This window comes from Ahrensia kielensis DSM 5890, assembly GCF_000374465.1.
GTDB classification, from domain to species: domain Bacteria; phylum Pseudomonadota; class Alphaproteobacteria; order Rhizobiales; family Rhizobiaceae; genus Ahrensia; species Ahrensia kielensis.
Genome location: NZ_KB894530.1, coordinates 175,267 through 232,937 on the forward strand (window position 1 = coordinate 175,267; position 57,671 = coordinate 232,937).

At 48.8% G+C, this 57,671-nt stretch carries 54 protein-coding genes (2 of these 54 only partly in view); 36 read left to right on the top strand and 18 right to left on the bottom strand.

All coding sequences use genetic code 11. From position 1 onward, the window contains the following. Positions 1–188, top strand: partial view of an ABC transporter permease gene (locus tag C504_RS0110215; protein WP_018689240.1) — the 3' portion only. It extends 1,096 nt beyond the left edge of the window; 188 of the gene's 1,284 nt are visible here — the last part of the coding sequence; its start codon lies beyond the left edge, outside the window; it ends in the stop codon at positions 186–188. A gap of 5 nt (positions 189–193) precedes the next feature. Continuing rightward, positions 194–1,081: an ABC transporter permease gene (locus C504_RS0110220; protein WP_026317389.1), complete on the top strand. Its 888-nt coding sequence runs from the start codon at positions 194–196 to the stop codon at positions 1,079–1,081. Between the two features lie 71 nt (positions 1,082–1,152). On the opposite strand, the gene C504_RS0110225 is transcribed toward C504_RS0110220, so the two are convergent. From C504_RS0110225 to C504_RS0110250, 6 genes are all read right to left on the bottom strand, one after another. Beyond that, positions 1,153–2,271, bottom strand: a complete 1,119-nt coding sequence (locus C504_RS0110225; protein ID WP_018689242.1) for a Gfo/Idh/MocA family protein — start codon at positions 2,269–2,271, stop codon at positions 1,153–1,155. A 3-nt stretch (positions 2,272–2,274) separates the two neighbouring features. After that, on the bottom strand, positions 2,275–3,039 hold the full coding sequence (locus C504_RS0110230; protein ID WP_018689243.1) for a sugar phosphate isomerase/epimerase family protein: 765 nt from the start codon (positions 3,037–3,039) through the stop codon (positions 2,275–2,277). 18 nt (positions 3,040–3,057) lie between these two features. Next, a complete protein-coding gene (locus tag C504_RS0110235; RefSeq protein WP_018689244.1) occupies positions 3,058–4,146 on the bottom strand; it encodes an ABC transporter ATP-binding protein in 1,089 nt (362 codons plus the stop codon). Positions 4,147–4,149: 3 nt separating this feature from the next. Continuing rightward, on the bottom strand, positions 4,150–5,055 hold the full coding sequence (locus C504_RS0110240) for a carbohydrate ABC transporter permease (protein WP_018689245.1): 906 nt from the start codon (positions 5,053–5,055) through the stop codon (positions 4,150–4,152). Next, on the bottom strand, positions 5,048–5,977 hold the full coding sequence (locus C504_RS0110245; protein WP_018689246.1) for a carbohydrate ABC transporter permease: 930 nt from the start codon (positions 5,975–5,977) through the stop codon (positions 5,048–5,050). Before C504_RS0110245 ends, C504_RS0110240 begins: the two co-directional genes overlap by 8 nt. 70 nt (positions 5,978–6,047) lie before the next feature. After that, entirely contained in the window at positions 6,048–7,280 is a 1,233-nt protein-coding gene (locus tag C504_RS0110250) for an ABC transporter substrate-binding protein (protein ID WP_018689247.1), read from the bottom strand. A gap of 260 nt (positions 7,281–7,540) precedes the next feature. On the opposite strand from C504_RS0110250, the gene C504_RS0110255 reads away from it, so the two are divergent. The 3 genes from C504_RS0110255 to C504_RS0110265 all read left to right on the top strand — a co-directional run bounded on the left by C504_RS0110255 (position 7,541) and on the right by C504_RS0110265 (position 10,188). Beyond that, positions 7,541–8,572 carry a LacI family transcriptional regulator gene (locus C504_RS0110255; RefSeq protein WP_018689248.1) on the top strand — a complete coding sequence of 344 codons (1,032 nt, stop codon included), beginning with the start codon at positions 7,541–7,543 and terminating at the stop codon, positions 8,570–8,572. Between the two features lie 180 nt (positions 8,573–8,752). Then, the gene (locus C504_RS19020; protein WP_018689249.1) at positions 8,753–9,466 is read left to right on the top strand and encodes a response regulator transcription factor; all 714 of its coding nucleotides are present in this window, start codon (positions 8,753–8,755) and stop codon (positions 9,464–9,466) included. Positions 9,467–9,498: 32 nt separating this feature from the next. Then, entirely contained in the window at positions 9,499–10,188 is a 690-nt protein-coding gene (locus C504_RS0110265) for an HAD-IA family hydrolase (protein WP_018689250.1), read from the top strand. A 1-nt stretch (position 10,189) separates the two neighbouring features. Here C504_RS0110265 and C504_RS0110270 read toward each other — a convergent pair whose 3' ends face one another. Further along, complete coding sequence (locus tag C504_RS0110270) at positions 10,190–10,648, bottom strand: Lrp/AsnC family transcriptional regulator (protein ID WP_018689251.1); 459 nt, start codon at positions 10,646–10,648, stop codon at positions 10,190–10,192. Positions 10,649–10,774: 126 nt separating this feature from the next. On the opposite strand from C504_RS0110270, the gene hppD reads away from it, so the two are divergent. Next, positions 10,775–11,899 carry a 4-hydroxyphenylpyruvate dioxygenase gene (gene hppD / locus C504_RS0110275; RefSeq protein WP_018689252.1) on the top strand — a complete coding sequence of 375 codons (1,125 nt, stop codon included), beginning with the start codon at positions 10,775–10,777 and terminating at the stop codon, positions 11,897–11,899. A gap of 17 nt (positions 11,900–11,916) precedes the next feature. Here hppD and C504_RS0110280 read toward each other — a convergent pair whose 3' ends face one another. Further along, complete coding sequence (locus C504_RS0110280) at positions 11,917–12,357, bottom strand: MarR family winged helix-turn-helix transcriptional regulator (protein WP_018689253.1); 441 nt, start codon at positions 12,355–12,357, stop codon at positions 11,917–11,919. A 67-nt stretch (positions 12,358–12,424) separates the two neighbouring features. Between C504_RS0110280 and hmgA the strand changes: the two genes are divergently transcribed. The 6 genes from hmgA to maiA are packed head-to-tail and all read left to right on the top strand — an operon-like array spanning position 12,425 to position 18,190. Next, positions 12,425–13,786, top strand: a complete 1,362-nt coding sequence (gene hmgA, locus C504_RS0110285; RefSeq protein WP_018689254.1) for a homogentisate 1,2-dioxygenase — start codon at positions 12,425–12,427, stop codon at positions 13,784–13,786. 22 nt (positions 13,787–13,808) lie between these two features. Continuing rightward, entirely contained in the window at positions 13,809–14,822 is a 1,014-nt protein-coding gene (locus C504_RS0110290) for a fumarylacetoacetate hydrolase family protein (RefSeq protein WP_018689255.1), read from the top strand. Beyond that, positions 14,815–15,765 (top strand): MBL fold metallo-hydrolase, encoded by a 951-nt coding sequence (locus tag C504_RS0110295; RefSeq protein ID WP_018689256.1) that lies wholly within the window; start codon positions 14,815–14,817, stop codon positions 15,763–15,765. Before C504_RS0110290 ends, C504_RS0110295 begins: the two co-directional genes overlap by 8 nt. A gap of 5 nt (positions 15,766–15,770) precedes the next feature. Beyond that, on the top strand, positions 15,771–17,381 hold the full coding sequence (locus C504_RS0110300; RefSeq protein WP_018689257.1) for an FAD-dependent oxidoreductase: 1,611 nt from the start codon (positions 15,771–15,773) through the stop codon (positions 17,379–17,381). Continuing rightward, positions 17,382–17,567 carry a DUF2783 domain-containing protein gene (locus tag C504_RS0110305; RefSeq protein ID WP_018689258.1) on the top strand — a complete coding sequence of 62 codons (186 nt, stop codon included), beginning with the start codon at positions 17,382–17,384 and terminating at the stop codon, positions 17,565–17,567. It abuts the gene before it with no gap. Beyond that, positions 17,564–18,190 (top strand): maleylacetoacetate isomerase, encoded by a 627-nt coding sequence (maiA, locus tag C504_RS0110310; RefSeq protein ID WP_018689259.1) that lies wholly within the window; start codon positions 17,564–17,566, stop codon positions 18,188–18,190. Before C504_RS0110305 ends, maiA begins: the two co-directional genes overlap by 4 nt. On the opposite strand, the gene C504_RS0110315 is transcribed toward maiA, so the two are convergent. Then, complete coding sequence (locus tag C504_RS0110315; RefSeq protein WP_018689260.1) at positions 18,187–19,575, bottom strand: aminotransferase-like domain-containing protein; 1,389 nt, start codon at positions 19,573–19,575, stop codon at positions 18,187–18,189. The two genes, maiA and C504_RS0110315, sit on opposite strands and share 4 nt — an antisense overlap. 135 nt (positions 19,576–19,710) lie before the next feature. On the opposite strand from C504_RS0110315, the gene C504_RS0110320 reads away from it, so the two are divergent. Continuing rightward, positions 19,711–20,571: a DMT family transporter gene (locus C504_RS0110320; protein WP_018689261.1), complete on the top strand. Its 861-nt coding sequence runs from the start codon at positions 19,711–19,713 to the stop codon at positions 20,569–20,571. Between the two features lie 51 nt (positions 20,572–20,622). Here the strand turns inward: C504_RS0110320 and C504_RS0110325 are convergent, their stop codons facing one another. The 4 genes from C504_RS0110325 to mtnK all read right to left on the bottom strand — a co-directional run bounded on the left by C504_RS0110325 (position 20,623) and on the right by mtnK (position 26,125). Beyond that, positions 20,623–22,680, bottom strand: a complete 2,058-nt coding sequence (locus tag C504_RS0110325; RefSeq protein WP_018689262.1) for a bifunctional aldolase/short-chain dehydrogenase — start codon at positions 22,678–22,680, stop codon at positions 20,623–20,625. A gap of 72 nt (positions 22,681–22,752) precedes the next feature. Beyond that, positions 22,753–23,733, bottom strand: a complete 981-nt coding sequence (locus tag C504_RS0110330; RefSeq protein ID WP_018689263.1) for a sugar-binding transcriptional regulator — start codon at positions 23,731–23,733, stop codon at positions 22,753–22,755. A 2-nt stretch (positions 23,734–23,735) separates the two neighbouring features. After that, complete coding sequence (mtnA, locus tag C504_RS0110335) at positions 23,736–24,866, bottom strand: S-methyl-5-thioribose-1-phosphate isomerase (protein WP_018689264.1); 1,131 nt, start codon at positions 24,864–24,866, stop codon at positions 23,736–23,738. Continuing rightward, positions 24,863–26,125, bottom strand: coding sequence for an S-methyl-5-thioribose kinase (mtnK, locus tag C504_RS0110340; RefSeq protein WP_018689265.1), 1,263 nt, complete (start codon positions 26,123–26,125; stop codon positions 24,863–24,865). Before mtnK ends, mtnA begins: the two co-directional genes overlap by 4 nt. 120 nt (positions 26,126–26,245) lie before the next feature. On the opposite strand from mtnK, the gene C504_RS0110345 reads away from it, so the two are divergent. From C504_RS0110345 to C504_RS0110375, 7 genes are all read left to right on the top strand, one after another. Further along, positions 26,246–27,745, top strand: coding sequence for a sugar ABC transporter ATP-binding protein (locus C504_RS0110345; RefSeq protein WP_018689266.1), 1,500 nt, complete (start codon positions 26,246–26,248; stop codon positions 27,743–27,745). Between the two features lie 12 nt (positions 27,746–27,757). Then, a complete protein-coding gene (locus C504_RS0110350; protein WP_018689267.1) occupies positions 27,758–28,774 on the top strand; it encodes an ABC transporter permease in 1,017 nt (338 codons plus the stop codon). Between the two features lie 48 nt (positions 28,775–28,822). Next, positions 28,823–29,851: a substrate-binding domain-containing protein gene (locus C504_RS0110355; RefSeq protein ID WP_018689268.1), complete on the top strand. Its 1,029-nt coding sequence runs from the start codon at positions 28,823–28,825 to the stop codon at positions 29,849–29,851. Positions 29,852–29,925: 74 nt separating this feature from the next. After that, positions 29,926–30,369 (top strand): RbsD/FucU family protein, encoded by a 444-nt coding sequence (locus C504_RS0110360; protein ID WP_018689269.1) that lies wholly within the window; start codon positions 29,926–29,928, stop codon positions 30,367–30,369. A 74-nt stretch (positions 30,370–30,443) separates the two neighbouring features. Continuing rightward, a complete protein-coding gene (locus tag C504_RS0110365) occupies positions 30,444–31,370 on the top strand; it encodes a transketolase (RefSeq protein WP_018689270.1) in 927 nt (308 codons plus the stop codon). 54 nt (positions 31,371–31,424) lie between these two features. Continuing rightward, a complete protein-coding gene (locus C504_RS0110370) occupies positions 31,425–32,429 on the top strand; it encodes a transketolase family protein (RefSeq protein ID WP_018689271.1) in 1,005 nt (334 codons plus the stop codon). Continuing rightward, positions 32,429–33,562, top strand: a complete 1,134-nt coding sequence (locus C504_RS0110375; protein ID WP_018689272.1) for a RuBisCO large subunit C-terminal-like domain-containing protein — start codon at positions 32,429–32,431, stop codon at positions 33,560–33,562. The genes C504_RS0110370 and C504_RS0110375 overlap by 1 nt, the downstream gene beginning before the upstream one ends. Positions 33,563–33,573: 11 nt before the next feature. Here C504_RS0110375 and C504_RS0110380 read toward each other — a convergent pair whose 3' ends face one another. From C504_RS0110380 to C504_RS0110395, 4 genes are all read right to left on the bottom strand, one after another. Further along, on the bottom strand, positions 33,574–33,861 hold the full coding sequence (locus C504_RS0110380; RefSeq protein ID WP_018689273.1) for a hypothetical protein: 288 nt from the start codon (positions 33,859–33,861) through the stop codon (positions 33,574–33,576). Between the two features lie 169 nt (positions 33,862–34,030). Next, positions 34,031–35,125: a GGDEF domain-containing protein gene (locus tag C504_RS0110385; RefSeq protein ID WP_018689274.1), complete on the bottom strand. Its 1,095-nt coding sequence runs from the start codon at positions 35,123–35,125 to the stop codon at positions 34,031–34,033. 247 nt (positions 35,126–35,372) lie between these two features. Further along, a complete protein-coding gene (locus C504_RS0110390) occupies positions 35,373–35,747 on the bottom strand; it encodes an L-rhamnose mutarotase (RefSeq protein ID WP_018689275.1) in 375 nt (124 codons plus the stop codon). Continuing rightward, positions 35,744–36,598, bottom strand: coding sequence for an amidohydrolase family protein (locus C504_RS0110395; RefSeq protein ID WP_018689276.1), 855 nt, complete (start codon positions 36,596–36,598; stop codon positions 35,744–35,746). Before C504_RS0110395 ends, C504_RS0110390 begins: the two co-directional genes overlap by 4 nt. A gap of 107 nt (positions 36,599–36,705) precedes the next feature. Here C504_RS0110395 and C504_RS0110400 point away from each other — a divergent pair, with 107 nt between their 5' ends. Both C504_RS0110400 and C504_RS0110405 read left to right on the top strand, forming a co-directional pair. Further along, complete coding sequence (locus tag C504_RS0110400) at positions 36,706–37,818, top strand: mannitol dehydrogenase family protein (RefSeq protein WP_018689277.1); 1,113 nt, start codon at positions 36,706–36,708, stop codon at positions 37,816–37,818. After that, a complete protein-coding gene (locus C504_RS0110405; RefSeq protein WP_018689278.1) occupies positions 37,815–38,795 on the top strand; it encodes an aldo/keto reductase in 981 nt (326 codons plus the stop codon). The genes C504_RS0110400 and C504_RS0110405 overlap by 4 nt, the downstream gene beginning before the upstream one ends. Here the strand turns inward: C504_RS0110405 and C504_RS0110410 are convergent. After that, entirely contained in the window at positions 38,792–39,697 is a 906-nt protein-coding gene (locus C504_RS0110410; RefSeq protein ID WP_018689279.1) for a GntR family transcriptional regulator, read from the bottom strand. The two genes, C504_RS0110405 and C504_RS0110410, sit on opposite strands and share 4 nt — an antisense overlap. A 173-nt stretch (positions 39,698–39,870) precedes the next feature. Here C504_RS0110410 and C504_RS0110415 point away from each other — a divergent pair, with 173 nt between their 5' ends. The 14 genes from C504_RS0110415 to C504_RS0110480 form a co-directional block, all read left to right on the top strand. Further along, positions 39,871–40,857 (top strand): ABC transporter permease, encoded by a 987-nt coding sequence (locus C504_RS0110415; protein WP_041951696.1) that lies wholly within the window; start codon positions 39,871–39,873, stop codon positions 40,855–40,857. A gap of 41 nt (positions 40,858–40,898) precedes the next feature. Next, positions 40,899–41,840 carry an ABC transporter substrate-binding protein gene (locus tag C504_RS0110420; protein WP_018689281.1) on the top strand — a complete coding sequence of 314 codons (942 nt, stop codon included), beginning with the start codon at positions 40,899–40,901 and terminating at the stop codon, positions 41,838–41,840. A 60-nt stretch (positions 41,841–41,900) separates the two neighbouring features. Further along, complete coding sequence (locus tag C504_RS0110425; RefSeq protein ID WP_018689282.1) at positions 41,901–42,686, top strand: ATP-binding cassette domain-containing protein; 786 nt, start codon at positions 41,901–41,903, stop codon at positions 42,684–42,686. Between the two features lie 11 nt (positions 42,687–42,697). Continuing rightward, complete coding sequence (locus C504_RS0110430; RefSeq protein ID WP_026317395.1) at positions 42,698–43,699, top strand: zinc-binding alcohol dehydrogenase family protein; 1,002 nt, start codon at positions 42,698–42,700, stop codon at positions 43,697–43,699. 1 nt (position 43,700) lies between these two features. Beyond that, positions 43,701–45,200, top strand: a complete 1,500-nt coding sequence (locus tag C504_RS0110435; RefSeq protein WP_018689284.1) for a UxaA family hydrolase — start codon at positions 43,701–43,703, stop codon at positions 45,198–45,200. A 339-nt stretch (positions 45,201–45,539) separates the two neighbouring features. Then, a complete protein-coding gene (locus C504_RS0110440) occupies positions 45,540–46,568 on the top strand; it encodes a polysaccharide deacetylase family protein (protein ID WP_018689285.1) in 1,029 nt (342 codons plus the stop codon). 86 nt (positions 46,569–46,654) lie between these two features. Beyond that, entirely contained in the window at positions 46,655–47,263 is a 609-nt protein-coding gene (locus tag C504_RS0110445) for an ANTAR domain-containing response regulator (protein WP_018689286.1), read from the top strand. Then, the gene (locus C504_RS0110450; RefSeq protein ID WP_018689287.1) at positions 47,256–48,464 is read left to right on the top strand and encodes a CmpA/NrtA family ABC transporter substrate-binding protein; all 1,209 of its coding nucleotides are present in this window, start codon (positions 47,256–47,258) and stop codon (positions 48,462–48,464) included. The genes C504_RS0110445 and C504_RS0110450 overlap by 8 nt, the downstream gene beginning before the upstream one ends. Positions 48,465–48,770: 306 nt before the next feature. Continuing rightward, positions 48,771–50,144, top strand: a complete 1,374-nt coding sequence (locus C504_RS0110455) for a CmpA/NrtA family ABC transporter substrate-binding protein (RefSeq protein ID WP_018689288.1) — start codon at positions 48,771–48,773, stop codon at positions 50,142–50,144. A gap of 74 nt (positions 50,145–50,218) precedes the next feature. Next, a complete protein-coding gene (locus C504_RS0110460; RefSeq protein WP_018689289.1) occupies positions 50,219–51,286 on the top strand; it encodes an ABC transporter permease in 1,068 nt (355 codons plus the stop codon). 9 nt (positions 51,287–51,295) lie between these two features. Next, the gene (locus C504_RS17630) at positions 51,296–53,056 is read left to right on the top strand and encodes an ABC transporter ATP-binding protein (protein ID WP_018689290.1); all 1,761 of its coding nucleotides are present in this window, start codon (positions 51,296–51,298) and stop codon (positions 53,054–53,056) included. Between the two features lie 4 nt (positions 53,057–53,060). Beyond that, positions 53,061–55,514 carry a nitrite reductase large subunit NirB gene (gene nirB, locus C504_RS0110470; protein WP_018689291.1) on the top strand — a complete coding sequence of 818 codons (2,454 nt, stop codon included), beginning with the start codon at positions 53,061–53,063 and terminating at the stop codon, positions 55,512–55,514. Continuing rightward, entirely contained in the window at positions 55,511–55,831 is a 321-nt protein-coding gene (gene nirD, locus C504_RS0110475; RefSeq protein WP_018689292.1) for a nitrite reductase small subunit NirD, read from the top strand. The genes nirB and nirD overlap by 4 nt, the downstream gene beginning before the upstream one ends. Further along, on the top strand, positions 55,831–57,671 hold the 5' portion of the coding sequence (locus C504_RS0110480) for a nitrate reductase (protein WP_018689293.1). It continues 823 nt past the right edge of the window; 1,841 of the gene's 2,664 nt are visible here — the first part of the coding sequence; its start codon is at positions 55,831–55,833; its stop codon lies off the right edge, out of view. The genes nirD and C504_RS0110480 overlap by 1 nt, the downstream gene beginning before the upstream one ends.

Sequence of the window (57,671 nt, forward strand, 5' to 3'; positions counted from 1 at the left end):
ATATCACGCCAGCATTGGTGGGTGGAACGAGCGGTATCTTCATCTCGAACCGTATCGCGTTCCATATTTCGACGAGCTTAAACTGGGGCTTAGCCGCCGCATTGGGAGCCATACTCTTGGTTCTCGTTCTATTGCTCTTTTATGTTTATGATAAAATTGTCGGTATCGACAATGTGAAACTAGGGTGATCAACATGGCAGCTCTTCCTCCATATTCATCCAACGCACAGATCGCATGGTATTACGGTTTTCGCACGATTTGCGCTTTGATCTTCTTCTTTTTGGTCTTTCCGATCATGGTGATTATTCCGCTTTCTTTTAATGCGGAAAACTTTTTCACCTTCACACCAGAAATGCTGCGCTTGTCGCCGGATGGTTATTCGCTCAAGCATTACCAAGATTTCTTCACGAGCGAAGCATGGCAAAACGCTATGTGGAATTCGCTGACGATTGCACCATTGGCGACGATTTTAGCTACGGTATTGGGCACGCTGGCGGCGATTGGTTTAAGCCAAAGCCATGTGCCGTTTAAATCAGTGATTATGGCGATACTAATTTCGCCGATGATTGTGCCGCTGATCATTTCGGCAACGGGCATGTATTTCTTCTATTCACGGGTTGGCAATTTTCTCGTCAATGATGTTGGCTTGCCGCTTGATGCGGTGAACTTTGCCAAGATCGTTCTGGCCCATGCGGCCCTTGGCACGCCTTTTGTGATCATCACCGTAACAGCGACGATGGTGGGCTTTGATCGGTCATTAACACGGGCTGCTGCATCTATGGGTGCGAACCCTGTTACCACTTTCTTCAAAGTGCAGATGCCGCTTATTTTGCCCGGTGTGATTTCAGGTGCATTGTTTGCTTTCATCACATCGTTTGATGAAGTGGTTGTTGTGCTGTTTCTTGGTACTGCGTCACAAAAAACACTGCCATGGCAGATGTTTATCGGATTGCGCGAGCAGATTTCACCGACAATTCTCGCGGTGGCGACCATCATGGTGGCACTGTCTATCTTGCTGCTCACGACGCTTGAACTTTTACGCAGACGCTCTGAGCGCTTACGCGGTCTTACACCAAGCTAATTGCACACACATAATACTCATAAAAAACGCCGCTTTTGAGCGGCGTTTTTCGTTTTAGTATGGGGCTTTTTCTAAGCCATAAGTGCTTTGGCAGCTTGGCTGTCTAAAGCCTCTGGACGGTCGCAACGTGTCGTCATGTCAACGAAGCCGCCCGTCTCACCGGATTTCAAAATACCTGTCATGACATCGACCGCGTGGAGCGCTAATTCCATTGAACAGCGATGCGGACGGTTTTCGACAATGGCAGACGCCATATCGGCAAGACCCGCGCCGCGGTAATTTGCATTATCACCTTCATTGGCGATGCCGAATGGATGGTCGCTAGGCGTAACGGTTTTGATCTCTTGATCTGTGCCAGCCATTTCGATTTTGCCGCCAAAGAAATTAGGGTCAGGGATGAAAAGAGAGCCATCCGTACCGTAGAGTTCCATGTTGGCATGGCGATGTGCCCAGATGTCCCAGCTGGTGGACAAGGTAATGGTTGCGCCGTTTTCAAACTCTAGCAAAGCATGAATATTGGTCGGCGTATCTACGGGCACCTTTTCGCCATTACGTGCACCATTGGTAATTGTACGCTCGTTGAAAGTTGTGGTGGTAAGGGCCACAACGCGCTTTACCGAACCAATCAACTGAATGAGGTTGGTGATGTAATAAGGTCCAATATCAAGAACCGGACCAGCACCTGGCTGGAAAAAGAAGTCCGGATTTGGGTGCCAATGTTCCATGCCGTGGCTCATAACGTGGCATGTGCCTGCAATAATTCTTCCAACTGCACCGTCATCAATTAGCGCGCGAACCTGTTGGTGTGCACCGCCTAGAAATGTATCGGGAGCAGAGCCAATGCGTAGACCTTTTTGCTTGGCAAGTTCAGATAGTTCTTTGCCCTGTTCAAAGGTCAGTACGACTGGTTTTTCCGAATAAGCGTGTTTGCCTGCCTCAAGAATAGACTTGGTGACAGCATAGTGCGCGTCAGGAATTGTAAGGTTCACAACAATGTCTATGTCTTCTGCAGCAAGCAGATCTTCGATTGATGAACTGCCAACGTCAAACTCTTCAGCGCGCGCTAAAGCTGCCGCATGATCAATGTCTGCAATGGCACGCATTTCGAGCGACTTGAACAAAGGTGCAAGTCTTAGATAGGCAGCTGAAATATTGCCGCAGCCTATAATGCCGATTCCTATTTTTGTCATAAATTATGCTTTCCAGAGTGTATTGATTGTCGCGATAGAGCGGCTTGCAAACCGCTTGTCATCATTTGGATTGTCGTGCTCGGCGACGACATATTGGTTGGATGTTTTATTGATGGCATCGCGGATGGGAGCCCACTCCACGGTGCCCTGGCCAACATCGGCCCAGCCGTCTTCGTCTGCGCATTCGCCTTGCGGTGCAATGTCTTTGATATGCACAGCTGCGATGCGGCTAGAATATTTTTCTAAGAATGCGATAGGGTCTTTACCGCCTTTGATGACCCACGCTAAATCCAACTCGGCTTGCAAGTCAGGCCCGCCTTCTAAAATTGCGTCGAGCGCTGTTGTGCCGCCGCCAAGATCTTGCATTTCAAAATCATGATTGTGCCAGCCAACTATAAGGCCTGCATCTTTAAGCGGGGCGAGGGCTGCTTGCACACGTTTGCCAAAGGCTTGCCAACCGGCCAGATCAGTGGGGCGTAAATCGGCCTCAATATGCGGTACGAATGCAGCTTTGAGATCGAGCAATTTTGCCATAGCCACACATTCTGATGAACTGTCCTCTAAATTGGCAAGGCCCATATGGGCGGTTGGCATTGTGAGGCCGTTTTTCTCTAAGTCAGCTTTTAGTGCGGCCGCAGCCTGACTATCGGTAAATAATGCGCCATAGCCTTCCACATGTTTGTAACCATTGCTTGCAAGCAACTCTAATGTCTTGCTGATTGGCCCAAAATTGCGGGAAGAATATAATTGATATGAGATGGCAGTCATGGGAATTCCTTTGAAAACTTAAAGTCGTAATTCTGAATTGGTATCAAAAAGGCTCGCTTTTGTAGGGTCGAAGCCGATTTTGACTTTGTCACCAGGGCTAACATTTGCTGTGCCTTCCATACGGAAGCGGAACGGCTGGCCGGCATAAGTGGACCAAACAAGAGTGTCCGCACCCATAGGCTCGACCAGCTCAACTTCGACGGTTTCTGTGACGGGCATGGCGGTAGCTTGATCTGCGACAGCTACTTGCTCGGGGCGAACACCAAGAATTGCTTGTTGCCCGTTGTTGCGTTCTTCATCTGAAAACTCATAGCTAGTGAGTTTTATTTTTTTGTCCGATGTCTCAAAAACATTTGCTTTTGCGCCAGACAATTCGCCATTTAGAAAATTCATTTCAGGCGAGCCGATAAAGCCAGCCACATATTTATTTGCAGGCCGATTATAGATCGTGGTTGGTGTATCAAGCTGCAAAATGATGCCTTGGCTCATTACCGCAATTCGGTCTGCCAGTGTCATTGCTTCCACCTGATCATGGGTCACATAGATCATGGTGTTTTTGAGCTTTTGGTGCAGGCGTTTAATTTCGACACGCAAGTCTGCACGCAATTTCGCATCAAGGTTAGACAATGGCTCGTCAAACAGGAACACATCCACATCGCGCACAAGTGCACGGCCAATCGCAACGCGCTGGCGTTGTCCGCCCGATAATGCAGATGGTTTGCGGTCCAGCAAAGGCTCGATCTGCAAAACGCTGGCAGCACGCTCAATGCGCTTTTCGATTTCTGCTTTGGGCAGGCCTGCATTTTTCAAACCGAAAGAAAGGTTACCTTTCACGGTCATTTGCGGATAGAGCGCATAGGATTGAAACACCATGCCGATGCCTCGGTCTTTGGGTTCTGACCATGTGACGTTTTTATCGTCGATAAAGATCTGTCCGTCGGTAACATCAAGCAGTCCGGCAATGCAGTTTAATAAAGTTGATTTGCCGGAGCCTGATGCACCTAGGAGGACCAGAAACTCTCCTGTTGGGATATTGAGGTTGAGATCGCGCAGTACTTTAACGCTGCCGAAATTTAGAACGAGGTCTTTGACCGAAACGGTGGCCATGATTTACCCTTTCACAGCGCCGGCTGCGATGCCGCGCACGAATAGTTTGCCTGAGATGAAATAGATGACGAGCGGCACAAGTCCGGTCAAAAGCGTTGCCGCCATGTTGACGTTGTACTCTTTGACGCCCTGTACCGAGTTCACAATATTGTTGAGCTGCACAGTCATCGGATAGGTGTCCGGCTTGGTGTAAATCACGCCAAACAGGAAGTCGTTCCAAATGCCGGTTACCTGCAAGATGATTGCAACCACGAAAATTGGCAAAGACATTGGCAGCATGATCTTGAAATAGATGCCCCAAAAACCTGCCCCATCCACACGAGCCGCCTTAAATAATTCTTCCGGTATTGAGGTGAAGTAATTGCGGAAAAGTAGGGTCAAGATCGGCATGCCGAACACTGTGTGTACGAGTACCAAGCCCCATATCGAACCCATGAGTTTGATCTCACGCAGCATGATCACGATTGGATAAAGCATCGTCTGATAGGGAATGAACGCACCGATAATCAAAATGGTGAAAAAGGTTTCTGACCCTTTGAACTTCCAATTGGCAAGTGCGTAGCCGTTTACGCTGGCGATGAGGATCGATAAAACGATCGACGGAATAAGGATTTTTACCGAATTCCAGAAACCGCGCGAAAGACCATCGCAATTAATGCCAGTACATGCCTCTGCCCATGCTTTAATCCACGGCTGGAATGTTGGCTCTAAAGGTGGGCCAAACACATTGCCAAGGCGGATTTCCGGCATGCCTTTTAGCGATGTGACAATCATCACATAGAGCGGCAATAGGTAATAAATTGAAACAAGCAGCAGCGTTCCATAGATGAATATATTGGCACGGCTAAAAGCACGTTTTGGTTTAGGGCCACGCGGTTCTGCGGCGTTATTTAGAGCTGAATCAACCACGTTTGCGCCCTCCAAATTCGAGATAAGCCCACGGGATTAAAATGATAATCACAGACACAAGCATCATCGTAGAGGCTGCAAAGCCTTGACCCAGATTCTGAGCACGGAACATATAATTGATGACGTATTTCGCGGGAACTTCTGAGGCGATGCCCGGACCGCCATTGGTTTGGGCAACGACCAGATCATAAAGTTTGATAATGCCCGATGCGATCAAGACGAGTGATGTTATGATCACTGGACGCATCATGGGCAATATAATGCGCAGGTAAGTTTTTACGGTGCCGATGCCATCAACACGGGCCGCTTTCCAAATGTCTTCGTCTATGCCGCGCAATCCAGCGAGCATGATGCACATAATCAGGCCTGAACCCTGCCATATGCCGGCGATAAGAATGCCGAAAATGACAGTATTTGGATCATTAAGTGGGTTAAACGCAAAGCTCTCCCAGCCCCAGTTCCGTACGACATTTTGAAGGCCGAAATCGGGATTTAGTATCCACTGCCATGTTAAGCCAGTAACGATGAATGAAAGCGCAAAAGGATAGAGGAAAATGGTTCTGAATGTATTTTCAAAACGAATTTTCCGGTCTAGCAATGCAGCTAATGTAAAGCCGATGATCAATGTTAAGATCATTGAACAGATGCCGTAGATCGCCAAATTTTCAATGGACACCATCCAGCGCCGCGTACTCCATAGGCGCTCATATTGGTCAAGGCCGACAAAGTTGGCACGCGGCAAAAGCTTTGAATTCGTAAATGAATAAACCACTGTCCATGTCGTGCCGCCAACGAAGACAACCAGCGCCGTGATAATCATAGGAATAGAAGCTAGCTTGGCGCTAAGATTCTTGAACAGTGGGTTGGGTTTGCCGACAGGCGCATGATCGCGCGCGGCAGAGGGTTCTGTCGTTACAGACATATCCTACTCCATTGGGTGAAGGGGAAGCATCCGGCGCCTCGGGAACGCCGGATGCATATTGAGCTTGCGTTTATTCAGCGCTCTCGATGATTTCTGCATAACGCGATTGTGCGTCTGCAGCACTCATATCCCCAGACCAGAACTCAGCCATGAGATCTTCGATCTGAGTTGTGGTGTCCGGTGTAAGGTTCTGGTCGCCTGATGGCATAATGCCACCGTCCGCCAAAATCTTGAGACCTTTTTGCATACAGTCATTGGCCGCTGAAAGATCAACATCGCCGCGAATAGGAAGCGAGCCTTTTTTCAGGTTAAATGCGACCTGTACTTCTTTGGATATTAGCAGTGATGCCAAGCGCATCTGTGCTTCTGTTGTCTCGGCGTTGTCCACTTTTGGGAAGTAGAATGCGTCACCGGCAGTATCAAGGATTTGATTGTTGCCGAGGCCAGGCAGGCATGTGTAATCCTTGCCAGCTACTTTTCCAGCAACCTGAAACTCGCCCTGTGCCCAGTCACCCATGATCTGGCCACCAGCTTTGCCGGTAATCACCATATTAGTCGCTTGGTTCCAGTCTTGAACATTGGAGTCTGCTGCAAATTCACGTGCTTTAACCGCTGCTTCGAATACTTTTGCATATTCTGGGCCGCGTGCTGTTTCTGCGTCTTTCTCAACGTTCACTTTTTTCCAAGCATCTACGCCTGCAATTGCGACGACCATCACGCCGAAGGCACCATTTTGCTGCCAACCTTGTTTGCCCATAGCGAGTGGAACAATACCAGCTTCTTTAAGATTAGGTGCTGCGGCAACAAACTCTTCCCAATTTGTTGGTACAGGCACGCCTGCTTGTTCATAGGCTGCATTGCTAAGCCAAATCCATTGCCACGAATGAATGTTAATTGGCGCGCAATAGATGCGGCCATCCAATGTGCATGATTCCAAAAGTGATGGCGGATTGACGATGTCTTTCCAACCTTCTTTTTCTGCTATCTCTGTAAGGTCGGTCAACAGACCGGCTTCGATGAGCTCTTCTGCCTGACGGCCATGGTTAAGCTGTGTGGCACCCATCGGGTCGCCGCCCAAAATACGTGAAATAATGACTGGGCGCGCAGTGCCTCCACCGCCTGCAATCGCCCCGTCGACCCATTTGTCACCCGAAGCGTCGAACGCTTTGGCAAGTTCGGACACGGCTGCTGCTTCGCCGCCGGATGTCCACCAGTGTGTGACTTCTAAATCTGTTGCATGAGACGCTGCCATTGGTAGCGCTGCGGAGACCGCTAATGCGGCCATGATCCGTTTGAGATACATAGTTTCCTCCCTACTGTATCGTTACAGTAAATAGATAATCGGATTATGATTGAGAAAGCAAGATGGGCTTTGAAAAATTTATCAAAAGTAAGAAATGAAGCGAATTTTGCAAATTTTATATCGATATCAGTTGTTTAGGGGAGTAATCTGTGTGTGGATAAGTGTTTTTTGTAGAAAAACATTGCTTCGTTTTTACGCAGCATTTAACTTTATCGATAACGGAAAAGAACTTTCGCTGGGTAAGGGGTCTGATAATCGACATGGAAAAGGTAAATCGGCCGCCGACTTTAAAAACGATCGCTTACATGACCGGCTTTAGCGTTACTGCGGTTTCAAGGGCATTGAAGGATGCCCCAGATATTAGCGCGCAAACAAAAGAGCGCGTTCGTTTGGTCGCCAAGCAAATTGGCTACAGGCCGAGCCGTGCTGGGCTAAGATTGCGCACTGGGAAGACGCAGGTGATCTGCCTGATTTTGAACGTTGATGAAAAAATCATGAGCCTGACCTCGCAAATGGTTAGCGGTATTTCTGCGCAATTAAAAGGGAGTAATTATCATCTGGTCGTCACACCTTACTCGGATAGTGATGATCCGCTTGAGCCGGTTAAATATGTCGTGGAAACGGGGTCTGCGGATGTCGTTATCATTTCCAGAATGGAGCCTGACGACATTCGTGTGCGTTATCTGATAGAAAAGAACATGCCGTTCGTTACCCATGGACGAACGCTTTCCAATTTGCCCCATGCGTGGGTTGATTACGACAATGAACGCTTTGCCTACAAAGGAATGGAGCGGCTTAATCTTTTGGGATGCAAAAGTGTTTCTACGGTTTTTCCTGTTCCTCATCTTACCTATTGGCGTGATTTGCAGAGCGGGTTTGAAAAAGGCTTGGCAGAGTTTGATATGACCGAACGGCGATTGCGGGACATAGTTCTTGAAAACACGATGAATGAAATTGAAGAGGGTGTTGCAAAACTGATGCGCTCACCTAATCGCCCAGATGGTATTTTGAGCGCTGCGGGATCTGCTTCGATTGCGATTACCTCAGGCATTGAGCGTGCAGGCTTGGAAGTGGGGCGAGACGTGCAGCTTGTCTCCAAGCAGTCGACACGAATTTTGGAGCGCTTTCGCCCTGCAATTAATGTGTTTTTTGAAGATGTGCCAGAAACGGGGCGTGTGCTTGCTGATTATGCGCTTAAATTGATGCAGGGCCACGATCCAGGTTCTTTGTCCTGCCTTATATATGAGGATTTCGCAGAGCATAATCGGCCGCACAAAAATCACCCTGTCTGATATTGGTGCATCTGTTCAACGCTGAATGCGATTGCTGTTTATAGTTGTTCAAAAGCGATTGAAACGCATGAAGCTGGTTTCTTGTTGTGGCAGGATTTGCTAAAGTTTGAGTGCTGGCGAATATACCATTGGTGAGCATGGTTGTTCCTTCGGCGAGCAATTCTCTGGGCGGGAGATAAAGTGCTAAAGCATGATGCGTTAAGTGATTTTTTTGGTGACAGCTTCGAACTTGAAAAAGCTTCAGCTGCTCTTTCGTCGATCTTTGATACGTTTGGGTTCAACAATGTTGGACTTTTCTTTGCGCCAGTCGATATCCAGTTCATGAGCGCGGAACCTGCCAGTGTTGTTGTGTGTAATGCACGCTCCAATACGCGCCCAATTGATGGTCATGTGCGCAGTTCTCTTAAGGCAATTCTTCAAGCTGTTGCTGAACAGCGGGCTTCTATGTTTCCGCATTATTGGGATGCCAGTCAAAATAAATGGATACGTTTGCGCTCTATCGATGTGCTTAAAAATGATAAGCCGGTGATACTCGGCATTTTCTCATTGGATAGTGTTGGTGAACTGATAGGTTTTGTGGTGGAAACTACAAAGGCGGTTGCTATGTTGCAAATGGCTGCGTTTCACCACCATGCTTTGTTGGTTTTAGATAAGGTTATCGAGCTTCGTAGGGTTGACTTAACGTCAATTTTAACCGAGAGCGAAAGGAACGTTTTGTCCTGGTGTGCGAACGGAAAAACAAGCTATGAAATTTCAAAAATACTTGACCTTTCAGAGCATACCGTAAACCATTACCTCGCTAATGTTTGCCGCAAACTTCATGCTACGAACCGCGCGCAAGCAACAGCAAAAGCAATTAAGCTGGGTATTCTTCCTATCAGCTTTATTCACTAGAGTTTAACCGCTGTTCATTGAAGAGATTGACAATGAAAACTGATGACCTTGTGTGGCCAAAAGCTATTCTGTTCGATCTTGATGGAACACTTGTTGATTCTGTTTATGACCTTGCGGCGGCAATTAATGTTTTGCTGAAAGAATGTGATTTGGAGCCGCTGACGCTGCTTCAGGTACGCTCAATGGTTGGTAATGGCGTCAGGAAATTGGTTGAGCGTGCTTTTGCCGCACGCGATATTCAACTTGATAAAGATGCACTCGATACGCGCGCCGATCAGATGGTCGAAATTTATGGCCGTGATCTAGTAACGCTTACAGTGGCGATGCCGGGCGCTGATGCATTGCTGCGTGCGTGCAAAGATAATGGATGTAGGGTGGCTGTGGTTACCAACAAGCCAGAAGATCCATCTCGCAAAATCGTCGCTCACTTTGGTTGGGCCGATCTGGTTGATGTTGTTGTTGGCGGTGACACATGTGCCGAGCGCAAGCCATCACCCATGATGCTTAAATATGCCTGTGAACAGCTTGGTGTGACGGTCAGTGATACAATCATGGTTGGTGACAGTCCGGCTGATATAGACTCGGCGAATAATGCCTCGATGCGGTCCATTGCGGTGCGCGGTGGCTATACGACTATTGAGCCATGCCGATTGGGCGCTGGTACGGTGATTGATACGCTGGATGATTTTGACACTGGACTTGCGATCATCAATACACGCTAGGCTATTGCCCGATTGGGATGTTTTGTGTGTCTTTCAAAGTCTCTAATGATATCGCTGTTTTAACGTGCTGAACGGCTTCGTGTGCAAGCAATTTGTCATTGATGAATGATGACAAGGATTTCAAATCTTTTGTCGCGATCTTGATATAATAATCCATCTCGCCAGTCATTGCATGCGCTTCGATGACTTCCGGCAGGCTATCGAACAGCTCCCGTATAAGTTTGGAATTTTCCGAATTATGTGTGGCCAAGGTCACAGAGATAATTGTGGTTAGGCCGAAGCCGGTTTTTTCACGGTCCAGCTTTGCATGATAGCCGACAATAATACCGTCTTTTTCAAGTTGCGTGCGCCGGCGTGAGCACTGCGATGCAGACAGGCCAACAATGTCGGCAAGCTCGTTATTGGTGAGTCTTGCGTCATTTTGCAATGCTGCAAGAATAGTCCGGTCTGTTTTGTCCATGTGCTTGTTCCGTGCGGAAAATTATCATTGAGAGCATAATTAATGCGTATTTTCGCAATTTGATGATCACTATGCAAGCACCTTGCATGGGATTTCAGCTATAATTGTGAAAAGAGGAGAAACATTATGGGTCCATTTCCACACGATGCGCCAAAGGCGCAAATTACCGAGAAGAATCCTGCGGGCACTGACGGGTTTGAATTTGTTGAATTTGCCCATGCAGAGCCTGAAAAGCTTGAAGAGCTGTTTCAAATAATGGGCTACACGCCGGTTGCTAAACATAAGACAAAAGCGATTACCGTATGGCGTCAGGGCGATATCAATTACATCGTCAATGCTGAACCAAACAGCCATGCGATGAAATTTGTTGATGAGCACGGCCCTTGTGCGCCGTCTATGGCGTGGCGCGTTGTTGATGCGCAGCATGCATTTGAACACGCTGTTTCTAAAGGGGCGACACCTTATCTTGAAGATGACCGCACATTAGACGTTCCGGCTATCGTGGGCATTGGCGGTTCGATTTTGTATTTCGTTGAGAAATATGGCGAGAAAGGCTCTGCCTATGAGGCTGAGTTTAACTGGATTGGCGAAGCTGATCCAAAGCCAGAAGGTATTGGTTTTTATTACCTCGATCATTTGACGCATAATGTTTATCGCGGCAGCATGGATAAATGGTGGGCGTTTTACCGCGAGCTATTTGGTTTCACGCAGATCCATTTCTTCGACATTGAAGGCAAAATGACAGGCCTTGTTAGCCGTGCAATTACATCGGCATGCGGTAAAATCCGTATTCCGCTGAATGAATCGACTGATGATAAAAGCCAGATCGAAACATATTTGCAAAAATATAAGGGCGAGGGCATTCAGCACATCGCTGTTGGTTCTGACGCGATTTATGATGCGACCGATAAGCTGGCAGATAATGGCCTAAAATTTATGCCGGGCCCGCCTGAAACATATTATGAATTGTCGCAGGAACGTGTGAACGGTCACTCAGAGCCGATCGAGCGCATGAAAAAGCACGGCATTTTGATTGATGGTGAAGGTGTTTTTGATGATGCCAATGGCGACCGCATGACGAAAATTCTTCTTCAGATTTTCTCTAAAACGGTTATCGGCCCGATCTTTTTTGAATTCATTCAGCGCAAAGGCGATGAAGGCTTTGGCGAAGGCAACTTCCGCGCATTGTTTGAAAGCATTGAGATGGAACAGATGCGTAATGGCGAATTGCCATCAGAAGCTGCTGAATAGTTACGCCACTTATTTAATTAGCTTTTAAGACCAGCGAGTATCGCCAGATTGCGTTTTAGTGATCTGGCGTTCTCCTCTCCAAGCCGTTCCATCAATGAACGGTCAAATGCCTTGGCGCGGCGTTGCAAATCTTCCAAAACGTGCTTTCCCGACTTTGTTAAAAACAACTCCTCAAGCCTGCGGTCAGTGTCCATTGTCCGGCGGGCGATAAATCGCTTTTGTTCAAGCGCTGAAACGGCACGGCTGATTTTCGTTTTATGAATATTAGCGCGGGTGCAAATGTCTTTGGCGGTCATGTCCCCGAATTGACCTAAGTGAAAAAGTACGCGCCATTCTGTGCGCAGCATCCCGTAACGCTCTTTATAATATTGCCGAAACCCAAGGCTTGCAGCCTCGGCTGCCTGATTGAGCAGATAGGGCAAAAATTCGGTTGAATAAAACGTGTCATCTTTTGTCATTTTATCTACTGAAACTGTTGTTAGTTACATTTTCAACTAATACGCTCGTTTTCATGGAGAGACAATCATGAACAAGCAAACATCTGCCGATGCGCTCAAAGATAGCGCAGAGCATATTGATCCACATGCCGGTTATATGCCCGGCTTTGGTAATGATTTTGAGACAGAGGCTCTGCCAGGCGCGCTGCCGCAAGGCATGAACAGTCCGCAAAAATGTAATTATGGTCTTTATGGCGAGCAATTGTCCGGCACGGCTTTTACTGCGCCAAGCCATCAGAACGAGCGCACATGGTGTTACCGTATTCGCCCATCGGTCAAGCACACGCACCGATTTGAGAAAATCGATCTACCTTATTGGAAAAGCGCGCCGCATGTTGATCCAGATGTTGTAAGCCTAGGTCAATATCGCTGGGATGCTGTGCCGCATTCATCTGAAAAGCTTGATTGGCTGAGCGGGATGCGTACGATGACAACGGCCGGCGATGTGAACACGCAGGTTGGTATGGCTAGCCATATTTATCTTGTGACTGAGTCCATGCAGGATGCGTATTTTTATTCAGCCGATAGTGAACTGTTGATCGTGCCGCAAGAAGGCAAGTTACGTTTTTGCACCGAGCTTGGTGTGATTGATTTGGAGCCGCAAGAAATTGCGATCATACCGCGTGGTTTGGTTTACCGTGTTGAATTGATCGACGGTCCGGCGCGCGGCTTTGTGTGCGAGAATTATGGCCAGAAATTCGACCTACCAAGCCGTGGCCCAATTGGTGCAAATTGCATGGCGAACCGCCGTGATTTTAAAACACCGATAGCCGCTTATGAAGATAAGGAAGTGCCGAGCACTGTCACTGTAAAATGGTGCGGGCAATTCCATCAGACTAAAATTGGGCATAGCCCGCTTGATGTTGTTGCATGGCATGGCAATTACGCGCCGGTAAAATATGATTTGAAAACCTATTGCCCTGTCGGTGCAATTTTGTTCGATCATCCTGATCCGTCGATTTTTACAGTGCTGACAGCACCAAGCGGTGTTGAGGGAACAGCGAATATTGATTTTGTCTTGTTCCGCGAACGCTGGATGGTGGCGGAAAACACATTCCGCCCGCCGTGGTATCATAAGAACGTCATGTCCGAACTTATGGGCAATATTTACGGCCAATATGATGCCAAACCGCAAGGCTTTGTGCCCGGCGGCATGAGCCTGCATAATATGATGTTGCCCCATGGGCCTGACCGCAACGCCTTTGAAGGCGCATCAAATGCCGACTTAAAAGCAGTTAAACTCGAAAACACTATGTCATTTATGTTCGAAACGCGCTTTCCTCAACATCTGACAAAGTTTGCAGCAAGCGAAGCGCCATTGCAGGATGATTATATCGACTGCTGGGGCGACCTAGAGAAGAAGTTTGACGGCTCACCAGGCGTAAAATAACGCCGCATAAAGGGATAAATACATGAAATTAGCAACGCTCAATAATGGCACACGCGACGGTGTGCTGGTGGTAGTTTCCAATGATCTGACACAATGTACGGCGGTGGGTCATATTGCGCCGACTATGCAGGCAGCGCTCGACAATTGGGCAAGTGTTGCGCCGCGTCTTGAGCGTGTGGCTGAAATGTTGGGCGTTGGCGCAGAGCCGGTTCAGCGTTTTCATGAAAGCGAGGCGTTGTCGCCTTTGCCGCGTGCCTATCAATGGGCCGATGGCTCGGCCTATGTGAACCATGTAGAATTGGTGCGCAAAGCGCGCAATGCGGAAATGCCAGAAAGCTTCTGGACTGATCCGCTTATGTATCAGGGTGGTTCGGATACTTTTCTTTCGCCGCGTGCACCGATTGTCATGGCAGATGAAGCTTACGGCATCGATATGGAAGGCGAAGTTGCCGTTGTTGTTGATGATGTGCCAATGGGCGCAACACGCGAAGAAGCGCTTAGCGCTATTCGCTTGGTCATGCTGGTTAATGATGTGTCGCTGCGCGGCCTTATTCCAGCTGAACTTGGCAAAGGCTTTGGCTTTTTCCATTCAAAACCATCATCGGCATTTTCGCCTGTGGCAGTGACACCAGACACGGTGGGCGATGCTTGGAAAGACGGCAAACTACATTTGCCGCTCTGTGTTGATTATAATGGTAAAGCTTTTGGCCGCGCGAATGCGGGTGTCGATATGACGTTCGATTTTGGCACGCTGGTTGCCCATGCTGCTAAAACACGGGCGCTTGGTGCTGGTGCAATTATCGGCTCTGGCACAGTTTCCAACAAGCTGGACGGAGAGCCGGGCAAAGCGATTTCAGAAGGCGGGGCAGGCTATTCCTGTATCGCAGAAATTCGCATGATCGAAACGATCAATAATGGCAAGCCTTCAACTGAATTCATGAAATTTGGCGACAAGGTGCGCATTGAAATGAAAGACCAAGATGGCAAATCCATCTTTGGTGCAATTGAACAGACAGTGGAAAAATATAATGGCTAAGGCATTCGCCTCTCAAGGCGACATGAGCGAAAAGAAGATCACCTTTGATGAAATCGGCAAAGACCTTTGGGCGTTTACCGCTGAAGGTGATCCGAATTCTGGCGTGATTATTGGCGATGATAGCGTTATGATTATCGAGGCGCAGGCAACCCCGCGCCTTGCTAATAAGGTGATCGAAAAGGTTCGCTCTATCACTGATAAACCGATCAGCCATGTGGTGCTCACGCATTATCATGCGGTGCGTGTTCTGGGTGCTTCTGCTTACGGCGCTGACCAGATTATCATGGGTGAAGCTGCGCGCGGCATGGTTGTTGAGCGTGGTCAGGAAGATTGGGATTCTGAGTTCCAGCGTTTTCCGCGTTTGTTTGAAGGCCATGAAAGCATTCCGGGCCTGACATATCCGACAACGACGTTCAGCGATAATATGACGGTATATCTCGGCAACCGCCGTGTTGATTTGATGCATCTTGGCCGTGCGCATACGGCGGGCGACATTGTTATTCATGTGGCTGATGAAAACGTCATGTTTACGGGCGATATCGTGGAAGATCAATCTGCTTGTTATTGCGGTGATGGCCACTTCCATGAATGGGGCAACACGCTGGATAATATTGCGGCGTTTGATGTTGATGCGATTGCACCGGGGCGCGGCGGCGCATTGGTCGGCAAACAAGCTGTTGAGCGCGCAATCGAGAGCACACGCGATTTTGTTGATAGCACTTATGCGCCTGTTGAGCGCATTGCGGCGCGCGGTGGTTCGCTTAAAGATGCATGGGATGCCGTGCGTGCTTCTTGTGATCCGAAGTTCAAGGATTACGCGATTTACGAGCATTGCCTGCCGTTCAATGTGGCACGTGCTTATGATGAAGCGCGCGGTATCGAACATCCACGGATCTGGACCGCGCAGCGCGATCTGGAAATGTGGGAAGCGCTTCAAGGGTAGGGGTAATGGCAAGCCGCTATCAGACAGCCTTTAAGCTTTATCCATATGAAAAGGTGGCGGCGCAGGACAATAAGCATGTCGTGCGCCATCCGGTTGTCATTGTTGGCGGCGGCCCTATCGGCATGACGCTGGCGCTTGATCTTTGTCAGCGCGGCACACCGGTTTTAGTGCTGGATGACCATGACGGTGTTGGGCTTGGCAGCCGCGCGATTTGTTTTGCGCGGCGCACGCTGGAGATTGCGGACCGTTTGGGCTTTGGCGATGTGCTGCGCGGAAAAGGTGTGCGCTGGGACGTTGGCAAAGTGTTTTACGGCGCTGACAAAGTGTTTGAGTTTAATCTGTCGCCGGAGGCAGGTTACAAGGCACCTGCCTTTATCAATTTGCAGCAACCTTTTTTCGAGAAGTTTGCCGTTGAGCAAATTCGCAAAGAACAGGCAGCAGGCGCACCGATTGAAATTCGCGGATGCAACGAGGTGGTGAGTGTTGAGGACAAGGGCGATTTTGTGCGTCTGCGGGTTGATACGCCTGATGGTCCTTACGAACTTGAAGCGGACTGGCTGATCGCCTGCGACGGTGCACGCTCACCTGTGCGCGAGATGCTGGGCCTGTCGTTTGAGGGCCGTGTATTTGAAGACAATTTTCTGATTGCTGATGTTAAGATGAAGGCGGATTTTCCGCCCGAACGCTGGTTCTGGTTTGAACCATCTTTTGAGGGCGCAGGCCAATCGGCATTGCTGCACAAACAGCCAGACGATATTTGGCGTATCGATTTTCAGCTTGGCTGGGACATTGACCGCAAGGTAGAATTAGAGCCTGCAAAAATTCGTGCGCGTGTCGATGCGATGCTTGGGCCTAATGCCCAATATGAATTGGAATGGACAAGTATTTATACGTTCCAATGTCGCCGTATGGAAAAGTTTTGCCATGGACCTGTTTTGTTTGCTGGTGACAGCGCACACCAGGTTTCGCCGTTCGGTGCGCGCGGTGCTAATTCCGGTGTGCAGGATGCGGACAATTTGGCGTGGAAACTTGATCTTGTGGTCAAGGGTTTGGCGCCGCAATCGCTGCTTGATAGCTACGGCGAAGAGCGCGAACATGGTGCGGATGAGAACATTCTCAACTCGACGCGGGCAACGGATTTTCTAACGCCAAAATCCGACATGAGTAAGATTTTCCGCAATGCGGTTTTAAACCTTGCAGGAAAATATGGTTTTGCACGCACGATGGTCAATTCGGGTCGGTTGTCCGTACCATGCGTCTATGATGGTTTGAGCTTAAATGCCGATGATGAGTTCGGCGGACCGCACATTAGCCGTGTGGGAGCATCGTGTCCTGATGCGCCGCATGGTGAAGGCTATTTGCTTGATCTGCTGAAGGGGGATTTTACTCTTTTGGCAATTAATGCGGAGGCACCAACTTCGCTTGAGGTTGATGGTATTGCTGCAAACATTATCATGATTGATCGTCCTCATGATGCGCTTGCGGCGCGGTATCTCGGCGATCAAAAATCAGCAATTTATCTGATCCGGCCGGATCAACATATATGTGCGCGTTGGCCCGCCTATGACGCAGCAAAAGTGATAGCGGCGCTCAACCATGCTTGTGGGAGACATTAGATGCGTGAACTTAATCTAGAGCCGAACATTGCCGATCCCGATGGTTTTTACGATGAATTGATTGCTGCTCACAGCACTTTGTCTAAGCAAGAAAGCGATGCGTTCAATGCGCGTTTGGTGCTTATTCTTGCCAATCATATTGGTGATCGCGCTGTTTTAGCCGCTGCATTGGAGGCCGCGAAATGAGTGTTGTTCTTTATGACTATTGGCGCTCATCGGCGAGCTACCGCGTACGCATTGCGCTCAATATGGCTGGCATTGCCTATGAGAGCGTCAATGTTGATTTGCTCAAAAAGGATCATAAATCGCCGGAGCATTTGGCCCGTCACCCGCAAGGGCTTGTGCCCGTGTTGGAAATTGATGGACAGTCGTTCACGCAGTCGCTGGCGATTTTAGATTATCTGAATGAAACGCAAAATTTGGAACTGCTGCCGAAGGAACCTGCTCAGCGTGCCAAAGCGCTGGCATTAGCCCATGCGATTGCCGTCGATATTCATCCCGTATGCAATCTGTCGGTTGTTGGCTATGCAACCAAGGGCGAAGAGCCTGCGCGTAGCGACTGGATGAAACGCTTTATTGAGCCCGGCCTTGCTGCTTTTGAAGTACAATTGGGTGCGTTTGAACAAGCCGCATATTGCACGGGGTCGGCGGTCGGCCTTGCGGATATTTGCCTTATGCCGCAGCTCTACAATGCGCAGCGCTGGGGCGCTGATTATTCGAACTGTCCGCGCATGATTGATATTGCTGCACGGCTTGGCGAAATTCCAGCGTTTCAAGCAGCCCACCCGGATCAGTGTAAGCCTGCTTAATTCCTGCTCGATGCGATGACATTTTTTAAGACCGTGAGCGTTTTGGGATCTGATATTTGGCTCACATTAAAACGCATATAGTGCGCCATTGTTTGTGATGGGCTGAATACATTTCCCGGTGCTAAAACCAAATTATGTTTCAGCGCTTCGCGGGCAATATGGGCCGAATCCAAGCCCTCTGGCAAAGTGCACCAAAGATAAAATCCACCGCGCGGCATGAGCCAAGGCTCAATGCCCAATGCGGATAGTTCTTTTGCAACGCTCAGACGTTTCTTCGATAGTTTTTGGCGTACGTCCTCCATGTGCTTGCGATAACTGCCATCGCTTAAAATGTGGAATAGCATTTCTGACGTTAAAGGGCTGGGGCCGCCGAAATTGGTTGCGACTTGCAAATCGATCAATGCTTCAATCCAATCGGCTCTGGCCGCGATATAGCCACAGCGAATGGATGCAGAAAGAGTTTTGGAAAAACTGCCGATGCGGATGACGCGCTCCAAACCGTCTAGGCTTGCAAGGCGCGGCGAGGCGGAAGGTTCAAAGGCTGAAAAAATATCATCTTCGACAATCGTTAGATCATGCTTTGCGGCAAGTGTTAAAAGTTGATGCGCTGTCTGCGGGGATATGGTTGCACCGGTTGGATTATGCAGCGCAGAATTGGTTATATAGAGACGCGGTTTGTGGGCGATCAGCGCTTCCGCAAAGCGCTCCATATCGGGGCCTGATGCTGTGTAGGGAACGCTCACCACGTTAATTTCATGGGCTTTGAGCAATGCTTGAAAATTAAAATAGCAAGGATCATCTACGATGACGCTATCGCCGGGGCGCAGCAAAAATCGGCAAATTAAATCGATGGCCTGCGTTCCTGAAATGGATAACATGATCTGTTCAGGCCGCGCATTTATTCCCTCATCAGCGAGCTGACGGCCCAGAAAATGTCGCAGGTTTTTTGATCCGCGTGTGCTGCCATATTCAGACAATAAAGCATCGCTCGCGCGTGCGAGTTTGCGGATTGCTTTGCGAATACCATCATTGGGCATCCAATCCGGCGGCAACCATCCGCAGCCCGGTTTGAGCATATCTGTTTCAGCATCGAGTGATTGGCGTGATACCCAAAAGGGGTCGATCTCACGGTCAAGCTTGGGGCCGATTGTTGCCAGATCAAGCGGTGCCAATGGGCTGCATACATAAAAACCTGAACCGCGCCGCGAACGAATAATGCCTTCTGCTGCCAAACGATCATAGGCATCGACAACCGTAGAAGGTGACACATTCATGCGCTTTGCAAAGCTGCGAATAGAGGGTAGTTTTTCGTCGGGCGCGAGGGCGCGACTAGCAATTCTGCTGCGGATCGCCGCCATAACATCGTTGGTGCGCGTGCCTGTCATATGCTCTACTCCCGTCTTGCTCGCCAAGTGTATGGATTTATGTATCCATACAGTTTTGCAATATTGTATTGCTTTGTAACTGTTTGCACCAGTGGTTTTTGTTTAGCGCTGAGCGTTTATATCAGGGATTAAATTATGCAATCATCGACAGCAGGGTGGGGCAGCGGTCTGCTCGGCGTTATTATTTTTAGTGGTTCTTTGCCTGCAACACGCATGGCTGTTGATGGATTTGACCCGTTTTTTTTAACATCTGCACGGGCGGTGATTGCGGGGTTGTTGGGGGCTGCATTGCTTTGGCTGCTGCGCCAAAAGCGCCCAACAAGCAGCGATCTTGGCTCCATGATGATTGTGGCTATTGGCGTTGTTGTTGGATTTCCCTTGCTGACAGCGATAGCGCTGCAACATGTCACCTCGGCGCATTCGGTTATCTTTATCGGGCTCTTGCCGCTATCGACTGCAATCTTTGGCGTTATACGCGGCGGCGAACGACCCAAGCCTGCATTTTGGATTTTCTCCGTCACAGGGAGCCTTTTGGTTGCCGGTTTTGCTTTTTCACAAGGCAGCGCTGGCTCTTTAAAAGGGGATTTGTTTATGACCGCGGCAATCATTGTGTGCGGTCTTGGTTATGCGGAAGGGGCCAGCCTTTCACGGCGACTTGGCGGCTGGCAGGTCATATCGTGGGCGTTGGTTTTATCTTTGCCCATTATGCTTGTAATGGCAGCCGCAACGCTGCCTGTGACATGGCAAAATATCAGTGTGCCCGCGTGGATGGGCTTGGGCTATGTTTCCCTGTTCAGCATGATGATTGGCTTTGTTTTTTGGTATCGCGGCTTGGCGCTAGGCGGCATTGCAGGTGTTGGCCAATTGCAATTGCTGCAACCATTTTTCGGACTGTTTTTATCAGCGATGTTGCTGAGCGAAACCGTGGACCTGTCGATGATCGCCGTCGCTGTGCTGGTGGTTGGCTGTGTTGCAGGTGCAAAACGCTTTGTGTGAAGTCGCGCTCTGCTCAAATCAATGAGCAAAGCGCGTTTTAGCAAGATATGATTAGCGCAAAATGGCGGCGATATTTCCGCCGTCTACCGTTGCAACATTGCCCGTTGTTTTGCTTGCAAGCGCTTGAGACAAGAACACTTCAGCCACATCGCGGGCCGTGACTTCCTGCTGCAAAAGATTGCCTGCCATATAGTCGTCAACGCTGACACCTCTGGCCGATGATCGGTTTGCAATCATATCATTGTCCAAGAGGCCGGAGCGTATACGGTCTGCATTGACTGCGTTTGAGCGCACACCAATGGAGCCATATTCCAAAGCGTATTGGCGCGATAAAAACAGAGTTGCTGCTTTTGGCAGGCCGTAGGCACCAAAGTTTGCACCCGGATTAATGGCTTGTTTGGATGTGTTGTAAAGCAAGCAGCCGCCTGTGCTTTGTGCTTTGAACACGGCAATCGCAGCTTGTGATACGGTCTGGTGGCTAAAGAAGTTTAGCTCAAAACTCTTGCGCAGCGTTGCATCATCCAATTCGCCAATTGCGCCTTCCCAAGCTGCACCGGCGTTTGAAACGATAATGTCTAGGCCGCCATATTGCTTGATTGCTGCGTCGAATGCCTGCGCAACAGATGCTGCATCCGTGACATCACAGGCAAGGCCTAAATGACCTGCGCCAAGGGATGCTGCGACATGTTTGGCTTTATCGAGTTCAAGATCAGCAACAACAATTTGAGCGCCTTGCTCGGCAAAGACTTGGCATGTTGCTGCGCCAATTGCGCCAGCGCCGCCTGTTACAAGCACAATCTGACCGTCGAGCGGTCTTTTCTTTGCGGTTGCAAGTTTGGCTTGTTCAAGTGACCAATATTCAAGCTTGAACAATTCGCCCATTTCAACGGGCTTGAATGCGCCGTGCGCCTGCGCGCCTGCAACCGTTTCAATGAAGATCTCGCCGACATCGCCTGCAATCTTCGCATCCTTGTAGGTGCGGCCAAAGCCAATAAGGCCAAAGCCTGGAACAAGCGCAAGGCGCGGCATCGGGTCGAGCATTGTGCGGGCGATATCGTCCTTGGCATCGTGCTCATTGAAATATGACGTGTAGTCTTTAACGAACTGATCGACCGCCTGCTGAACAGCTTGTTTAAACGCGTCCATTTTGCCTGCTTCAGGCGCAGGTAAAATCACAGGCTTGTTTTTAATGCGGATGGATAGGTCAGGGGTTGGCATGCCTCTGGTTGCAAAATCTGCAAGATCGGCAGCATCAACGAAATCTCTGACCTTATCATTTGTACGATAATCGCAAATAAAGCGTGCATATTCGCCACCGCCAAGAGCGTGAGCAACCGCGCCGCGAATGATCGGCAGCACATTTTCAGGCGCTTCAATATTTGCAGGTAAATCGGCTTTTGAGAAAGAAGTGAATTTCCTGTTTTTAGCAACATAATCCTCTGCCGCAGTGACAGCATCGATCATCAAATCATAGGCCGTTTTTGCATCATTGGCGAAAGTGAAAATGCCGTGCTTGTCGAGGATCAAACCATCAACATCAGGGTTCTGCTCATAAACTTCAGCGGCTTTTTTGGCCAAGTCAAAACCCGGCATGATGTAAGGCACAAAGCCAAAGCGATCGCCGAAAATTTCTTGCGACAATTCGAAAGAATTTTCCTGATCGATGATCGCTAACACGCCTGTTGAGTGCGTGTGGTCTACGAATTTATGCGGAATAAATGCGTGAAGTAGCGCTTCAACCGAAGGGTTGGGCGAGCTAGAATGAATGAGATTTGAGCGCTGTAACTCAACCATCATTTCATCGGAAAGGGACTCAAAGTTGCGCGTGCGTAACAGAGGTTCGATCTTAACTGCAGGCAGACCTTCAGGCTCAATAACGCCCATGTCCCAGCCGCTGCCTTTAACGCAAAGAACATCCCATTCTTGCCCGCCAATATCTTTGGCCGTGGTTTTAACCGATGTATTGCCGCCGCCATGCAGAACAAGTTGAGGCACGCGGCCCAGTAATCTTGTCGTGTAAACCCTAAGGGCCAAGTCTTCGTTGACGCCTTGTTTTGCAAGTTCTTCAACGAGGGCTGCTGCGTCGCTATCAATCCAATTATTCTGCATTTTCTTCTTTCATTAAATTCAAATTGTCATGCGCTTTAAGCAAACTGCACGTGCATGTTTAAAATGTTTGCGTCAGGCTTCTGAATTGGCTTTTTTAAGAAGCAACATCGCCGTTTCATCACAGGTTGCCAGGTGTGTTGCATAGCCACCGCGAATGGCGGCCAGCATAGGTTCCACGCGTTTTTGTCCGGACCCGACGAGCAAGCCCATCTCTTTGTTCTTCATCTTATCGAGCGTGACACCGATCATGCGCTCTTCAACATCGGTTGGCATGTGATTGCCGTGAGCATCAATTAGGCGACCACAAATCACACCTGTTGCACCGCGCTTTTTGTATTCTTCAAGCAGTGTGAAATCCATGAGGCCGGTTTTCAAAATATGGCTATCTTCATTGCAGGTGCCGCAGGCGAAAATTGTTTTGTTGCAATTGGTCACCGCCGCCATTTGCTCAACAATGACAGGTTCGGCCAAAAGCTGCTGCACCAGTTTTTTGTCCGAGAGCAAAAGCGGCACATGAAGATTGACGCAGTGCGCACCAAATTGTCTTGCCAGCATGGCCGAGCAAATTTCGGCTGCAAAGCCTTTTGAGGCAGGGCGCGAGCCGACGAGCTGGACGATCTCTAAATCTTCAATCGTTTGGCTGGATGCTGATTCTGACACCTGAAAAATAGTCTCGCCCCAAGCAACGCCCAAACGGTCACCCTTGGTTAGAAGATGCGGCAGCCAATCGGCTGCCATTTTTGCAACGCGTGCTGCGGTTGATCCATTTGAGGAGGGCGCAATGCTGACCTCTTTGAGGCCAAATGTATTGGCCACGGTGCGCGCCAACTCGTGTTCGGTGAAGATGTTAGGATCAAGCGAAATGCGAATGTAGCCGCGCTTGCGAGCCTCCGAAAGATAATTGACCACGGAGGCTCTGGAGATATCGAGTTTGTTTGCTATCTCGTTTTGATTAAGCCCCTCGTGATAATAACACCATGTCGCATCCAAGATCGCGCGTTCTTGGCGATCAAGGCGTATGTCATCATTTGCGCGGGGCTTGTTATCTGGCAATGTTAGGACCCTGTCTTTTTGTTTTTAGCCGCTGGTTTCACATTTGCAAATTCAGGAAACATTGCTTGCAAACCTTCGGCCGTGGCGGGCGTGACGCCGCGCTCTGTGATCAAACCGGTTACAAGATGGTTTGGTGTCACATCAAAAGCTGGATTGCCGCCTGGCGTTCCTTCTGGTGTTACTTGAACCATCCCAATGCTGCCGTCTGGCATGATGCCTTGTACGTGCGTTGTTTCTCGTGCGCTGCGTTCTTCAATTGGAATATCAGCAACACCGTTGGCAATTGTCCAGTCAATGGTCGGAGAAGGTAGCGCGACATAGAACGGTACATTGTTTGCGTGTGCTGCCAGCGCCTTGAGGTATGTGCCGATTTTGTTGCACACATCGCCGCGCCTTGTTGTTCTGTCGGTGCCAACGATCACAAGGTCAACTTTACCATGCTGCATAAGGTGGCCGCCTGCATTATCAACGATATATGTGTGCGGTACGCCGTGGCTGCCCAGCTCCCATGATGTCAATGCACCTTGGTTGCGCGGGCGTGTTTCATCGACCCAAACATGGATAGGAATGCCGGCATTATGGGCATGATACATTGGGCTCGTGGCTGTGCCCCAATCAACGGTTGCAAGCCAGCCTGCGTTACAGTGGGTTAGAATGTTGATTGTCTCGCCGGGCTTTTTGTTTATTGCGATTCCTTGAATGATCGCCAAACCGTGCTTGCCAATTTGCGCGTTGATTTCAACATCTTCATCGGCAATTTCATGCGCAAGTTTAAGGGCTGCATCTGCGCGTTGATCTTCAGGCAGTGGCAGTAATGCATCTTTGCAACGGTTCAATGCCCATCGCAGATTAACAGCCGTTGGGCGCGTTTCGTTAAAATATTTCCACGCTTTTTCTAAATAGGCATTGGATGGATCAATTTTCATCGCCAGTGCCATGGCATAGGCAGCGGTTGCGCCGATGAGCGGCGCGCCGCGCACGCGCATCTCCACGATCGCATCAGCAAATTCTTCCATCGTGCCGACGGTCTGCGTTCTAAAGTCATGGGGCAGCCAGCGCTGATCAATGATCTCTAAAACGTTTTTTTCTGAATTCCACCAGAGCGACCGGTAGTGCTTGCCGTTTACCTTCATAGGTATTCTCCTGTATTAAACCGCTCGGCCATTGAGGTGAGGGAAGAAATGTCTTTGATGTTTTCAGCATTGAGGATGAGCTCTGCGCCCATCATGATGTTGCGTGCTTCAAGCGGCGCTCTGATGGACGTGTCTTCAATGCTCTCGAAATCTGCATTGTGTGCCAGTGAGAGCACGCGTCGGTGCATCTCAATGCCGCAAATTGATATTGCGTCTTGTAGAATGTGATCAAGAACGTCGTCGCATGCAGCCGCAGATGATTGGCCTTGGTCTTCAAACAATGAAGCAGGGTAAAGCATGCCTGTGCGTTCTGTGTTCCACAGATGGCGGAACTCGACATAGAAATGCTCAAATGTTTCTTTAATGGTTGCGAGTATCCAGCCTTGGTAATCGCTTAAATCGGCTTGGCTGCGGTGCCCTGGCTGGCTGAAATAAGCCATCAAAAAGTTTGCCGTTAGCATGCCGATGTCAAAGCCCATTGGGCCATATTGTGCGAACTCAGGGTCGATGATGCGGCTATCATTATCGGTCGACATGATTGAGCCAGAATGTAAATCGCCATGCACCATAGTCTCGGTGTTGGAGGCAAATTTCATCATCATTTTTTGAACACGGTTCTTAAGAGCAGTATTGCTGCGAATGTTCTTAATGATGCCTTCAAGTTCCGGCGTGTGATGGTTCATTTCCGCATCATAATAAGGATCGGTAAAGACCAAAGATTCTGTGATTGCCGGAATTTCTACATTGCCAGAAAACAGGCCAACATCGGCTTTTTTGTCGGCGCTTTTCATGGAAAGTTCAGAGCCGCGAAAGGCTGTGCGCGCGCAGAATTTACCCATTGTTTCTGATAGATTAGCAACCTTTTCGCCGGCAATTAATTTGCCGCGTAAAATGATGTGGGGTTGCAAAAACTCCATAATAATAAGCGCTTGCTCATTGTTGAAGTAATAAATTTCTGGCACTGTGCCGGGTGCGCGCTGCTGTTGGCGCACCAATGCTTCGTGCTCATAATAAGCGCGGTAAAGCGGCAGTGGCCATGAATCTCCGACAAGGCGAACATATGGCAAAGCCTGTTTTACGATGAGGGTTGCGTCTGGCGCCTCCACGATAAACACCAAGTTTAAGTTGCCGTCACCGACCTCTTTTACTTGCCATTTTGACGTGTCAGTGCCGATACGGCTGGTCACTGCGTCAATGGTTTTGAGCCTTGATGCAATAGTGTCAACCGACAGCTCTTGGTAATTGCTTGCCTTTTCCATGGGTACCTCCTGATCTTTAAAGAAAATAAAAATAGTCAATTGTCAAGGGTGTTGACATAAGAATAAATAAAAGCCACGATAGTGATGAGACATACACCATTGGGTGCTCTGGGAGGGGCCATGACATCAACCGTTTTAACAATTGAAGGCGTTTGCAAAAGCTTCGGTAGAAACGAAGTTTTGAAGGGCATCGACCTTACATTGAACGCTGGAACCGTAACGGTTCTTATGGGCGCTAACGGTGCAGGTAAATCCACTTTGGTTAAAGCGATCTGCGGCATTCATTCGGTTGATAGCGGCAACATGCAGATTGGCGATGCGCCTTATGCACCGGCCACAGCGGCCGATGCTCTTTCTCTTGGCGTTGTGGCTGTTCACCAAAGCATTGATGATGGTGTTATTCCTGATCTGGATGTTGCGACAAATTTGATGTTGGATCAACTGACGAAGCCGGGTGCGAAGACTTTTGTTCGCGATAGAATGATGCGCGAACAGGCAACAGAAGTTGCCAAATCCATGGGCCTTAAAATGGACGTGCGGATGCGTGTGAGCGATCTTGGCGTTGCAGACCGTCAGATGATTGCAATTGCGCGCGCTATGGCGCGTTCTCCGAAAGTTTTAGTTCTTGATGAGCCGACATCGTCGCTTTCTGCATCTGAAGCGGACCGGCTTTTCGCATTGATTGACCGCTTGCGCGATCAAGGTGTTGCTGTTCTTTATATCTCGCACCGTATGTCGGATATCAGGCGCATTGCCAACCGTATTATCTCAATGCGCGACGGGCAGGTTTCAGGCGTCTTTGAACAAGATAATCTTGATTATGAAGGCGCTGTTACAGCGATGCTCGGTCATAAAATGACCGAAGTGAATATCGTGCCGAAAATATCTTATGCGCCTGTTTTGGAAATTGAAAATCTATCGCTTAAGAAAAACTGGCCTGCGTTTAACTTAACCGCCAATGAGGGCGAAGTCATTGCCGTGACTGGTTTGCTCGGCAGTGGCAAAAGCCAAATGGCGGATATTATTTTCGGCTTGAGAAAACCCGCAAGCGGCACAATGAAAATTGATGGGCGGCTTTATACGCCTTCAAGTGCGAGCGATGCGATTGCATCGGGTGTCTTTATGTCGCCAAAAGACCGCGGCAATAATGCGGTGGTGGGTGCGTTCAATATTTCGGACAATATGAGCCTGCCGTTCCTGCGCGCTTTTAGCAATTTTTCTTTTATTAGCGGCCGCCGACAGCGCCGCGCGACGACAGAAATGATCAGCCAAATCGGCGTTGTTTGCCAATCTGAAGATGATTCAATTGGCACACTTTCAGGCGGCAACCAGCAAAAAGTTATGATTGGTCGCTGGCTGTTAAAGCCAAGCCGTGTATTGCTGCTTGATGAGCCGTTTCAAGGTGTTGATATTGGTGCGCGCCGCGATATTGGCCGCCATATCCGAGACACAGCTGGCAATCGTGCGACGATTGTCTTTGTTGCTGAAATTGATGAAGCAATTGAAATTGCTGACAGAATAATTGTGCTCAATGAAGGCAATCTTGTTGGTGAGCACACCAATGAAAATTTAAATCTGGGCGCCTTGGTTGCACAAATCACTGGCGAAAAAGCTGCATGAGGAACTACACTAATGCGCAATGAAGACTTGCGGTCATTTGCCATACGATATGGCTTTATCATTTTATTGGTAGGCCTATCGGTTTACTTCAGCCTCGAAGCGTCTGGCTTTTTTAGCGCGCGCTCGGCTGTGTTCGTTTTCCAGTCGGTTGCGATTACAGGCATTTTGGCGCTGGGTGTTACCTGCACCTTGGTTGTCGATGGTTTTGATCTATCCATCGGTTCTGTTGCGACCTCCGCGCTAATGCTGTCGGCTTACTCGATGGTGGTGCTTGAACAACCTGCCTATGTGGCTGTTCTTTTATGTTTGGCGATGGGTGCTTTTGTTGGTCTGGTGAACGGGCTGCTGATTGTGAAAATGAAAGTGCCTGATCTGCTTGCAACGCTTGGCATGATGTTTTTGCTCATCGGTTTGCAGCGTATTCCAACGCAAGGTAATTCAATTGCAACCGGTATGAGCCTTGGCGATGGCAGCACTGCAGAGGGCACTTTCTCTGCAGCTTTTCTTTGGCTTGGGCGGCACCGCTTTGATCTGGTTTTGGAGCGCCTTGTTCCTGTGCCTGTCGTGATCTTCTTGCTGGTTGCTTTGGCTGTTTGGATTTTCCTTGAATATACCCGTCATGGACGTTTAATGTATGCCATTGGCTCAAACCAGCGTGCAGCCGAATTGGTTGGCGCGAATGTTCAGCGCTACAAAATCATGGCCTATGTCATTTCTGGCGTTACAGCATCGATTGGCGGCATATTGCTTGCTGCACGTTTGGGCCGCGGTGATATCGCGTCGGGTAACAATCTGTTGCTCGATAGTGTTGCTGCAGCGCTTATCGGTTTTGCTGTTCTGGGCGCTGCACGTCCAAACGCATTTGGCACGGCTATGGGCGCACTATTCGTCGGCATCCTTTTGCAGGGCATGACGATGATGAACGCCCCTTATTACACTCAAGATTTCGTTAAAGGCGCGGTCCTTGTTTGCGCGCTCGTATTCACTTTCTATCTTTCGTCGAAAAGTTCGGCGGCTCGTAAAGTTTAGGAACACTCAGATAAACCCATGGGAGGATTAAATATGCTGAGAAGACAAATGTTGAAAATTATTGGTGCCGGAGTATCGGTACTTGCTATCGGAGCATCGGCGTTTGCCGCTGACATGCCTGCACCATTCGACAAGCCGGGCGACGTTAAAATCGCATTGGTGCGCTATCTGTCTACAGGTGACTTTTTCCAGTCATATTTGTCTGGTGTTGAAACACAGGCTGCTGCACTTGGTGTAGATTTGCGTGTGCTTGATAGCCGCCAAGATGCTGCTCTTCAGGCGGATATGGTTGATCAGGCGATTTCGCTTGGTGTGGACGGCATCATCATTCAGCATGGTTTGACAGAGTCCATGAAAGAAGCAGCGCAGCGCGCTGTTGATGCAGGCATCAAAGTTGTTGCATTCGATGTGAATGTGGAAAACGAAGCTATTCCGCAAATCGAACAGTCAGATTACCAGCTTGGTAAATTGGCGCTCGATCAAGCCATTATAGATAATGGTAATGATTTCACTGCTGGCTATGTTTACGTGCCAGGTATTGCGCCGCTTGACCGCCGCGATGTTGCTTGGAAAGAAGCCAAAGAAGCCAATCCAGGCATCACAGAAGCTGCAATGTTTGGTACGATGGACAACCCGATTGCAAACTCGGTTGCCAACCAAGCCCGCTCTGTTTTGCAGGCTAACCCAACTATCAATGTTGTTTTTGCACCTTACGACGAATTTGCTAAAGGCGTGAAAATTGCGGTTGATGAAGCTGGTCTAACAGATGACATCGACATCTATTCAGCAGACGTTTCGACAGCTGATATTTCGGCAATGCGTGAACCAGGTTCTGCATGGGTTGCAACCGTTGCAACAAACCCATCAGTTGTTGGTGAAGTGTCTGTACGCACATTGGCATTGATGCTTGCTGGCGAAAATCCAGGTGCTTCAGTGATCGTTCCTCCGACACTGATCACACAGAAATTCCTGAACGAAAACGACATCAAAAACATGGATGATCTGGGATCAAAAATGCCTCAGTTCCAACATGCAGATGTTTCTGTAGCGGACTGGATTCCACTTCCAAAGCGCTAATGGCGCGTTGGACTAAATAACAATAACGAACCAAGGCCGCTTATGGCCTTGGTCACAAAAACGGAAACTGGACAATGTTGATTGGCATAGACGGACGCATATCGCCGCAACTGCTTTTTGTTTTATCAAGCATGGGGCATGGTGATGAAATCGCTATTGTGGATTCAAATTTTCCGGCAAGTTCGACTGCCGCATATTGCCAAATAGGCGAGCCGATTGATCTGCTTGGTATCAATGCTGTGGAGTGCATTGAGTTGATCGCTGGCATTATGCCGCTCGACTCTTTTGTTGAACATTCTGCGCTGCGCATGGAAATTGATAATGCGCCAGATGAGCTTGGTCCTGTGCATGAAGATGCATCTGTTGTTCTGAATAAAATTGCAGGCAACGAAGACAAATTTGGCTCGATTGAGCGACAAGAATTTTACGAAAGATCAAAGTCAGCATTTGCTGTTATTCGCACTGGCGAGACGCGTCCCTATGGATGCTTTCTGCTGCGCAAGGGCGTGATCTTTTAAGTCGATGGTCAAAATAATCATGAATTTATATCCACGTAATTCGGCTCACCGAATTGCTAGAAGAGGGCTGAACTATGCGCAATAAAAAGACATCAGAAGAGGTTGCACTGGGCATTAGACGCCGCGTGTTTGAGCATTCAATGCGTAACAATGGCGGATATTTGTCTCAAGCTTGTTCAGCAGGCGAGCAATTGGCTTGGCTTTATAATGAAGAGCTAAAATTGGGCGACCCAACGCTGCCAATGATACCAAAACCGTTTGAAGGTGTGCCTTCGGCTGATAATCCAAACTATCACACAGGCGCTGGTTATAATGGTCCGTTTGAGCCGCAATATGACCGTTTGTTCATCGCGCCTGCGCACTATGCTTTGGTTGCCTATGCAACGCTCATTGAAGTGGGTCGTATGGCGCCTGAAGGGTTAGAAATGTTCAACAAAGACGGATCGTCGGTTGAGATGATTGGCGCTGAACATTCGCCGGGTATGGAAGTGCACAACGGCACGCTGGGTATAGGTCTTTCAACGGGCGCTGGTCTTGCTTATGGCCGCAAGCTGAAAGGCGAGCCGGGCCGCACATGGGTTTATATGTCGGATGGTGAAGTGCAAGAAGGCCAGACATGGGAAGCGGTGCAAGCAGCGAGTTTCCACGGCATTGATAATCTTTATGCGATTATGGATGTTAACCAGCAGCAATGTGATGGTGCGATGGATAGCGTGATGGAGGTTGGCGATCTTAAAGCCAAGTTCCAGAATTTTGGTGCCGTATGTGTCGACATTGACGGTCACGATATCAACGCCATGCGCGATGCGGTTAATGAACCCCATGATGGCAAGCCGCTTATCATTTTGGCCAATACCAACCCGTTTCATTCGATGCCGATTTTGGAAGAACGCTTTCCGCGTCTTCATTATGTGCGCTTCAAATCTGAAGATGAACGCGCACGCATGAATGTTTCAATTGCAAAAGATCTGGGTGTTGAGCCGGTCGATTACAGTCACTGATTTTACTGATGCGTGTGCGACCCCATTTGGGTCACGCGCAAAATGGAGCCTATTATGGTAGAAATGGTATCACGCCCTTATGCGTCCGCTTTTGAAAAGTTCGCAGTCGGCAAACCAGAAATTTTATGTCTTTCAGCCGATCTAACATCATCGTGTGAAGTCGACGGTTTTCGCGATCGTCACCCAGATCAATTCTTGTCACTTGGCATGGCCGAGCAAAATATGATGAGTTTTGCAGGCGGCCTTGGTTTGGCTGGCTTTCGCCCATTCATTCACACATTTGGTGTGTTTATGTATCGGCGCCCTTATGACCAGCTTATGGCATCGATTGCCTATCCAAGACGCAAAGTGCGTTTGATGGGCTTTTTGCCTGGCATTACGACACCTGGTGGCATGACGCACCAATCGATTGAAGATATTTCGGTGATGCGTTCCATTCCCAATATGACAATCTTGGAAACCGGCGATGCAACCGAAGTTGAAAGCATCTGCGAAGCGGCCGATTCAATTGATGGTCCGGTTTGGTGCCGCGTGTTGCGCGGTTCTGTGCCGCGTCTGTTTGATACGCCGATTAAAGTTGGTGAAATGCGCGTGCTGTCAGAAGGCGATGATATTCTGGTTGTCACATCGGGCATCACAACAGAAGAAGCAATGCGTGCACGCTCAGCGCTAAAAGAGGCTGGTCTATCCATCCGCCATATTCACCTGCACACAATCAAGCCGTTCGATCACAAGCAATTGCTCGATCATATTGGTTCGGTCAAACATGGTGTTGTGACAATTGAAAACCATGTCACTGAAGGCGGTGTTGGCTCGCTCGTTGCTGAAACAATGGCTGATGCGGGTGTGGGCAAACGTCTTGTGCGTTTGGGCCTTAAAGACACCTATGCGCATGGCGGATCACGTGCCTATCTTATGCGCTATTATGGCTTGGATGCGCTGGCGCTTGTTGGCGGTATTGAAGACATTATGGGGCAGAAATTCGGTATCACCGAAGAAGATATGGAAGCTGCCCGCGTTGATGATGTTCACTCACTCGTTAAAGCTGAGGCGCTATAATGGACCGCTTCAATGTAACGTACCGTCTGTTTGCAGACACTGAAACTGAGGCAAGTGATTTTGCCACAGCAATTGCTTTGGAAAACACCGTGGAAATTCCGCGCGATGTTGTGCCAAGTGGTTACATTGAAGATGTCGTGCTGGGCAAAGTGGAATCTGTTGAAACGGAAGCAGATAAAACTTGGCTCGCACGTATCAGCTATCACATCGATGCTGCGGGCGCAGAATTGCCGCAGCTTCTCAATGTGATGTTTGGCAACGCTTCGATTTTGAAGGGTGTTAAACTCGTCGAATTTTCGTTCAATGATGATGTGCGATCGCTCTTCCCCGGTGCACGATTTGGTGCGGCGGGTTTGCGCCAATTGATCGGCAAAAAATCTGGCGGCTTTGTTTGTCCGGTTATCAAGCCACAAGGTTCAAGCGCAGAAGAGCTTGCCGAGCTTTGCTATCAAACTGCGCTGGCTGGCGCTGATATTATCAAAGAAGATCACGGCCTTTCGAACCAGAAAAACGCGCTTTTCAAAGACCGGATTCCACTATGTGCGGAAGCGGTTGCTAAAGCCAATGCGCAGCGCAGGGCGAATGGTGATAGCAGTCAGGCGATCTATCTGCCGAATATTGGCGGGCACGGCGATGAAGTTGAAGATCTGGCCTTTTATGCCAAGGAGCATGGTGCACAAGGATTGTTGCTCATTCCGGGACTGTTTGGCTTTGACGCGATGCAACGTCTGGCGCGCAATGACGGTTTTGGGTTGCCTATCATGGCGCATCCATCCTTTGCGGGCCCTTTCGTTTTATCAGAAGATACGGGCTACTCACACGGCTGTTATTTGGGCGATCTGATGCGTTTGGCGGGTGCTGATATTAGCGTTTTCCCGAACTATGGCGGCCGCTTTGGTTTCAGCAAAGAACAGTGTCTTGAAATCGTGAGTGCGTGTAAATCTGATACGGGTATCGGCAAGGCAATTTTGCCAAGTCCGGGCGGCGGCATGAGCATTGAGCGCTTGCCGGAAATGTACGACACTTATGGCGATGATTGCGTGTATTTGGTCGGTGGTTCGCTGCTACGCTATGGCGCAAAAATTGGCGATGCGATTAAACAGATGAGTGCTGCGTTAAACAGTTCTGCTTGAAGCTGATAATATTATTGCAGGCCTGCTCGGGGCGTGGTTGCACATACCATATGTAGCTCATCAATCGCCGTGTTGATGGTGAGCTTTGCGCGGTCTAATGCAAATTGATCGCCAAATTCAGCCGAGACGCGTAGGGGGAAAATCCATGATTTTACTTCTTCGGCTGCGGCAGCAAAGGCTGCGCCCTTAGCGCCGTGCGGTGCTTCAATGTGCATATATTCATCGATGATGACTTGGTCGACATGATCGCTATTTGTGAGCTGATCAATATAGGCACGTAGTTTTGGAAAGCTGGTCATAGGGTAAGAACTTCATGCTGAATTGCGTGATGGTTCTTTTGTAAAATTGCGCCTTAAGCTTTGCAATTGATCTGCTGGTCTACACACAGCTTTCCACCTGGGAATGTGCATCAGCAGAGGTCGATCATTCGCAAGATAGCATAGCGCTTATTAGCTGTGATGCTGCTGGTTACGCAGCAGCTAAATTGCTTGCCTGTACCATCTGATCGCGGCCATTGTTTTTGGCTTGATAGAGCGCTTTATCTGCTTCATGCATGGCTTGCGAGTATTTGGTTTTTTGCGCGAAGTATTCAGATATGCCGGCGCTGACAGTAATGGGAAAACTTCGCCCGTTGAAGTGAATGGGCGTGGATCTTACATTTTGCAAGATACGCTGTGTGATTGTTTCTGCTTGCTCTGCAGTCGTGTCACGAAGAAATAAAGCGAATTCTTCACCGCCAATACGCACAGCCAAATCGGAATCTCTGGCATTTAATTTCAGGATTTTGGCAAAGGAAACCAGTGCTTTGTCGCCGCCGTCATGTCCATATTTATCATTGACCGCTTTAAAATAATCAAGATCGAATACGACAACAGAATCGACATTTCCAGATTCTTCGGTGTTGTTTTCAATCGAAATTTCAAGCCCGCGCCTGTTCATAAGCCCTGTCAGTACATCTGTGTTTGCAGCCGCTTCCAGGTTAATCGTTGCTTCAAAAAGCGCGTGTTCGCGCTCAATGAGCGTGCCAAGAATAACGGTAGAAATAATAGAGGTGGGCAGTAAAAATGGGTAAACATTCCATATTATTTTATTGGCTAATTCCCAAGGCAAAATATAAAGGCCGACAAGCTGCAATGAAATCATTGTGCCACCAATGACAAGATGGTGGAACTTTGGTCGCCCCTTGCATTTACATATTTTAATCCAAGAATATCCGAGGATTGCTGCAAGTATAATGCCGACAACTCCGGAAAGAGCGCCTTCACCACCGATATAAAATCTTGCGGCACTGGTTGCGATGGAAACAACAATTGCGGCTGGCAGCCCGCCAAATGCGGCACCAAGCCCAACCATAATTGCACGGCCATCGATAATAATACCGGGTGCAAATTCAACAGGGGTAATCATTGAGAAAATAGCCGCGAAGGAAAACAATACTCCAGTTATGAGCGATTTTTGCAATGGTGTGAATTTAGCGCGGATAATAATCCCGAACGCTACAGCTGTCAGCGCCATGATGCCGACTGCTTCTATAAATGCCACAACTATAGCGGTTTTTAACATAAATCACATTTCCCAAGTATATCTTTATCGATAGCGTGTGCTGGTAAATGTAATGTTTAATATTTATACTACCTTTTATTTTGGTTAATGAATTTCCTGTACTGATCTTGTTTCTGTTTTTTCTGTATAGAAATCTTACATAATGCTGTCGCGTGTTATTTCTAATGGTGCTCGCAGTGACTGCTGTAGCCGTTTATCGTATGTTTGGATGTAATATTTCAATTTACTTGGCAGCTGAATGTATATGCTAATCCAAGTGAAAAACTTCTTCCATTGAAGCCCACCATTCGCCCTCTGCGCGGGTCTCCAGTGGTTGTTGCATAGGTCCGCATAGTGCCCACCATTCCTGTGTTACAGGATCGTTGGCTATGGCCGCATTATCGGCTTCAAAATTTTTGCCCGTATATTCCCAATAGGCAAACATCAGGTTTTCAGGCTGTTTGAGATAAATAGAATAATTGGTGATGTTTGAATCGCGCAAGCGCTGTAGCACTGCTGGCCATACATCTGCGTGAAGCCATTTATACATTTCGAGATATTGAGGCTTTAAACCGATGACCATGCCCATGCGTTGTGTTTTGGGCTTTTTTTTCTTTGGCGTGTCTACGGCTTTAGAAGTCATGATGTTTGCTCCAATGCGTAAAAGCGTGCGGCAGTTCTGCCATAAATTTCATCGCGATCAGTTTGGCTCACATTGCTCAGTAATTGATCCGACACGCTGCGCCATTGATCATAATCACCGGCCAAATTGAGCACTGGCCAATCGCTGCCCCACATCACACGCTTTGCGCTAAAATGACTGATCACGTGATCAATAATCGGTTGCAATTGGGCTGCATTCCAGTGGGGGCCAGCCTCGTTGGCTAGGCCGGAAATCTTGCAGAAAACATTTGGCAAAAGAGCAAGTTTTGCCATCCCGTCACGCCAAGCATTACCTGCATCAGCACCGTTGGCGATCACTGGTTTTGCGCAATGATCAATGACGATCGGCAGGTTCGGTATTTGCTGAGCAATATCTGCGAGTACATCCAAGTGACGGGGAACAACCAATGCATCTAGCCGCAAGCCTTGGTTTGCGAGAGCGTGAAGATTTTTGATAACTTGCGGACGCTTAATCCAGTTGGTGTCGGGGATGTCCTGTAACATCGGACGCACGCCTTTGAGAATTGGCGCTTGTGACAATTGCTTCATTACGTCCGGTGCATTTTCATCGTCAAGATCTACCCAGCCCACGACGCCTTTAATAAAGCTGTTTTGGGCGGCTAATCCGATAAGAAATTCGGTTTCGGCAATCGTTGCGGCAGCCTGAACAACCACTGTGCCTGTAATCGCGTGACGCGCTAATATGGGTTCCAAATCTTTGGGCAGAATATCGTGGCGAATATCGGCAATATCATCCGTCATCCAAGTGTAGTCGCCGCGTGAGATTTGCCAAAAGTGTTGATGGGCGTCGATTTTTGCAATTTGCGGCATCGGTTTTTCCAGCGGTTGATGACTACTTGACATAAAATGTTTTGTATAATTAAAAACAATGCAACTAACGCAACGAGCCGTCAATAGGCTAGAAGGAGTATTGCGAGATGCAATCCACGCCAATTTTACAGTTCGGAACGAGTCGTTTTCTTCAAGCGCATATTGATCTGTTTGTTTCGCAAGCGATGGATCGAGGGCAAGCGGCAGGGCCAATTACGATTGTGCAAAGCTCTGGCGATAGCGCACGCGCAAAACGACTTGATGGCTTGGTCGGTGCTTACCCTGTGCGTGTGGAAGGACTTAATGAGGGCCGGAAGGTTCAAGAAACAATTGCGGTGCGTAGCATCGTGCGCGCCTTAACAACAGCGACCGACTGGCCGGAAATTACGCGCATCTTTGTTGAGGAAGTCAGCATTGTCTTGTCGAATACTGGCGATAAAGGATTTGCGCCGCAGCCATGTGATATGGATGCCGGGTTTGATCAAGCGATGTCTTATCCTGCCAAGCTCACCCAGCTTTTGCGTTTGCGGTTTGAAGCGAATGGCAAGCCTATTCAGATTATGCCGATGGAATTAATTGTTGAAAACGGTGCCGTGCTGAAAAAACGTGTGCTGGAAATTGCGCAAAATGACAGTGCCGACTTTAAGCGTTATTTGGATGAGGGTGTCGTTTGGGTTAATTCGCTCGTGGATAGAATTGTTTCTGAACCACTTGAACCAGCAGGAGCGGTGGCTGAGCCCTATGCGCTGTGGGCGATTGAAGATCAGCCAAAATTGCAGCTGCCTTGTGAACATGAGAGCATTAAAACTGTTGCGTCATTAGATGAAATCGAAGCGCTTAAACTGTTTGTCTTAAATCTTGGCCATAGCTTTTTTGCGGATCGCTGGCTTGTTCGCAAGGGCAGCACAGATGTGATGATGCGCCAGTTGATGGAGGATGAGGACGAGCTTGCCGCTTTGAAAAAAGTATATTCTGACGAGGTAAGGCCAGCCTTTGTTGCAGCTAAGCTAGAGCATGAATTTGACGCTTATGTTCGTGTGACTTTGGACCGTTTTGCCAATCCTTTTTTGGAGCACAAAATTGCGGATATCGCGCAAAATCATCAGCAAAAAGTTGAGCGCCGGATAAAGGCTATGCTTGATTGGGCGATAGCCAAGGGCGATCAATCTGACAAACCTATTCTACAAGAAATTGTTGACCGAAACACGGAGACTGCATGATGCATTTTGATAAACGACAGGTTGGTAAAACCGACGTTTCCGTGACATCGCTTTCTTTTGGTGGTGCGAGTATCGGCAATTTAGGCGGTGTCGTGCGCGATGCAGATGCGGCGGCAGTGCTGGATTATGCTTGGCAGGCGGGTATCCGCTATTTTGACACTGCGCCTCATTATGGGCGCGGATTATCTGAGCAACGCATGGGCGCGTTCTTTGCAGGCAAAAACCGTGATGATTACGTGATTTCCACAAAAGTGGGGCGCGTTTTATCTGCTGGAGAACCAATGGAAGAGGCTGATGGTTTCATTCAGCCCTTACCCAATGCCGTTCGTTATGATTATTCTGCAGAAGGTATTCTTGAAAGCTTTGAGGCGAGCTGCGAACGCTTGGGCACATCGCGTGTCGATATAATTTATGTTCATGACATTGGTGATGTAACGCATGGTGCCAAAGAAGGTCAGCGCCATATGAGCGACTTGCTGGGTTCTGGCATGGGCGCGTTGCATGACCTTAAACAATCAGGCCGCATCGGTGCTATTGGCTTAGGGGTCAATGAGTCTCAGGTTTGTATTGACGTTATGAAAGAGACGCCGCTTGATGTTATTCTTCTAGCAGGACGCTTAACATTGCTGGACAGAGAAGCAGAAGACGCGCTGCTTGATCTATGCAAAGCGCAAGGAACAAGTCTTGTTCTTGGCGGTATTTTTAACTCCGGCATATTGGCGACTGGGCCAGTTGCGGGCGCATGGTTTGATTACAGCCCCGCATCTGACGAAATTATAGACCGTGTCAAAATTTTGCAAGATAATGCGCAGAAGGTTGATCTAACTTTAGCCGAGGCCGCATTGCAATTTGGGCTTCATCATCCTGCTGCTTGCTCGGTTTTACTGGGCACTGGCAAGGTTAAATCGCTGCAACGCAATCTCGATGCGGCGCAAATTAAACTATCTGAAGCAGCGCGTGAATTTGTAACGCGCTAAGGTGTGTGACTGTGTGCTTCTAGTGAACCTAGTAAGGTTTCTTTTGATGTTGCTAGATGGGTAAGGGCTGCTGCTTCTGCTTTTTTGAAGTCGCGGCTTCTCAAGGCATTTATGTAAATTAAGTGCTCTTTGATAGCGCCTTCATTGCGTTTGCGTTCGTCCGTTTTATTCCATTGAAAATGGTAGTGGAAAATCAATGAGATGATTTTCTGAAACTCTTTTATAAAGCGATTGCTGACCACGCTGTTGATTGCCGTGTGAAATGCTTCATCCAGTTTTGAAAAGTCATGATAGTCCTTATCAATTCTCTCCAAAAGCGCCAAATGCTCTTGTTCTAAAACGTCAAGCCGTGCCCAAATGGCATGGTCCTGCGGCAAAGCCACAAGATGGCGCACCGAGTTAAGTTCAAGAACAACGCGAAAATCAGACAGTTCAATCGCGTAATCTGCGGTAAAACCGTTAAGTACCCATCCGCCGCGCGGACGCCGAACAACGATGCCGAAACGGCTAAGTGATGAGAAAAATTCTTGTAATGTGTGTGGCGCAACAGAAAAATATTTCGATAATTGTGCAACGTTGAGCGCGGTTCCGGGCGGCACATCCATGCGCAAAACCCAATCTAAAAATCGGCGTTCGAGTTCTTCAATCGTTATAAGCGTTGCGGGCAATTCCATGTGATCGGATTTCTTAGAGCGCCGCTTGATGAGCTTTTCACGGCCATTCAAAGCGATGATGGATTGTTCATCAAGCTTGCTGAGGACACTGCGAATAACCGTTCGGCTAACACCTAATTTAGATGATAAAATATTTTCAGACGGCAAAACCTCGCCGATAGCCATGCCATCGCAAAGCGACAACATCTGCTTGTGAGCAACAATAAAGCGTTCATTCGTGCGGGCCATAAGGTACTTCGCTCCAGTTCATTCAGATATATAATAACTGTTTTTTGCAATTGTTCAAAAAAAATTAAAAACATTTGACGATGCCATTTTACGACTATACGGTTTATTATTATTAAAATCAGAATGTGGCTCTGGGAGGAGTGATCTTGTCTGAAGTACAGACCAAATCAAAAATGCGGTTTTTACCGTCTGGTTCAGCGCTACATAAAGTTTCAGCTTTACTAACGCTGCTTCTCCTTGTTCTGGCGTTCTCATTTACAAGCCCTGCCTTTTTGTCGCTGAACAATGGTCTTACCGTTTTGCTGCAAACAGCAGTGATCGGCCTTTTGGCCATTGGTATGACGATGGTTATTATCACGGGCGGTATTGATCTGAGCGTTGGATCGGTTTTAGCGCTTTCCGGCGTGGTGACGGGTCTTACGATCAAGGCGGGCGTGCCTGTTATTCCTGCCATGGTGCTTGGCGTTATTGCGGGCGGCTTGTGCGGGTTTATTAATGGTTTGGTGATTACCAAGATGCGGATTACGCCCTTTGTTGCAACGCTCGGTATGATGATGATTGCGCGCGGTGTTGCGCTGCAATTAACAGGCGCAGCGCCCATCAGCCGACTTGGCGATACATTTGGCGCGCTTGGCAATGGCTCGTTTTTCCGTGTTGTTGAAATGCAGGCAAATGGTTTTCCGAAGGTGATTTTCCCGGGTATTCCTTACCCTGCGGTTCTGCTGCTTGTTATGGCTGTGCTTGGTGCATTTTTATTGCAGCGTCGCCAGATCGGCAGACATATTTTTTCTGTTGGCTCAAATGAGGAAGCGGCGCGACTTTCAGGGGTAAATGTCACGCGCACTAAGATCTGGGCTTACACTGCATCGGGTGCATTGGCTGGACTTGCAGGCATGGTTTTAATGTCGCGTCTTGTGACTATTCAGCCCAATGAAGGCGTTATGTATGAGCTTGATGCCATTGCAGCATCGGTCATTGGTGGCGCGTCTTTGATGGGCGGTGTCGGCAGTATTTCAGGCAGCATGATTGGTGCCTTTATCATTGGTGTTCTGCGCAATGGTCTCAACATGGCCGGAACATCCGCATTCATTCAACAAATCATTATCGGGATCGTCGTTATCGGGGCTGTGTTCATAGACCAGATGCGTAATCGAAACTGATCAGTCGTCTTTAACTAAAATCTTCATCTAGGGAGGAAACCATGAAGAACCTACTGAAAACTATGCTTGCAACAAGTGTGCTGGCTTTGGCTACATCGACTGTATCGGCGGGAGAAATTGCCGTTATCGTTAAAACGACAAGCTCTAACTTTTGGCAAAATGTGAACAAAGGTGCGACTGCTGCTATTGGCGAGCAGAGCGAACACACAATGTCATTCAATGGCCCAGCTACGGAATCCGCTGTTGCCGATCAGGTCTCACTTGTTGAAAATGCAATCAACCGCGGTGTTTCTGCGATTGTTCTTGCACCATCTGATCCAGAAGCGCTTGCGCCTGCCGTTAAGCGTGCTTTTGAAGCCGGTATTCCGGTTGCTATCATTGATAGCGGTTTGGCTGAAGGTAATGAGAAATACTATCAGACATTCCTTTCAACAGATAACTGTGCTGCTGGTGAGCAGGCTGCCAAATTGATGATCGACACTGCAGGAAGCTCCGGCAAGGTTGCTGTGATGTCTTATGTTGCTGGTGTTGGTTCTGAAATCGGCCGCGTTGGTTGCTTCACAAAATATATTGAAGACAATTCTGACATCGAAATTGTTGGGCCGCTTTATTCGCAATCACAAATGGCGACAGCGCTTAACCAGACAACGGATACGCTTGCAGCCAATGGCGATCTTATTGGTATCTTTGGTGCCAATGAACCAACAGCAATCGGCATGGGCCGTGCGATTGAGCAAGCTGGTAAAGCTGGTCAACTCACAGCCATTGGCTTTGATGGTAATGCAGACCTTCAAGACATGGTGAAAAGCGGCACGTTGCTTGCGACTGCTGTGCAGGGCTCGTTCCAGATGGGCGAACTTGGCGTCAACGCTGTGATCGATCTTCTTGCTGGTGAGAAGGTGACTGATTTCATCGACACTGGTGTTGTGATGGTCACAAAAGAGAACATCGATTCTCCTGAAGCACAAAACGTACTTTACTGATTGTGCAGCAGCTGGCGCAACTTGCGCCAGCTGTTCACCCTATAAGCGGCGAAATCAACTATGCTAAACACAGCAACAGATAAAACTCCTTTGGTCGAGATGTCGAAAATCCACAAAAGATTTGGTGGATTGCATGCGGTCGAAGATGTGTCGGTTAGTCTTCATGCTGGCGAGGTCGTTGGCGTGTTGGGCCACAACGGCGCGGGTAAATCTTGCCTTATGCGCATTTTGTCCGGTGCGATGAATCCCAGTGAAGGTAAAATCCTTATCAATGGCCAAGAGGCTGTTATTGATACGCCGCAAGATGCGCGTCACAATGGTATTGAAACGATCTATCAGACTTTGGCGCTGGCCAATCATTTGGATGCGGCGGCCAATCTTTTCCTTGGGCGCGAGTTAAAGACCCGCTTTGGCAATCTTGATGATGCGCGGATGTTTTCTGAAGCTGAAAAGGCGCTGCGCCAACTCAATCCTAATTTTAAGAATTTGCGTGATGCGGTATCGAATTTATCGGGCGGGCAACGCCAAGTGATCGCAATTGCGCGCGCCATTTATTTTCAAGCCAAAGTGCTGATTATGGACGAACCAACGGCAGCGCTTGGACCATCTGAAACGGCGATGGTTGCAGATTTGACGCGCCGCCTCAAAGCCGAAGGTATCGGCATTTTTCTGATTAGCCACGACATGCATGACGTGTTCGATTTATGCGACAGAGTGATGGTTATGAACAAGGGCCGCAATGTTGGCACGTTCGCCATCGGTGATGTGAACAAGGATGATATTTTGAGCCTGATTATTAAAGGCGCATTGCCTGACGACTGGACACCGCGAGGGCAGGTTCAATGAGCGGACAGATGATGCAAGTTGGTGTGGTTGTTGAGCCTGGAAAATTTGCCATTGAGCAACGCCCATCTGTGAGCGAAGTACCAGAAGGTTGGGTACTGATTGATATTTGCGCGGTTGGTGTTTGCGGCACGGATTATCATATTTTGGAAGGCAAACATCCGTTTTTGGCCTATCCACGTGTGATCGGTCATGAACTGAGCGGCCGTGTTACGCATGATAGCAATGGCTGGAATGCAGGCGATCTCGTGGTCGTTAATCCTTATTTGTCCTGCGGTTCTTGCCGTGCATGTGAGCGCGGTAAACCCAACTGCTGTTATAAAATCGAAGTGCTTGGCGTTCACCGCGATGGCGGGCTTGCGACGCAACTCGCTGTGCCATCTGGTAATCTTTATTCAGCCGAGGGGCTTAGCTCAATACAGGCCGCAATGGTCGAATTTTTGGCCATTGGTGCCCATGCTGTTCGCCGCTCTGAAGTGGCGGCGGGGGATAATGTGCTTGTGACCGGTGTTGGCCCTATCGGCATTGGTGCGGCGCTTTTTGCACGGCTTAAAGGTGCCAATGTATCGCTGCTTGATCTGAGCGATACACGTCTAAACGCAGCAGCAGAGAAATTTGATTTCAAGCAAGGCTTTACGTCAATTGATGCCGCGTTACGGCATACTAATGGTGCCGGCTATGACGTTGTTTTTGATGCCACAGGCCATAGCGGCGCGATAGAGGCTGGATTTAAAACTGTCGCGCATGGCGGCTCTTATGTTCTGGTCAGCGTTGTCAAAGATGATATCACTTTTCATGATCCGGAATTTCACAAAAGAGAAATGCGTTTGATTGGCAGCCGCAATGCGCTCAAACAAGATTTTGATTGGGTCATGGATTCATTTAAAAATAATTTGATTGATGCGGACAAACTTTGCTCTAGCATTTTGTCGCTTGAAGAGTTGTCATCTCAGTTCAGCGATTTGGCTGCGGACCGTGCAGAACTGATTAAAGTAATCGTGAGCCTTGAGGATTGATATGAGCGCTCCAGATATTTTGAAGCTTCACGATGATGATAATGTCGCGATTGCACTTGCGCCGCTTAAAGCTGGTGAAAGCGTAGCAATTGAGGCTATCCTCAAGTCTCACAAAGTGGCTTTGGTTGACATTGCTGAGGGAGAGAACGTGCTGCGCTATGGCCAGATTATTGGCAAGGCGACCGTCATGATACCGGCGGGTTCTCATGTGCATGAGCACAATATGGAAATGAGCGGTCACAAAGTTGATTACGCTTTTTCATCTGCGGTAAATCCACTGCCTGCGCCTGCAATTGAGCGCACTTTCCAAGGGTATCACCGCGCCGATGGGCGTGTTGGCACACGCAATTATTTGGGTGTTTTAACCTCGGTCAATTGCTCGGGTTCGGTTGCACGGTTCATCGTTGAGGCGGCGGAAAAGTCTGGCATTCTGGATGCGTTTCCCAATGTCGATGGGATTGTGCCCATCGTGCATGGCAGTGGCTGCGGCATGGCGAACCGCGGCGAAGGTTACGATATTTTACTGCGCACTTTGGCGGGATATTCGAAGCATCCTAATTTTGGCGGTATTTTGCTTGTGGGGCTTGGCTGTGAGGTTTTGCAGCTTGCAACGCTGGTTGGTGAGCGCAAAATTACAGCTGATGGCCCGATGCGCTATATGACCATTCAGCAAATGGGTGGAACACAGCGCACGATTGAAAAAGGGCTTGAGGAACTAACGTCACTTGCAGCCTATGCTAATCAGGCGGAACGTGCACCTGCGCCAATATCTGAACTTATGCTGGGTATGCAATGCGGTGGCTCTGATGGCTATTCTGGCTTTACGGCCAATCCAGCTCTGGGTGTTGCATCTGATCTTTTGGTCGCGCATGGTGGCACATCGATTTTATCTGAAACATCTGAAATTTATGGCGCTGAACATCTTTTAACACGCCGCGCTGTAACAGCCGAGGTCGGCCAAGCGCTTGTTGATAAATTGACATGGTGGGAAGAATATTGCGCACGGCATGGCGCAAAAATGGACAACAATCCAAGCCCTGGCAATAAACGTGGCGGTCTGACGACAATTCTTGAAAAGTCGTTGGGCGCTGTATCAAAAAGCGGACAGGCACCGCTTGCAGGTGTGTATGATTATGCTGCACCGATTACGCAGAAAGGTTTCGTGTTCATGGATAGTCCAGGATATGATCCATGTTCGGTCACGGGGCAGGTTGCATCGGGCGCAAATTTGATCGCCTTCACAACAGGGCGAGGATCTGTATCTGGCTATATGCCAACACCATGTATCAAGCTTGCATCAAACTCCGATATGTATGCGCGCATGAGCGGCGACATGGACATCAATTGCGGTGAGATTGCCGAAGGGCATTCCCTTGCTGACAAGGGCGCGGAAATTTTCGAAATGCTGATTGATGTGGCGAGCGGCACAAAGACAAAAAGCGAATCGCTTGGCTTTGGCGGTGTTGAATTTGTGCCTTGGCAAATAGGCGCGGTGCTTTAGTTCAGTTCAAGGACATCATCATTAATAAGCTTGAGTTTTGATATTACAGCTGATCTGAAGGCGATTTAGCGATGATATGCGCGCAAATAGAGCGCGATAAATGGGTATATGCAACGTATATGCCTAAAGTTTTGTGCTGCACGGCACCTGGTAACATCCTGTTTATATTTATACTGATAGAAGAAAGATATATTCTTTTATTCTTGGTGCCACTTTACTTTCAAAGTCAATACCTACATCAGTGTTGCTTCAAATGAGAGATTCTCGCCGAAGAAAAAGAAATTGGGTTTATCCCCATTTCAATTCATCGACTTGCCTGATCTGAATTAGAGAAGTGATATGAAGCCAATTTTTAAGAAAATGGTTATTACTGCCGGTCTTGAAATTATCGCTCTAAGCCAGTTAGGGCGATTGATGCCGCAGGCCGCTGGACGCGGTGTCATATTCACGCTTCATCATGTGCGCCCTGCAATGAATAGACCGTATGAGCCTAATGCGCTTCTATCAATTACGCCGGACTTTCTCGAACAGGCAATCCAAGAGGCGATCTTAAAAGGGTACACGCCGGTTGCGCTGACTGATTTGCCAGAATTGCTTGCCAAAGGTGACAATAATAAGCGTTATGTCGCGTTCACACTGGATGACGGTTGCCGTGACAATGCTGAATTTGCAGCGCCGGTATTTAGAAAATATGGCGTGCCATACACTTTGTACATTACAAAGGGCTTTGTGGAACGAACGCATACAATGTGGTGGGAAACCGCTGAGGTTTTGACACGCGCCGTTGATCAATTTCAATTCGATTTTGGCGATGGTGTTGAAGATGTCATTTGCTCAACTCACCAGCAAAAACATGCGGTGTTCTTACGCATAGCGCAATTGATTGAATCTGTGGATGAAGACACTGCTGTTAACCGGCTGAACGAAGCGGCGATCGCACACGGTGTTGATCCAATGAAGATTGTCAAAGATGAAGTCATGAATGCCGATGAACTGCGAGAACTTGCCAAAGACCCTCTTGCAAGCTTTGGCGCACATACGGTTTCGCATTGTTGTTTAACCCGTATCGATGCTGCGCACTTGGACCGCGAAATGGCTGACTGTATTGAGGCGATAAAAGAATGGACGCAAAGGCTTCCTGCATCGATTGCCTATCCATATGGTTGGAAGCGTGCTTGTGGGCCGCGCGAAGCAAAGGCTGCACGCAGAGCCGGACTTAGAATTGGCGTGACAACACAGCCCGGTGTTTTAACAAATTATAGCCAAGACGAGTGGATGTTATTACCACGGGTTTCGCTCAATGGTTTCTACCAAAAGCGACGCTATGTTGCGGCGATTCTGAGCGGAATTCCATTTCGTTTAATGTAAGCGGCTTTTGCGCTGAGGATAACAAAGTTTATTCGAGATGAATTTTGTGCATTGCACAATTTTTTATTTTAAGCAGAATAGACAATATGTCAGGCCCGCTTCCTTCAGTTCTTATCATTGATGAAAACGCTACCCGTGCTTCAATAATTGAAGCTGGGTTGAAATTAGCTGGGCACAACCGCGTCACGATCATTGATGACATGAATGGGATTGCTGCAAAAATAGCAGCGCTCGCGCCCGACGTGATTGTTATTGATATTGAAAATTCAAATCGCGATATGTTGGAGAACGCATTTCAATTATCGCGTGCGGTCAAGCGGCCGATCGCGATGTTTGTTGATCGCTCTGATAATGAAACAATGCAGGCGGCCATTGATGCGGGGGTTTCAGCCTATGTGGTTGATGGACTACGGCAAGAGCGGGTTAAGAATATTCTGGATATGGCGATTAGTCGCTTCAACGCATTTTCTAGGCTAGAGCGCGAGCTCGAAGAAGCGCGCGGTGCACTACAGGGTCGTAAAATCGTAGAGCAAGCCAAGCACATGATTATGAAAAGCCGCGGTGTGGATGAGGATGCAGCCTATAAATTGCTGCGCTCAACAGCCATGAATCAAAACCGCAAAATAGTGGAGGTCGCCGAAAGTTTAGTCATGTCTGCCGATCTTCTTGGCGCAGGAGGTGGTAACGATGATTGAACTGACTGCTGGTTTTATGCCGCTCACGGATAGTGCAATATTGCTCGCTGCGAAAGAAAAAGGGTTCGCCGAAGAAGAGGGAATTACGCTTGAGCTTGTACGCGAAAATTCTTGGGCCAATATGCGTGACCGACTTGCTATTGGCCATTTTGATATAGCCCATGCGCTGGCCCCGATGCCGCTGGCGGCCAATTTAGGGCTGACGCCGTTTGACACTAAACTGATTGCCCCGATGGCGCTGGGTTCTGGCGGAAATGCAATCACGGTCAGCAATAGCCTGTATGAAGCGATGTCCAGTAAGGCCCAATTTTCGGTATCCGATGCGGCGGCGGCTGGCGGCGCGCTTCGGCTTGTCGTTGAACAGTTGAAACATGGGGCCAAAAAAACGCTGCACTTTGCCGTGGTTCATCCGCATTCGGTGCACAATTATGAACTGCGTTATTGGTTGGCTGGTTGTGGCATTCATCCGGACGCCGATATTGAGATTGTGGTTTTGCCGCCGCAATTAATGGCAGATGCGCTGGCAGCAGGGCAGATTGACGGTTATTGCGTTGGTGAGCCTTGGAACACCATTGCGGTTTCGCGTGGGGTAGGCAAAATCGCGACCGTTAAAGCGGCAATCTGGGCTTCCAGCCCTGAAAAAGTTTTGGCGATGAGAGCGAATTGGGCAGCTGAAAATGAGCAAACAGTCACGTGTCTTGTGCGCGCTCTTTATAAAGCGTCTTTATGGTGTGCAGATAAGGCCAATGTGAGTGCGCTTTGCCATATATTGGCCAAGCCGGAATATCTGAACCAGAGTGCGGATATTATTGAACCAGCGTTGACGGGCTCAATTCTCAATGGTGCATCTTTAAATTCTGGATTGGCATTTTTCGAACCTCATGCACAAGCCGCAACCTTTCCTTGGCGCAGCCAAGCGCTATGGATTTATAGTCAGATGGTTCGCGCCGGTCATGTTGCTCATGACAGCAGCAACAAACAAATTGTGCACGATAGTTTTAGGCCTGACATTTACCGCGCTGCGCTCACGCCCTTAGGGGTAGCGGTGCCAGCCGCAAACTCCAAAGTCGAAGGCGGATTGCTGGAGACCACGGCAGTGGGCGTGAGTGCCCAATCGCTATTTTTAGGTCCAGATGGTTTCTTTGACGGAACTGTTTTTGACCCTGATAAAATGGATGATTACATCGCCGCACAAAAATAGAGCATTTTCTGTTTTGCATATTTATTAGGCTTAAATATGTATCGCAGTGCACAATGCTTATTCAGACGCCTAACGCCGATATTTCTCTCATTATCTTTAAGTTGCTGAAACTAATGCTTTTTCAAACGTTGTCGCAAACTGGCACGCCTCATGCATAAGTGTTGATAGCTATTCAGAGCTGATTTTTAAGATCCAATGACGGGTCTTCAACAGGCAACGCCGCCAAACCAGATTTCACCGCAATCCTCCCGCGGTGCTTTTGGTTTGGCGGTTTTTTTATGCGGAAAATCCGCAAGGAGAGAATTGATGACATTTCGGATCACGCGCAGAACGGCAATTACCGCACTGACGCTCGCATCGACAGTGGCGCTTTCACCTGTGCAAGCAGAGATGCTTGAGGTGGAAAAGGACGAGTTGAAACTCGGCTTCATTAAATTGACTGATATGGCACCCTTAGCGATTGCCTATGAGAAAGGATATTTTGAAGATGAGGGGCTTTTCGTTACGCTTGAAGCGCAAGCGAATTGGAAAGTGCTGCTGGACCGTGTCATCACGGGCGAGCTTGACGGTGCGCATATGTTGGCAGGCCAACCTTTGGCAGCCACGATAGGCTTTGGCACTAAAGCGCATATCGTCACGCCGTTCTCGATGGACCTTAATGGCAACGGCATTACTGTTTCCAACGAGGTTTGGGAACTCATGAAACCGCATTTGGAAATGGATGCTGAAGGCAAACCTGTCCATCCGATTAAAGCTGATGCGCTTAAAAAAGTTATTGATGCGTTTAAGGCTGAAGGGCGGTCTTTCAACATGGGAATGGTTTTCCCCGTGTCGACGCATAATTATGAACTGCGTTACTGGTTGGCATCGGGCGGTATTCATCCGGGATTTTATTCTGAAAATGATGTGTCGGGACAGATCGGTGCGGATGCGCTTTTATCTGTAACGCCGCCGCCGCAAATGCCATCCACGCTCGAAGCAGGCACGATTGATGGCTATTGCGTGGGCGAACCTTGGAACCAAGCCGCTGTGTTCAAAGGTATCGGTGTGCCGGTCATCACCGATTATGAGATATGGAAAAACAATCCTGAAAAAGTATTCGGTCTGTCGAAAGAGTTTACCGAGCAAAATCCGAACACAACGCTTGCGCTTACCAAAGCGCTTATCCGTGCATCGAAATGGCTTGATGAAAATGACAATGCTAACCGCATGGAAGCCGTCGAAATTTTGTCTCGTTCTGAATATGTCGGTGCGGATGCAGAAGTGATTGCAAACTCGATGACGGGCACCTTTGAATATGAAAAAGGTGACAAGCGCGATGTGCCGGACTTCAATGTATTTTACCGCTATTATGCGACCTATCCTTACTATTCAGATGCTATTTGGTATTTGAGCCAAATGCGTCGTTGGGGACAAATTACGCAGGCAAAAAGCGATGACTGGTATGCCGAAACGGCCAAGTCGGTCTATCTACCGGACATCTATTTGCAAGCTGCACGCATGGTCGTTGAAGACGGCAATGCAGATGAAGCGGACTTTCCTTGGGATAGTGACGGCTACCGCGCACCCACGCCTGCAGAAAATATCATCGACGGTGTTTCTTACGATGGCAAAGCGCCCAACGCATATCTCGATACGCTGACAATTGGTCTTAAAGGCGATGAAGCCGCTGGCGGCTAACGCGCTTAATCCAAGCAAAGCGCATTCATGCGCTTTGCATCCTCATTAGAATTTTGATCAAAGGTATTTGAAAGATGGCAAACGCCACAGACATCGCGCCAAATAGCAGCAACGGACGCGAGAAAATATTTTCTGCAATTACGAAAGCCAGTGGTTGGCTCGACGCGCTGGGTTTTTCTTGGCTTGTTCCAATTCTGCGTATGATTGCAGGTGACAGCCCGCGGGACCAAATGCGCGAACTGCGCAGTGTGTTGCTTATTCCGCTTTTGGGCATTCTGGCATTTTTAATGGCTTGGGCCGTTCTTGCACCGAAAGTCCAAACATCGCTTGGTGCTGTGCCGGGCCCTGTTCAAGTTTGGGAGCAGGCCCAAAATTTGTGGGGCGATCATGTGCGCGAACGTGAAAAGGCGTCTGCTTTTTATGCGCGGCAGGATACGCGCAATGAAAAATTACGGGCCGCAGGCAAAGAGCCAAAGTTCCGCGATTACACCGGAAAGCAAACTTATTTAGATCAAATTATAACGTCGCTCTTTACCGTTGGTCTTGGCTTTGTGATTGCCACTGCTATTGCCGTGCCGCTTGGGATTGCCTCTGGTCTATCGCGAAATTTCAATGGCGCAATTAATCCGCTTATTCAAATTTTCAAACCTGTTTCACCGCTGGCTTGGCTACCGATTGTGACGATGATTGTTTCTGCGACCTATGCAACGCCCTATGAGTGGATGCCTAAGTCTCTGCTAATATCAGCGGTTACGGTGACGCTCTGTTCCATGTGGCCAACGCTGATTAACACCGCATTGGGCGTGGCTTCGGTTGATAAAGATCTCATGAATGTTGGTCGCGTGCTGCAATTGCCGACGCATAAAACAATTACGCAAGTTGTTCTGCCGTCTTCATTGCCGCTCATCTTTACAGGCCTTCGGCTGTCGTTAGGTGTGGGCTGGATGGTGTTGATCGCCGCTGAAATGCTCGCGCAGAATCCAGGCTTGGGTAAATTTGTCTGGGACGAGTTTCAAAATGGTTCTTCTCAATCGCTTGCCAAAATTATGGTGGCTGTTCTGACCATCGGCATTATCGGCTTCATGTTGGACAGGCTGATGTTTGCCTTGCAACGCGCCTTTACATTTTCTGCAAATCGATAGGAGCGTATGATGAGTTTTCTCGAAATATCCGCTCTATCAAAATCCTATGGCGAGGATGAAAACCGCACTGAGGTGCTGAGCAATATCAATCTGAAAGTCGATGAAGGTGAGTTCATCGCGATTGTCGGATTTTCAGGATCAGGCAAAACAACATTGATCTCTGCGCTTGCAGGCCTGATTGCGCCAGACGAAGGCGGCGTGATTTTCAAAGGCACTGAAATCAAGGGGCCGGGGCCAGAACGCGGTGTCGTGTTTCAATCTTATTCACTCATGCCCTGGATGACGGTTGGCGGTAATGTGAGCCTTGCTGTTGATAGCGTCTTTCATAAAAAGCCCAAGGCTGAACGCAAAGCCATTGTTGATAAATATATCGACATGGTGGGTTTGAGCCATGCCAAGGATAGAAAGCCATCTGAACTTTCTGGCGGTATGCGCCAGCGTGTCGCCGTTGCCCGCGCACTTGCGATGCAGCCCGAAGTGCTTTTGTTGGATGAACCGCTTTCTGCTCTCGACGCGCTGACCCGTTCAAAACTGCAAGATGAGTTCGCGGATATTTGCGAGAAAGAAAAAAAGACGATTATCCTCATCACCAATGATGTGGATGAAGCGATTTTGCTTGCTGACCGGATTTTTCCGTTAACACCGGGACCAAGGGCAACGCTTGGGCCTGATTTCAAGGTCGATATTGCGCGCCCACGCGACCGTGCTGACATGAACTCGGACGAGGGTTTCATTCAACTGCGCAGCCAGATCACCAGCTATCTTATGGAGGCTGGCGCCAAACGCGGCGCTGAAACCGAGCGCGATATTAGTCTGCCCAAAATTGTGCCGATCTCAACACAAAAAGCAAAACTGCCGAAGGCTTATGCAGACGCTGCCACTTCTCTGCATGAGGAGCGTTTTCTGCAGTTTAGTCAAATCAAGAAAGTCTATCCGACACCAAAAGGGCCGCTTACAGTTGTTGATGGGTTTGACCTCACCATGAAAAAGGGTGAATTCACCACACTGATTGGCCACTCTGGTTGTGGTAAATCAACCGTGCTTTCGATGGTCGCTGGCCTTAACCCTTTGAGCGAGGGTGCCATCATTCTGGATGGTCATCATATTACCGAAGCTGGGCCTGACCGCGCAGTCGTATTTCAAGCGCCATCGCTCATGCCGTGGTTGACGGCTTATGAGAATGTCGCGCTTGGTGTTGACCGTGTTTATCCGAATGCCACCAAAGCCGAACGCAACGATGTTGTTGAATATTACTTGCAGCGCGTTGGGCTGATTGATGCAAAGGATCGTTCCGCATCGGACCTGTCCAACGGTATGAAGCAACGTGTCGGCATTGCGCGTGCGTTCGCGCTTTCACCCAAACTTTTGTTGCTTGATGAGCCCTTCGGCATGCTCGATAGCCTTACCCGCTGGGAGCTTCAGGACGTCTTGATGGATGTTTGGAAACAGACACAAGTAACAGCGGTCTGTGTGACCCATGATGTCGATGAAGCGATACTTCTGGCTGACCGCGTGGTGATGATGTCGAACGGACCGAACGCCAAAATAGGCAACATCATGGACGTCGATTTGGAGCGGCCGCGTTCGCGCAAAGCTCTCCTCAATCATCCTGATTATTACGCCTACCGCGAAGAATTGTTTGAGTTTCTGGAAGCTTATGAGGGCGGTGCAAACCCGAGCGAGGAGCAACTCAAATCCATTTCACAAAAACGGTCCACGCGTATTTCTAGGCAGAAAAAATCAGCAATCAGCCTGTCGGCAGCGGAGTAAAACCATGACAAAAAAACAAAAACTGGTTGTAATTGGTAACGGAATGGCACCGGGCAGAATGCTCGAACATCTGTTTGAAAAAGCACCAGACGCTTATGACGTAACGATTTTCAACGCCGAGCCGCGTGTCAATTATGACCGCATCATGCTGTCGCCGGTTCTGTCGGGCGAAAAGAGTTTTGAAGACATTATTATTCATGGTGATGGTTGGTACATCGAACATGGTGTGATGCTTTATAAAGGCCACAAGGTGGTCGACATTGATAGGAAAGCCAAAACCGTTACATCGGAGCATGGTGAAGTTGCCACTTATGACAAGTTGGTTATCGCCACCGGTTCGGCTCCTTTTATCATTCCCGTACCTGGTCATGATCTGCCCGGCGTTCTGACGTATCGCGATCTTGATGATGTGGATGCGATGCTACTTGCTGCACAAGCACGCGGCAAAGCGGTCGTCATTGGTGGCGGATTGCTTGGGCTTGAAGCTGCGGCGGGCCTTAAAGAAAGAGGAATGGACGTTACGGTCATTCATCTTATGCCGACTTTGATGGAGCGCCAGCTTGATCCTGCTGCCGGATATCTGCTTGAGCAGGAACTTGAAAGACGCGGCATAAAGATTATCACAAAAGCCAGTACCAAGCGCATTTGCGGTGAAACGCGGGTTGAAAGTATTGAACTTGAAGACGGGACTGTGATCCCAGCAACGCTGGTTGTTATGGCTGTCGGTATTCGGCCAAATGGTGCATTGGCAAAAGATGCAGGTCTCTCGGTTAATCGCGGTATCGTCGTTTCTGATAGCATGCAAACAAGCGATCCTGACGTTTTTTCGCTGGGTGAATGTGTTGAACTTAATGGCAATGTCTACGGTCTTGTTGCGCCACTTTATCAAATGGCAGAAGTTGCAGCGTGCCATTTAAGCGGGGATGCCGATAAGCGATTTGTGGAAACATCGACAGCCACCAAACTCAAAGTGACAGGCATCAATCTTTATTCGGCAGGTGATTTTGCTGAAGCAGAAGACCGCGAAGAAATTGTGCTACGCGATGCCACTGCCGGTATCTACAAACGGCTGGTTCTCAAAGACAACAAGATCATCGGAACGGTACTTTACGGCGATACGGCCGATGGTCCTTGGTTCTTTGATATGCTGAAAAAAGAAACTGATGTTTCTGAAATGCGGGAGAGCTTGATCTTCGGTCAAGCCTATCAGGGAGGAGCGGCGCTGGACCCCTCAGCGGCCGTTGCAGCCTTGCCAGATGATGCGGAAATCTGCGGCTGTAACGGCGTATGCAAAGGGGCCATCACCAGTGCGATTAAAGCAAAAGGTCTTACCGGACTTGATGATGTGCGCGCCCACACCAAAGCTTCTGCATCGTGCGGAACGTGTACAGGCCTCGTTGAGCAATTGCTTGGCCTCACATTGGGTGATGCTTACAATCCATCGGCTGTGGCGGCGATGTGTTCTTGCACTGATCTTAGCCATGCCGATGTCAGGCGTCTTATTAAAGCAAAAGAACTCAAAACCATTCCGGCTGTTATGCAGGAATTGGAATGGAAAACATCGTGTGGCTGCGCCAAATGTCGTCCGGCTCTGAACTATTATCTCGTTTGTGATTGGCCAGATGAATATGCGGATGATTATCAATCACGCTTCATCAATGAACGCGTTCACGCCAACATACAAAAGGACGGTACTTATTCTGTCGTGCCACGCATGTGGGGGGGCATGACGAGCTCGACAGAGCTTCGGGCGATTGCTGATGTTGTCGATAAATTTGATATTCCTGCGGTGAAAGTCACCGGCGGTCAGCGCATTGATATGCTCGGTATCAAGAAAGAAGATTTGCCCGCTGTTTGGAAAGATTTGGGTGAGGCGGGCTTTGTGTCTGGCCAAGCCTACGCCAAAGGTTTGCGCACGGTTAAAACTTGCGTCGGCACGAATTGGTGCCGCTTTGGCACGCAAGATTCCACAGGTCTTGGTATCAAACTGGAAAAATTTATGTGGGGCTCATGGACGCCTGCAAAGCTCAAAATGGCCGTGTCGGGTTGCCCGCGCAATTGCGCCGAAGCGACGTGCAAAGACATTGGCATTATTTGCGTTGATAGCGGTTTTGAAATTCATTTTGCTGGAGCTGCGGGGCTCGACATCAAGGGCACAGAAATATTGGGCTCTGTTGGAAGTGAAGAAGAGGTGATGGTGCATGTCGTCGCATTGGCGCAGATGTACCGTGAGCAGGGCTGGTATCTTGAACGCATTTACAAATGGGCCAAGCGCATCGGCTTGGATGAAATTCGCAAGCAAATTATGGACGATCCAAAGATGCGTCAATCCTATTACGAGCGCTTCGTTTTCAGCCAAAAATTTGCGCAAGTTGATCCGTGGTCAGAGCGGGTTTCCGGCAAGGACAAGCATGAGTTCAAGCTAATGGCAACGCTTTTACCGGAGGCAGCAGAATGAACGCGATGACACAAAATTGGGTAGTTGTTGGAGCACTAGAAGACATCCCGCGGCTTGGCGCACGGTGTATTGAAAATGGCGAGACGAAGATTGCTGTCTTTCGCACTGCCGACGACCGTGTGTTCGCATTGGAGGACAAATGCCCCCATAAAAACGGGCCGCTTAGCCAAGGTATCGTGCATGATGGGTGCGTAACGTGCCCGTTGCATAATTGGGTGATTTCACTTGAGACAGGCGCAGCGCAAGGCGCCGATGAGGGAGCAGCGGTCTCATATCCAGTTAAGCTGGATGGTGACAAAGTGTTGTTGTGCCTCTGATGCAAGATCAAATCAAAACCACATGCCCCTATTGCGGCGTTGGTTGCGGCATCATCGCGGCACCGCAACCAGATGGCAGCATATCAATCAAGGGTGATCCAGAACATCCGGCCAATTTTGGTGCCCTTTGTTCAAAAGGGTCCGCGCTTGGCGAAACGCTCGATCTTGAAGGGCGATTGCTCGCACCGCAGATCAATGGTGTTGCGAGCGATTGGGACAATGCGCTGAATGTTGTTGCTGATACTTTCAACAAAACGATTGCCGAGCATGGGCCGGACAGCGTTGCTTTTTATGTTTCCGGTCAAATCCTGACGGAGGATTATTATGTCGCCAATAAGTTGATGAAGGGCTTCATCGGTTCGGCCAATATCGACACGAATTCGAGGCTCTGCATGGCGTCGTCTGTTGCAGGGCATCGGCGGGCTTTTGGTTCAGATACAGTGCCAGGGACTTATGAGGATCTTGAGCTTGCGGACGTTCTCGTTCTGGTTGGCTCAAATTTGGCTTGGTGTCACCCCGTGCTCTATCAACGGATTGTTGCTGCTAAAAACAAGCGGCCGGAGATGAAAATCGTACTCATTGATCCGCGCCGGACAATGACTGCCGACATTGCAGATCTGCATCTCGCAATTGCCCCCGATGCAGATGTTGAACTTTTCAATGGTTTGTTTTCCCACCTTTGCCAGCACGGTGCGATTGATCATGATTATATCAATAAATACACGAATGATTTTGCTGCTGCACTGGATAGTGCGCGAGAACTGGACAGTGAAGCGGTTGCTCAGCGCACAGGATTATCTTTATCTGAGTTGAATATTTTCTACCGTTTATGGGCGGGAACAGAAAAAGTTGTTACACTTTTTAGCCAAGGCGTAAATCAATCCCATTGCGGCACTGATAAGGTAAATGCCATTATCAATTGCCATTTGGCGACTGGAAGGATTGGCAAGCAGGGGGCAGGGCCGTTTTCCATTACTGGTCAGCCAAATGCGATGGGGGGACGCGAAGTCGGCGGTCTTGCCAATATGTTGGCTGCGCATATGGAGTTGGAAAATCCCCATCATCGCGATGTGGTTCAGCGGTTTTGGGGCTCGCCTAAAATAGCAAACAGGCCTGGGCTGAAGGCGGTCGATATGTTGGATGCTGTGGCCGATGGACGTATCAAAGCCATCTGGATTATGGCCACAAATCCAGTGGCAACGATGCCCGATGCCAGTGCGGTTGAAAATGCACTTAAAGCGTGCCCCTTCGTTGTCGTTTCAGATATTATGTCACACACGGACACTACCCGTCATGCCGATGTGAAGCTTCCGTCTTTGGGGTGGGGCGAAAAAGATGGAACTGTCACAAATTCTGAGAGACGCATTTCACGGCAAAGGGCATTTTTGCCCGCGCCCAATCTAGCAAAAGCCGACTGGTGGCAAATGGCTGAAGTTGCCAAACGCATGGGTTTTTCATCGGGCTTTAATTTTGCAAATGCAGCTGCTGTATTTCGCGAATATGCAGCGCAAACCGCATTTGAAAACAACGGCACCCGCGATCTAGATATTGGAGCCTACGCTAATATTTCCGATAGGGAATATTCGCAATTATCTGCCTTTCAGTGGCCGCAGGCGAAAGGGCAAATGGCTGAAAAAAAAGATAAGCGTTTTTTTGCCAAGGGCGGTTTTTATACGCCTGATAGAAAGGCAAATTTTGTTGCGGTTCACGCTCCCAAGCAGGTTGCAAAAACTGCCGAATATCCATTCATTCTCAATACAGGTCGTATTCGCGATCAATGGCATACGATGACACGCACAGCCAAAAGTCCGCGGCTTTCTTCGCATATTGGCGAACCGTT

Coding starts and splice junctions, on each gene's coding strand:
- C504_RS0110220 (WP_026317389.1), top strand. CDS start 194: ATGGCAGCTCTTCCTCCATATTCATCCAACGCACAGATCGCATGGTAT.
- C504_RS0110225 (WP_018689242.1), bottom strand. CDS start 2,271: ATGACAAAAATAGGAATCGGCATTATAGGCTGCGGCAATATTTCAGCT.
- C504_RS0110230 (WP_018689243.1), bottom strand. CDS start 3,039: ATGACTGCCATCTCATATCAATTATATTCTTCCCGCAATTTTGGGCCA.
- C504_RS0110235 (WP_018689244.1), bottom strand. CDS start 4,146: ATGGCCACCGTTTCGGTCAAAGACCTCGTTCTAAATTTCGGCAGCGTT.
- C504_RS0110245 (WP_018689246.1), bottom strand. CDS start 5,977: ATGTCTGTAACGACAGAACCCTCTGCCGCGCGCGATCATGCGCCTGTC.
- C504_RS0110250 (WP_018689247.1), bottom strand. CDS start 7,280: ATGTATCTCAAACGGATCATGGCCGCATTAGCGGTCTCCGCAGCGCTA.
- C504_RS0110255 (WP_018689248.1), top strand. CDS start 7,541: ATGGAAAAGGTAAATCGGCCGCCGACTTTAAAAACGATCGCTTACATG.
- C504_RS0110265 (WP_018689250.1), top strand. CDS start 9,499: ATGAAAACTGATGACCTTGTGTGGCCAAAAGCTATTCTGTTCGATCTT.
- C504_RS0110270 (WP_018689251.1), bottom strand. CDS start 10,648: ATGGACAAAACAGACCGGACTATTCTTGCAGCATTGCAAAATGACGCA.
- hppD (WP_018689252.1), top strand. CDS start 10,775: ATGGGTCCATTTCCACACGATGCGCCAAAGGCGCAAATTACCGAGAAG.
- C504_RS0110280 (WP_018689253.1), bottom strand. CDS start 12,357: ATGACAAAAGATGACACGTTTTATTCAACCGAATTTTTGCCCTATCTG.
- hmgA (WP_018689254.1), top strand. CDS start 12,425: ATGAACAAGCAAACATCTGCCGATGCGCTCAAAGATAGCGCAGAGCAT.
- C504_RS0110290 (WP_018689255.1), top strand. CDS start 13,809: ATGAAATTAGCAACGCTCAATAATGGCACACGCGACGGTGTGCTGGTG.
- C504_RS0110295 (WP_018689256.1), top strand. CDS start 14,815: ATGGCTAAGGCATTCGCCTCTCAAGGCGACATGAGCGAAAAGAAGATC.
- C504_RS0110300 (WP_018689257.1), top strand. CDS start 15,771: ATGGCAAGCCGCTATCAGACAGCCTTTAAGCTTTATCCATATGAAAAG.
- C504_RS0110305 (WP_018689258.1), top strand. CDS start 17,382: ATGCGTGAACTTAATCTAGAGCCGAACATTGCCGATCCCGATGGTTTT.
- maiA (WP_018689259.1), top strand. CDS start 17,564: ATGAGTGTTGTTCTTTATGACTATTGGCGCTCATCGGCGAGCTACCGC.
- C504_RS0110315 (WP_018689260.1), bottom strand. CDS start 19,575: ATGACAGGCACGCGCACCAACGATGTTATGGCGGCGATCCGCAGCAGA.
- C504_RS0110320 (WP_018689261.1), top strand. CDS start 19,711: ATGCAATCATCGACAGCAGGGTGGGGCAGCGGTCTGCTCGGCGTTATT.
- C504_RS0110325 (WP_018689262.1), bottom strand. CDS start 22,680: ATGCAGAATAATTGGATTGATAGCGACGCAGCAGCCCTCGTTGAAGAA.
- mtnA (WP_018689264.1), bottom strand. CDS start 24,866: ATGAAGGTAAACGGCAAGCACTACCGGTCGCTCTGGTGGAATTCAGAA.
- mtnK (WP_018689265.1), bottom strand. CDS start 26,125: ATGGAAAAGGCAAGCAATTACCAAGAGCTGTCGGTTGACACTATTGCA.
- C504_RS0110345 (WP_018689266.1), top strand. CDS start 26,246: ATGACATCAACCGTTTTAACAATTGAAGGCGTTTGCAAAAGCTTCGGT.
- C504_RS0110350 (WP_018689267.1), top strand. CDS start 27,758: ATGCGCAATGAAGACTTGCGGTCATTTGCCATACGATATGGCTTTATC.
- C504_RS0110355 (WP_018689268.1), top strand. CDS start 28,823: ATGTTGAAAATTATTGGTGCCGGAGTATCGGTACTTGCTATCGGAGCA.
- C504_RS0110360 (WP_018689269.1), top strand. CDS start 29,926: ATGTTGATTGGCATAGACGGACGCATATCGCCGCAACTGCTTTTTGTT.
- C504_RS0110365 (WP_018689270.1), top strand. CDS start 30,444: ATGCGCAATAAAAAGACATCAGAAGAGGTTGCACTGGGCATTAGACGC.
- C504_RS0110370 (WP_018689271.1), top strand. CDS start 31,425: ATGGTAGAAATGGTATCACGCCCTTATGCGTCCGCTTTTGAAAAGTTC.
- C504_RS0110375 (WP_018689272.1), top strand. CDS start 32,429: ATGGACCGCTTCAATGTAACGTACCGTCTGTTTGCAGACACTGAAACT.
- C504_RS0110380 (WP_018689273.1), bottom strand. CDS start 33,861: ATGACCAGCTTTCCAAAACTACGTGCCTATATTGATCAGCTCACAAAT.
- C504_RS0110385 (WP_018689274.1), bottom strand. CDS start 35,125: ATGTTAAAAACCGCTATAGTTGTGGCATTTATAGAAGCAGTCGGCATC.
- C504_RS0110390 (WP_018689275.1), bottom strand. CDS start 35,747: ATGACTTCTAAAGCCGTAGACACGCCAAAGAAAAAAAAGCCCAAAACA.
- C504_RS0110395 (WP_018689276.1), bottom strand. CDS start 36,598: ATGCCGCAAATTGCAAAAATCGACGCCCATCAACACTTTTGGCAAATC.
- C504_RS0110400 (WP_018689277.1), top strand. CDS start 36,706: ATGCAATCCACGCCAATTTTACAGTTCGGAACGAGTCGTTTTCTTCAA.
- C504_RS0110405 (WP_018689278.1), top strand. CDS start 37,815: ATGATGCATTTTGATAAACGACAGGTTGGTAAAACCGACGTTTCCGTG.
- C504_RS0110410 (WP_018689279.1), bottom strand. CDS start 39,697: ATGGCCCGCACGAATGAACGCTTTATTGTTGCTCACAAGCAGATGTTG.
- C504_RS0110415 (WP_041951696.1), top strand. CDS start 39,871: ATGCGGTTTTTACCGTCTGGTTCAGCGCTACATAAAGTTTCAGCTTTA.
- C504_RS0110420 (WP_018689281.1), top strand. CDS start 40,899: ATGAAGAACCTACTGAAAACTATGCTTGCAACAAGTGTGCTGGCTTTG.
- C504_RS0110425 (WP_018689282.1), top strand. CDS start 41,901: ATGCTAAACACAGCAACAGATAAAACTCCTTTGGTCGAGATGTCGAAA.
- C504_RS0110430 (WP_026317395.1), top strand. CDS start 42,698: ATGCAAGTTGGTGTGGTTGTTGAGCCTGGAAAATTTGCCATTGAGCAA.
- C504_RS0110435 (WP_018689284.1), top strand. CDS start 43,701: ATGAGCGCTCCAGATATTTTGAAGCTTCACGATGATGATAATGTCGCG.
- C504_RS0110440 (WP_018689285.1), top strand. CDS start 45,540: ATGAAGCCAATTTTTAAGAAAATGGTTATTACTGCCGGTCTTGAAATT.
- C504_RS0110445 (WP_018689286.1), top strand. CDS start 46,655: ATGTCAGGCCCGCTTCCTTCAGTTCTTATCATTGATGAAAACGCTACC.
- C504_RS0110450 (WP_018689287.1), top strand. CDS start 47,256: ATGATTGAACTGACTGCTGGTTTTATGCCGCTCACGGATAGTGCAATA.
- C504_RS0110455 (WP_018689288.1), top strand. CDS start 48,771: ATGACATTTCGGATCACGCGCAGAACGGCAATTACCGCACTGACGCTC.
- C504_RS0110460 (WP_018689289.1), top strand. CDS start 50,219: ATGGCAAACGCCACAGACATCGCGCCAAATAGCAGCAACGGACGCGAG.
- C504_RS17630 (WP_018689290.1), top strand. CDS start 51,296: ATGAGTTTTCTCGAAATATCCGCTCTATCAAAATCCTATGGCGAGGAT.
- nirB (WP_018689291.1), top strand. CDS start 53,061: ATGACAAAAAAACAAAAACTGGTTGTAATTGGTAACGGAATGGCACCG.
- nirD (WP_018689292.1), top strand. CDS start 55,511: ATGAACGCGATGACACAAAATTGGGTAGTTGTTGGAGCACTAGAAGAC.